Source organism: Streptomyces amakusaensis (assembly GCF_039532665.1).
In the GTDB taxonomy this organism is placed as follows: Bacteria; Actinomycetota; Actinomycetes; order Streptomycetales; family Streptomycetaceae; genus Streptomyces; species Streptomyces amakusaensis.
The window spans coordinates 1-57671 of the sequence record NZ_BAAASB010000004.1 but is presented as its reverse complement, the minus strand read 5'-3'; the positions used below and the strand labels follow the sequence as shown (position 1 = coordinate 57671).

The window sequence follows — 57671 nt, the reverse complement described above, 5'->3', positions numbered from 1 at the left end:
GGCTGGCCCGGGGGGAGCGGCTCACCGGCGTCAAGCTGGGCTTCACCAGCCTCGCCAAGATGCGGCAGATGGGCGTGTCCGATCTGATCCACGGGCGGCTGACGGACCGTATGGAGATCCCCGACGGAGGACTGTACGACCTCTCGGGGCTGATCCACCCCCGGGTCGAGCCCGAGGTGGCCTTCCTCCTGGGCGACACCCTGCGACCCGGCGGCGACCCGGCGGCGGCGGTCGCGGCCGTGGCACCCGCGCTGGAGATCATCGACTCCCGCTACGACGGCTTCCGCTTCTCCCTCCCCGAGGTGATCGCCGACAACACCTCCGCCGCGGCCTACGCCGTGGGGCCCTGGAGCGCCCTGAACACCCCGGACGATCTCGGCAACCTCGGCGTCCTGCTGGAGCTCGACGGACGCCCGGCCCAGACCGGTTCCACCGCCGCGATCCTCGGACACCCGCTGCGCGCCCTCGCCGCCGCGGCCCGGCTCGCCGGTCCGCTGGAGCCCGGCACCGTGATCCTCGCCGGCGCGGCCACCGCCGCCGTACCGCTGGAGCCCGGCACCTTCGTCCAGGCGACGATCGCCGGCCTCGGCACCGTCCGGTTCACCACGCGGGCCACCGCGAAGACCACCGGGGAGGACACGTGATCGTCCCCGGCGCGGCCCCGCCCCGCGGCCGCTTCCCGCATCTGAGGCGCGCGGGCGACCTCGTCTTCGTCTCCGGCACCAGCTCCCGCCGCCCCGACGGCACCTTCGCCGGAGCGAGCGCCGACCCGATGGGCGTCACGGACCTCGACGTCCGCGCCCAGACCCGGGCCGTGCTCGACACCATCGCGAGCCTGCTGGCCGCGGTCGGCGGCGGCCTCGGCGACCTGGTGTCGGTCACCGCGTATCTCGTCAGCATGAACGACTTCGGCGGCTACAACGAGGTCTACGCCGAGTACTTCGACGAGGACGGGCCCACCCGCACCACCGTCGCCGTCCACCAGCTTCCCCACCCCCACCTGCTGATCGAGATCAGCGCCGTGGCCCACCTTCCCCAGCGCGAGGAACCGCACCGATGACCATGACCCCGTTCAACCTCCAGTCCTGGATCGAGGAACACCGCCATCTGCTCAAGCCGCCGGTCGGCAATGTCCAGATCTGGCAGGACGCCGACCTCATGGTGACGGTCGTGGGCGGTCCCAACCGGCGCACCGACTTCCACGACGACCCGATCGAGGAGTTCTTCTACCAGCTCAAGGGCGACATGGTGCTCCGCGTCATGGAGGAGGAGGGCCGGCCGCCGCGCGACATCCACATCCGCGAGGGCGATGTCTTCCTCGCCCCGGCGCACCTGAGGCACTCCCCGCAGCGGCCCGAGGAGGACAGCATCGGCCTCGTCGTCGAATTCGCCCGGCCGCAGGGGCACCGCGACGCCTTCGAGTGGTACTGCGTGGAGTGCCACCACCTGGTCCACCGCAGCGAGGTCCAGCTCACCTCGATCGTCGACGACCTGCCCCCGGTGTTCGGCGCGTTCTACGCCGACGAGGCCGCCCGCACCTGCCCGCACTGCGCCGCGGTGCACCCGGGCCGGGACTGGCCCGAGGAACTGCGCCCGCGCACCCGCCGCGAAGCGGAGGCGGGCGCGTGACCGTCGTCGATGTGCACGCCCATGTCTTCCCGGAGATCGGCCGCGCCGAGTCCCGGCTGCTCACCGGCTCCGACGACGGCCCCTGGCTGCGCACCACGGACGGCCCCGGCACCGGCATGATGATGGCGGGCTCCGCCGAGTACCGGCCGGTGCGCCGCACCCTGTGGGACCCGGCGGAACGCGTCGCCGACCTGGACCGGCTCGGCGTGGACGTACAGGTGCTGTCCAGCACCCCGATGCTCTTCGGCTACGGGCTCGAAGCCGCGCGCGCCGCCGACTGGTGCCGGACGGTCAACTCCCATCTGCTGCGGTACGCCGCGCACGCCCCCGGCCGGCTGGTCCCGCTCTGCCAGGTGCCGCTCCAGGACACCGAGGCGGCCTGCGAGACGGTCGACGAGGCGATGCGGCAGGGCTTCCACGGCGTCCACATCGGCAACCACCTCGGCGACCGCGACCTCGACCACGGGGCGCTGCTCGAATTCCTCACGCACTGCGCCGAGAAGGACGCGGCCGTCCTGGTCCACCCCTGGGACCTGCCCTCGGGGCCGAGGTTCTCCCGGTACATGCTGGCCTGGCTGGCGGGCATGGCCGGCGAGACCCATCTGACCATCCTGTCGCTGATCCTCTCCGGGGCCTTCGAGCGCCTCCCGGCCTCACTGCGGCTGATGTTCGCCCACGGCGGCGGCAGCTTCCCGTACCTCCTGGGCCGGGCCGACAACGCCTGGCACCGCCGCGATGTCGTCCGCGCCGACAGCCCGCACCCGCCCTCGCACTACACCGACCGCTTCTCCGTCGACTCGGCCGTCTTCGACCCCGGTGCGCTGCGGCTCCTCGTGGACGTGATGGGCGCGGAGCGGGTGCTGCTCGGCTCCGACCACCCCTTCCCGCTCGGCGAGGAGGAGATCGGCCGGCTGGTACGGGAGAGCGCGCTCGCCCCCGAGGAGCGGGCGGCCGTCCTCGGCGGCAACGCCGTCGATTTCTTCGGTCTGACCCGGCTCCCGAAGGAGGCCCTCCGATGAAGGCGGCCGTGATCGGATCGGGCAACATCGGCACCGATCTCCTCATCAAGATCATCAGAGGGGCGGGGAACGTCACCGCCGCCGCGATGATCGGCATCGACCCGGAGTCGGAAGGGCTCGCACGCGCCCGCCGGCTCGGGGTCCCCACCAGCGCCGACGGAGTCGCCGGGCTGCTGGCCCTCGACGGTTTCGACGAGATCGACGTGGTCTTCGACGCCACCTCCGCCGCCGCGCACCACCGCAACGCCGCCGCGCTCGCGCCGTACGGCAAGACCCTCGTCGATCTGACCCCGGCCGCCATCGGCCCGTACGTCGTCCCGCCCGTCAACCTCGACCAGCACCTCGACGCCCGCAACGTCAACATGGTCACCTGCGGCGGCCAGGCCACCGTCCCGATCGTCGCCGCCGTCTCGGCGGTGACACCGGTCCACTACGCGGAGATCGTCGCCTCGATCGCCGCACGGTCGGCGGGACCGGGCACCCGGGCCAATATCGACGAGTTCACCGAGACCACGTCCCGCGCCCTCGAACAGGTGGGCGGCGCGGCCCGGGGCAAGGCGATCATCGTCCTCAACCCGGCGGAGCCGCCCCTGCTGATGCGCGACACCGTGCACTGCGTCGTCGACGACTGCGACACCGGGCGGGTCGCCGCCTCCGTGCACGCGATGGCCGCGTCCGTCGCCGCCTACGTGCCCGGCTACCGGCTCAAGCAGGAGCCGCAGTTCCGCGCCCTGGCCCCCGGCGACCCGCTGACCGGGCTCGCCGGCGGCGGACGCCTCCTCGTCTCCGTCTATCTGGAGGTCGAGGGCGCCGCCCACCACCTCCCCGCCTACGCCGGAAACCTCGACATCATGACCTCCGCCGCGCTGCGCACCGCCGAGCGCCTCGCCGAACGGAGCCGGGCCCGATGACCAAGGTCTACGTCCAGGACGTCACCCTGCGGGACGGCATGCACGCCGTCTCGCACCGCTACACCCTCGACCAGGTCCGCACGATCGCCGCCGCGCTGGAGGCGGCGGGCGTCGACGCCGTCGAGGTCGCCCACGGAGACGGTCTGTCCGGCTCCTCCGTCACCTACGGCCCCGGCGCGCACACCGACTGGGAGTGGCTGGCGGCGGCGGCCGAGGTGCTCGACCGGGCCAGGCTCACCACCCTGCTGCTGCCCGGCATCGGCACCGCCGACGATCTGCGCCGCGCCCACTCCCTCGGCGTCACCTCCGTCCGCGTCGCCACCCACTGCACCGAGGCGGACATCTCCGCCCAGCACATCGGCCTCGCCCGCGACCTGGGCATGGACGTGGCGGGCTTTCTGATGATGTCCCATCTCGCCCCGCCCGCCGAACTCGCCGCGCAGGCCCGCCTCATGGAGTCGTACGGCGCGCACTGCGTCTACGTCACCGACTCCGGCGGCCGGCTGACCATGGACGGTGTACGGGAGCGGGTCCGCGCCTACCGCGACGCCCTCGACCCGGCCACCGAGATCGGCATCCACGCCCACCACAACCTCGGCCTCGGGGTGGCCAACAGCATCGTGGCGGTGGAGGCCGGGGCGCACCGCGTCGACGCCTCCCTCGCCGGACAGGGCGCGGGCGCGGGGAACGCGCCGCTGGAGCCGGTGGTGGCGGTGTTCGACCTCATGGGCTGGGAGCACGGCTGCGCGCTGTTCCCGCTGATGGACGCCGCCGAGGAGCTGGTGCGCCCGACGCAGGACCGGCCCGTGCGGGTCGACCGGGAGACGCTGACGCTCGGGTACGCCGGGGTGTACTCCAGTTTTCTGCGGCACGCGGAGGCCACGGCCCTGCGCCACCGTCTCGACACCCGCGACCTGCTGGTCGAGGCGGGTCGGCGGCGGCTGGTCGGCGGGCAGGAGGACCAGCTCACGGACATCGCGCTCGATCTCGCCCGGGACCGGGACCGCCGCGCCGCCGAACCCGGACCCGGCCCTGTCGTCGCCCCCGCCCCCGCCCCCTCGTACGACCACGGAGACACCCCATGCTGACCGAACGCGCCGCCGCGCTGGACGCCGCCGACCCCCTCGCCCATGTCCGCGACCGTTTCCTCCTCCCCGAGGGCGTCGTGTACCTCGACGGCAACTCCCTGGGAGCGCTCCCCGCCGCCGTCCCGGCGGCCGTCGAGGACGCCGTGCACCGCCAGTGGGGCACCGATCTGATCCGTTCCTGGAACGGCAACGGCTGGTGGGACGCGCCGATCCGGACGGGCGACGCCGTCGGCTGGCTGATCGGCGCGGCCCCCGGCCAGACGGTGGCCGGGGACTCCACCAGCGTCCAGCTGTTCAACACCCTGCTCGCCGCCGCCCGGATGCGCCCCGGACGCCGGCTGCTGCTGACCGACCCCGACCACTTCCCCACCGACCAGTACATCGCCGACTCGGTGGCCCGGCTCCTCGGACTGGAGGTCCGCCGGGTGCCGGCGCGCGAGGCGGCGGCGGTGCTGGCCGCCGAGGCCGGGAACGTCGCCGTCGCCGCCTACGCCCCGGTGGACTACCGCACCGGGGAGCTGTACGACATGGCCGCGCTCACCGCCGCCGCGCACGCCGCCGGGGCCCTGGTCCACTGGGACCTGTGCCACGCGGCGGGCTCCCTGCCCGTCGAACTCGACGCCATGGAGGCGGACTTCGCGGTCGGATGCGGCTACAAGTACCTGTCCGGCGGCCCCGGCGCACCGGCGTTCGCCTACATCGCCCGCCGCCACCAGAAGGACTTCGACCACCCCCTCACCGGCTGGCACGGGCACGCGGAGCCGTTCGCCATGTCCGGTGCCTACACCCCGGGGGAGGGCATCGGCCGGGCCCGGATCAGCACCCCGCCGCTGCTGTCGCTGCTCGCCCTGGAGGCCGCGCTGACGGCCTTCGACGGGGTGGGGATGACGGCCGTACGGGACAAGAGCCTCTCCCTGACCGGCTTCTTCCAGGAGTGCGCCGACGAGCTTCTCGACGGCCTCGGCTTCACCATGGCCACCCCGCGCGACCCGGCGCGGCGCGGCAGCCAGGTCGCCCTGCGCCACGCGGAGGCGTACCCGCTCGTCGCCGCGCTCACCGCCCGGGGCGTGATCGGCGACATGCGCGCCCCCGACCTGCTCCGCTTCGGATTCAACGCCCTGTACGTCACACACGCCGACGTCCTGCGCGCCGTACGGGAGCTGCTCGCCGTCGTGACCGGGGGCGAGCACCGCGCCGCAGCCTTCCGGCAGCGCCCCACCGTCACCTGATCCGGCCCCAGGGGCACATCGCGCGCACGTCCCGCTCCTTCCTCCTCCGAAAGGACCGTCAGATGCGTTCCCCCCGAAGAAACGCCGTCCTGGCGGCGGCGGTCGCGGCCGCCGCCACGGCCACCCTGCTCACTCCCGGGGTCTCCGGCGCGGACAGTGCCACGGCCACGGCCACGGCCACGGCCGCCGCCGTCGATCCGAACATCCTCGACGTGTGCGCCGACCGGCGCCCCGGTCCCGCCGACCCCGGCTCGTACGGCATGCAGCTGGACGGCGGCTTCCGGCACCCGGCCCTCACCCCGGTCGACGAGGGGTCCGACCACCCCTTCCCGGGCCGCAACGCGGAGTACGACACCCGCTCGTACATCAAGAACATGAAGGTCGAAGCCGCCTACGAGGGGGCCGACTTCACCCCCGACTACTTCCACAGCTGGCAGAACATCGTCGACTTCGACGGCCGTCGCTATCTCTTCCAGTACGGCCGCTCCGAGGGCCGTGTCTACGACATCACCGACATCAAGAAGGTCAAGGTGGTCGAGAGGCTCAGCCGCAAGGACGTGGGCGGCGACGAGACCCGCGCGAACGGCGACTGGGCGGCGCACGACTACTGGGGCGCGTCCACCATCCAGTGGAACAAGAAGCTGGACGCGTATGTCATGGTCCAGAGCTTCGAGAGCAAGCGCCAGATCTCGGAACTCTCCGACCAGCCGTCCGGGGACAAGTACAACAACCCCGAGGGCGTGCGGAAGGTGCGGGCCAAGCCGGGGCTCAAGGGCTTCAAGGTGTACCGCCTGGACGGCCCGCGCAAGAAGGACTGGAAGCTGCTGACGACGGTCTCCACGGACGCCACCCAGGCCGATCCCCTGAAGAGCGACCCGGCCGCCGCGCAGCAGGGCTCGGGCTCGATCGACGTGCCGTACTGGACCGGTGAGAAGTACCTGTTCATCGCCACGGCACCGGACGACACCTACTCGGGGACCGAGTATCCGACCAATCTGCACTCGGCCGGCTACCAGTCCTGGGACATGTCCGACCCGGCCCGCCCGAAGCTCCTCGACACCTGGCATCTGCCGGGCCAGCGGACCGGCGAGGACGCCGCGTACCGGAACAACCCGCGCTGCGGGAACCGCACCAGCTGGATGGGCGCGCGGATGCCGCTCTTCCTTCCCCGGCCCGTGGAGAAGGGAGGGCGTTACGCCTTCGCGGCGATGGGCGGCTACGGACTGACGGTGCTGGACGTCTCCGACCCCTCCGACCTGCGGACCGTCAGCCATCTGGATCTGCCGGCCTCGGTCGCGGGCACCGAGGGCGACAACATCGACGTCTCCCAGTACGAGAAGACCGGAATGATCTACTACTCCGGTTACCCGCTCACCGAGGACTGCTACGAGCCGTACAAGGACGTCTACCAGATCGACGCCCGCGACCCGAAGCGCCCCCGTGTCGTCGGCGTCCTTCCCCGGCCGGTCCCGCCGAAGGCCGCCGGCATCACCGACTACTGCCAGCGGCGCGGCAGCTTCGGTCCCAAGCGCACCGGCTACTACACCAACCCGGGCCGGCACACCCCCGGGGTGCTGAGCTACGGCTTCTACAACGCGGGCGTGCAGTTCTTCGACGTCTCCGACCCCGCCGAGCCGGAGATCTCCGCCTACTTCGTCCCGAAGGCGTACGGGGCCGGGACCGCCGAGTACGCGTACGGCAACCAGACCCACGGCGTCTATGTCGAGTGGGACCGCAACATCGCCTGGACGCTGACCAACCACGGCATCTACGCGGTGTCCGCGCGCAAGGTCCTCGGCAAGCCCGACCTGGACGCACCGGCGAAGCCGTTCCGCAACAGCGAGTTCTGAGCCGCTCCCGCTTCCCGCCACCTTTCAGAAGGGCACCACCGCCATGGCCGCACCCAGCGACTCCGCACCGCCCGCCCCCGCCCCCGCCGACACCGAAGGCGGCAGACCCGCGCCCGGCGGAGGACTGGTCCGTTCCCTCACCCACCGGCAGACCACCATGATCGGGCTGGGCTCCGCGCTCGGCACCGGCCTCTTCCTCGGCTCCGGCTCCGCGATATCCGTCGCCGGTCCCGCCGTGATCGTCTCGTACGCGATCGGGGCGGTGCTGGTCGCGATCATCGCCGTCCTGCTGGGCGAGATGTCCGCCGCCCACCCGGTCCAGGGCTCCTTCGGCACCATCGCGCACCGCTATCTCGGCGCGTGGGCCGGGTTCCTCAGCCGCTATCTGTACTGGTTCAGCGCGGTCGTCGTCATCGGGACGGAGGTCGTCGCCTCCGCGCTCTACATCCGCTGGTGGTGGCCCGAGGTGCCGATGTCGGTGGCGATCCTCGCGATCGCCGCGGTGGTCCTCGCGGTCAACATCATCAGCGTGAAGTCCTTCGGCACCACCGAGTTCTGGCTCTCCACCGTCAAGGTGGTGGCGCTGTGCGCGTTCATCCTCTGCGCCGCCCTGCTGGTCTTCTACGGACTGCCCGACACGGAGGCCACCGGCTTCGCCAACCTCGGCGACGACGGCGGTTTCCTCCCGCACGGAGCGAGTTCGATCTGGCTGGCCATGGCCGTGGTGATGTTCGCGTACGCCGGTTTCGAGGTCGTCGCCATCGCGTCCGCCGAGGCGATCGACCCCCAGCGCACCATCCGCACCGCGATGCGCCAGCTGGCCTGGCGGCTGAGCTTCTTCTACCTCCTCTCCATCACCCTGGTCCTCGCGCTGATCCCGTGGCGCCGGATGGCGGACAGCGACGGAAGCGTCGAGACCAGTCCCTTCGTACGGGTCTTCTCGGAGGTCGGCGTGCCCGCCGCGGCGACCGTCACCAACGCGGTGGTCCTCATCGCCGCCATGTCCGCGGCCAACGCCCATCTGTACGGCGCGTCCCGGCTGCTGCACTCGCTCGGCGGCGACGGCCTGGCCCCGGCGGCGATGGCCAGGCTGAGCAGGCGCGGTGTCCCGGCGGTCGCCCTGGCCGCGTCGTCCATGGGGATCGTGGCCGCCGCGCTGCTGGCCTTCTACGACGTCAGCGGTCTCTTCGGCATCCTGATGTCGATCGCCCTCTTCGCGGTCCTGCTGGTGTGGCTGCTGATCCTCGCCTCGTACATCGCCTTCCGGCGTCACCGGGCGGCGAACCCGGGGGAGTTCACCGGCTTCAGCGTCCCGGCCGGCGGGAAGCTCGCGGTCGTGGCCGTGATCGGGGTGCTCGCCGTGGCCGCCACGGCGGTCGAGGTCCCCGACATGCGCCAGGCGGCGGGCATCGGCCTCGCCTTCACCGCCGTCCTCATCGCCTGCTACGGCCTGACCACCCTCCGCCGGGCACGCCGGGAGTGACGGACGGCGTCGCGGGCACCGCTGTTCCACGGCGGTGCCCGCGCACCGTCATTGGTGGTGTGATATTCAATCAACATTGCACAAAAGGTGATATGAGGGATATTTTTAAGGCATGCGTCGTGTGACGGTCGACGGTCGACGGATGGCACGCGAGTTCGGCTCTGTCGTGGTCCAGCGGTCCGACGCCGACGAGCGGGGGAGAGCGCTCTCCCAGCTGATCGCCCCGGTCGTCCCCCATGACGCCTTCACCCTGGTGGGCTCCGACCCGGCGATCGGCCTCGGCTTCGGGAGCTTCAGCTTCTGGCACGGATTCCCGCCCGCGCTCGTCGGCGCGCTCGTCCGCCACCGTCACCAGCAGGGCAGCCCCTGGCACGCCGACGTGGTCGCCCACGGGGCCGCCCCCACCCATCTCGTCACCGTCGGTGACCCGTCCCTGTCCCCGGCCGACCGGCTGCGCGCCGAGGTCCTCGCCGCGCACGGGGCCGCCTCCGAACTCCGGCTGCTGCTGCGCGACGAGCACGGGGTCTGGGGCATGCTCGCGCTGATCCGCTCCGGCGGCGGCCCGCCCTTCGACGCGGACGACGCCCGGCTGACCGCCCTGCTCGCGCCCGCGCTGATCGACGCGGTCCGGCGGCACGTCCTCGCGGGCCCGCTCGTGGCGGCGGCCCCGGCGCTCCCGGCCGGAGTGATCACCATGGGCCCGGACCACCGCGTCAGAACGGTCAGCCCGCAGGCCGCCGCGTGGCTGGACCTGTTCCGTACCCGCGGCCGGCGGATCGTCCCCGAGTGGATGCCCGAGGTCTTCCTGATGGCGCTCTCCCTCTCCACCCGGAGCCCGGCCCACCGAAGGAACGCCTCCGCCCCGCTGGTCTGCTCCCCGCCCGCCGTCTGCGGGCGCTGGATCGTCTGCCAGGGCCAGACACTCGGCGACGGGGACGGGGACGACGGCGGGGGAGACATCGCGCTCGTGATCCAGTCCCCCGTCGGGGACCTCCTCCTGCCCTCGTTCTGCGCCTGGTACGGCATCACGCCCCGCGAACGCGACGTCGTCGACGAACTCCGCACCGGGGCCGCCACCCGGCGCATCGCCCGCAGCCTCGATCTCTCGGTGCACACCGTCAACGACCATCTCAAGGCGGTCTTCCGCAAGACGGGCGCGGACGGGCGCGACGAACTCATCGCCGCACTGGGCCACTGACCGCCCACGGCCCCCCGCATGACCAGCGGGAACAGCCGCACCCCCCAAAACTCGGGATACCCTCCGCCGCCGCCCCGGACGAGACTCAAGGGGCAAGCGCGCATCCGCCCGGTGTCACACCCCGCCCGGACAGCGCCGAAGCCGCAGAGGAGAACCCCTCATGACCTTCCTCGCCCCGGCACCCACCGCCCCCCGCCGGCCGCTCCCCGGCCCCGCGGACCCCCGGCCCGCGCGCCGTCATGTCCTCGTCTCGGGCGTCTCCTCCGACGCCCACACCTGGAACCTCGTCTTCCTTCAGCTGCTCCTCGAAGAGACGGGCTACCGGGTGACCAACCTCGGCAGCTGCGTCCCCGACGAACTGCTGATCGACACCTGCCGGCGGCTGCGCCCCGACGCCCTGGTGATCAGCAGCGTCAACGGCCACGGAGCCCTGGACGGCGGCAGGGTGATCGCCCGGCTGAGGCGCTGCCCCGAACTGCGGCGGCTCTTCGCCGTCATCGGCGGCAAGCTCGGCGTCGACGACGCACCCGGCGTCCACGGCCCCGGGCTGCTCGCCGCCGGATTCGACGCGGTCTTCGAGGACGGGCGGGGCGTCGAGGACTTCCGCCGCCGCCTCGGCCGGGCCGCCCCCGCGCACGGCATCGCGGTGCCCCGCGCCCGTACCGCACCGGAAGAAGCGTCATGAACACCCGCGCCCTCCGGGCGGCGGCCACCGGGCCCCTCCGGCCGCACTCCGCCTTCGCCGCCGCCGTCGATTCGGCCCGCCGGCGCGGAGAGCTGGTGGTCCAGCCCCGGATGGGCTTCCCCGACCCGAGGACGATGCGGCGAGGACTGCTCGCGGTGCGCGCCGCCCGCGCGCACACCGTCGGCACCGTCACCCTCGACAGCTACACCCGCGTCGGCGACCACGCCCGCGCCCGTGCCGCGCTCGGCACCGGGGCCGCCCTCAACGGCTACCCGCTCGTCGCGCACGGCGCGGACGCCACCCGCCGGATGGTGGAGGGCCTCGGCGACGGGACGCCCGGCTTCGCCGTACAGATACGCCACGGCTCGGCCGACCCGTACGCCATCGTGACGACCCTGCTGGACGCGGGGCTCGACGCCACCGAGGGAGGGCCGGTCTCCTACTGCCTGCCCTACAGCCGCACCCCGCTCGCCGCGTCGGTCGACGCGTGGGCCCGCAGCTGCGAGCTGCTCGCCGAGCGCTCCGGCGGCGCGGCCCATCTGGAGAGCTTCGGCGGCTGTCTGCTCGGACAGCTCTGCCCGCCGTCCCTGCTGGTCGCGCTCTCCGTCCTGGAAGGGCTGTTCTTCCGCCGGCACGGGCTGCGCAGCATCTCCCTCAGCTACGCCCAGCAGACCAGCGCCGCCCAGGACGCCGAGGCGCTCGCCGCCCTGCGGGCCCTCGCCGCCGAGCACCTCCCCGGCACCGACACCCATCTGGTCCTCTACACCTACATGGGCGTCTTCCCGCGCTCCCGGCGCGGCGCGCTGCGGCTGCTGCGGGCCAGCGCCGAACTCGCCGCCCGCAACGGCGTCGAGCGGCTCATCGTGAAGACCCCGGCCGAGGCCCATCGCCTGCCCACCGTCGAGGAGAACGTCCTCGCCCTGGAGGAGGCCGCCGACGCCGCCCGGCGCACCCCGCGCGCGGCACCCGCCCACCACGGCGGGGACGAAGGGGAGTTCGGCGTCCTGGCCGAGGCCCGCACCCTGGTGGAGACCGCCCTCGGCCTCGCGCCCGACATCGGCACGGCCCTGGTCCGCGCCTTCGCCGCCGGGCTGCTCGATGTGCCGTACTGTCTGCACGCCGACAACGCCAACAGCGCGCGCGGCTTCATCGACCGGCGCGGCAGCCTCCAGTGGCGCAGCGGCGGGGCGATGCCCGTGCGCACCGCCTCCGGGCCCGAGGGCCGGCGGCTCGGGGCCGGGGAACTGCTCGACATGCTCGGGTACGTCCGGCGCGCCCACGACCCCGGCCCGCGCGCCCTCGCCGGGACCGGTGGGAACCCGTGCGACGCCCCGTGAAGAGTCCCCGCCCCGACCGGCGACGAACGACGGAGACCGTCATGCCTGCGACAACCGCCCCCGCGACCCCCGCCCTCACCCTCGCCGTCGTCGGGACCGGGCCGCGCGGCCTCGCCGTGCTGGAGCGGCTCGCCGTACGGCTGACCGAGGAGGCCGCACGAGCCCGCCGCGCGGGCCGGAGACCCGCCGCCGTGACCCTTCGCGCCATCGATTCCCACGAGGTGGGCGCGGGGCGGATCTGGCGCACCGACCAGTCCGGCTGGTACACGATGAACACCGTCGCGGGCCAGGTCACCATGTACTCCGGCGGCCCCGACGGCGGCCCGGCGCGCCCGGGCGCGGGCCCCTCGCTCGGCGAATGGCTCGCCGCCCACGCCCGGCCCGGCGAACGCGTCCCCGGACCCGACGACTACGCCCCCCGGGCCGTGTACGGCCGCTATCTGCGCTCCGTGCACCGCTCCATCGCCGCTCATCTGCCGCCCCACGCGCGGCTCGTCGACCACAGCGCCCGCGTCGACGCCCTCGTCCCCCTGCCCGCCGGCGGATACCGGCTCACCCTGGACCGTCCCCCGTACACCCTGCGCGCCGACGCGGTCCTGCTCGCCACCGGCCATCCGCACAAGGAACCCGGCGACCCGGAGCGCGCGTTGCTGGAGTTCGCCCGCAGCCACCCGGGCGTGCGCTACCTCCCCGGCGACTCGGCGGCCGACCTGGAGCCGGAACTCGGCGAGTCGGCCGTCCCGCCCGGCGCACCGATCGCGGTGCGAGGGCTCGGACTCTCCTTCTACGACGTACTGCTCACCCTCACCGTGGGCCGCGGCGGACGCTTCGTCCGCGCCCCGGACGGAGCACTGCGCTACGAGCCCGGCGGCCGGGAACCGCGCATCCTCGCCGGATCGCGCGGCGGACTGCCGATCCCCGCGCGCGGACGCAACGAGAAGAGCCCGGCCCACCGCCACCGGGCGCTCTTCCTCACCCCGTCCGCACTCGCCGCCGCCCGCGCGCGGCGGGCCGCCGCCACCGGCGGAGACCGGCGGCTGGACTTCGCCGAGGACGTGCTGCCGCCGCTGCTGAAGGAGTTGGAGCACGTCTACTGGACGGCGCACGTCCGGGCCCGCTCGGGGCCCCGGCGCGCCGCCCGGTTCGCCGTCCGCCACGCCGCCGCCCTGCGCGAGGGCCGCGACACCTCGGCGCTCCTCGCCCGCGAGCGGCTCGACGGCGTCCCGGCGCTCGATCCGGCCGCGCTCGCCCGGCCGTTCGCCGGGGAGGACTTCACCGGCCCCGGTGACTTCCGCGACCGGGTGCTCCGCGCCCTGGACCAGGATCTGGCCGAGGCCGCCCTCGGGAACGTCGGCGGCCCGCTCAAGGCCGCGCTCGACGTACTGAGGGACATCCGCTCCACGATCCGCGAAGCCGTCGACCACGGCGGGCTGCTGCCCCGCTCCCACCGGGACGCCTTCGCGCACGGCTTCCTCCCCCTCAACTCGCTGCTGTCGGCGGGCCCGCCCGCCGAACGCGTCGAGCAGCTCCGCGCCCTGATCCGTCAGGGCCTGGTCGAGATCGTCGGCCCGGAGACGGTGTTCCGGGCGGACGAGGAGAGCGGCCGGTTCACCGTCTCCTCTCCCCGGGTGCCGGGCTCCGCCCGCACGGCCGCCGTCCTGGTGGACGCCCGGATCCCCTCGCCGGAGCTGCGCCGGGACACCGCGCCGCTGACCCGGTCGCTGCTCGCACAGGGGCTGATCAGGGAGTTCGTCACCGTCAGCCCGGACGGGGAACGCCACCCCACCGGCGGGCTCGATGTCACCGAGGGCCCCGGCCGGGTGCTGAACGCCCGGGGCGAGCCGGTGGCCGGGCTGTACGCGCTCGGCATCCCCACCGAGCACACCCGGTGGTTCACCCAGGTCGGCGGCGGCCGGCCCGGCGCGCCCACCCGCTTCCACCAGGATGCCGACGCGGTCGCCGCCGCGATGCTCGCCGACCGCCCGGCCCCGGCTCCCGTCCCGGCTCCCGTTCCGGCCCCTGTTCCTGTTCCTGTCCCCGCCCTTGTCGCACCCCCGCACCCGGCCACGGAGGAGGCTCCGCGATGAACGCCCCGCCCCCCGGCCCCACGGCCGCCTTCCGGGCGGCGCGCGACACCCTGCTGCGGCACCGCACCGACCCGGCCGCCGCGCACCGGGAGTTCCGCTGGCCGCGCCCCGCCCGCTTCAACTGGGCACTCGACTGGTTCGACGCCGTCGCCGCCGACCCGGCCCGGCGCGACCGGACGGCGCTGCGGCTGGTCCACGGCCCCCGCCTCGCGGACGACACCACCCTCACCTGGGCCGGGCTCTCCCGCCGCTCGGCACGGCTCGCGAACCGGCTGCGCGGCCTCGGAGTGCGGCGCGGCGACCCCGTCCTGCTGCTCCTCGACAACCAGGAGGCGCTGTGGGAGACCATGCTCGCCGCCGTCAAACTCGGCGCGGTACTGGTCCCGACGTACATCACCGCCACCGCCGCCGAACTGGAGGACCGCGTCGAACGAGCCGGGGTGCGCTGCGTCGTCGCCGACGCCGGGCTGATCGACCGGCTGGGCCAGTGGCGTCCCGACGTCCCCCTCGCGATCGCCGTCCCGGCCGCCGGACCCCCCTGGAAGCCGTACGAGGACCACGGAACGGCCTCCGCCGACTTCCGCCCCGACGGGCCGACGGACGCCCGCGATCCGCTGCTGCGGTACTTCACCTCCGGCACCACCTCCCGGCCCAAACTCGTCGAGCACACCCACACCAGCTATCCGATCGGCCATCTCACCGGCATGTACTGGAACGGACTGCTCCCCGGCGACGCCCACCTCAACGTCTCCGCGCCCGGCTGGGCCAAACACGCCTGGAGCTCCTTCTTCACCCCCTGGAACGCGGAGGCCGCCGTGGTGGCCCTGGACTCGGCCGCCTCCGCGCGGCCGGAGACCGTGCTCGATGTGCTGCGCACCCGTGCGATCACCTCCTTCTGCGCCCCGCCGACGGTGTGGCGGGCCCTCCTCGCCGCCGGTCCCGGGCCCCGGCCGCCCGCGCTGCGGGAGGCGGTGTCGGCGGGCGAACCCCTGGACGCGGGGCTGCTCCACTCCTTCCGGCGGGCGTGGGGGATCGCCGTACGCGAGGGCTACGGCCAGACGGAGACCACCGCCCGGCTCGGCTGGACGCCGGGCGCCGACCCCGTGCCCGACCATGTCGGCCACCCCCTGCCGGGCTGCGACGCCCTGCTGACCGACCCCGGCACCGGGCGCGAGGTCCCCGACGGGACACCCGGCGAACTCTGCCTCGACCTCGCGGAACGGCCCGTCGGGCTGATGCGCGGCTACGCGGACGACCCCGCGCGCACCGCCGGGGCGTTCGCGGACGGCCGCTACCGCACCGGAGACCTCATGGTCCGCTCCCCGGGCGGACCGCTGCGCTGCCTCGGCCGCACCGACGACCGGTTCAACTCCTCGGGGCACCTCCTCTCCCCCCGGGAGCTGGAGGCCGTCGTGCTGCGCTGCCCGGCCGTCCGCGAGGCCGCCGTCGTCCCCGTGCCGGACCCGGCGGGCCGCCAGGTCCCCAAGGCGTACATCGTCCTCGCGCCCGGCGCTTCTCCCGGGGCCGCGGCCGACGCGGTCTTCGCCCTGCTGCGGGCCGAACTGCCCGAGGAGAAGCGGATCCGCGCCCTGGAGTTCCGCGCCTCGCTGCCGCGCACCCCGTCCGGGAAGGTGCGCCGCGCGGCCCTGCGGAACGCGGCCCCGGGGCCCGGGCACCGGCCGCGGCCGGACCGATGAGCCCCGGCCCGGCCGCCCGTCAACCGGACGGCAGACGCCTCAGCACCGTGCCCAGCACGCGCTCCGCCGGGAAGTACCCCACCCGGCGCGAGTCGAAGCTGACCTCCCGGTTGTCGCCCAGCAGGACCAGACTGCCGAGCGGGACCCGCTGCTCGGGGACGGCGGCCAGCGCGGGAACCCGGTCACGGGGCACCGGGTCGCCCGGCGCGGCGGCCACCCGCTTGATCAGCCACTGGCGGGCCGCCACCTCGGCGGCCCGCCCGTGCCGGGGCACGGGCGGCAGCCGCCAGCCCGCGCCCGCCGTCGGCCGCTCCACCACCACGACCTCTCCCGGTGCCGGTGCCAGGCCCCGGCGCACGAGCACCCGGTCGGCGTCGTGGTACGAGGGCTCCATGCTCGCGCCGCGCACGGTCACGGCGACGAGCCCGCGCGTCAGCGCCGCGTACAGCAGCCGGAGTCCGGCCGCTCCGACCGCCGTCACCGTCCTCCGTCCAGCGCCGGGTCCGGCTCGCCCTCGCCCCGGTACCCGGCGGCCTGAAGGGTGAACAGCCGGGCGTACGCGCCCCGGGCGGCCATCAGGGCGGCGTGGTCGCCCTGTTCCACGACGCTCCCCCCGGCGAGTACGACGATGGTGTCCGCCTCGCGCACCGCCCCGAGGCGGTGGGAGATGAGCAGGCTGGTCCGGCCCTCGCGATGCCGCCGCAGGGAGGTGTGCGCCTCGTGCTCGGCGACCGCGTCGAGCCCGGCGGAGGGCTCGTCCAGAATCATCAGATCGGGCCCTTCGCGCAGAAGGGCGCGGGCCAGCGCGAGGCGCTGCCACTGCCCGCCGGAGAGTTCCACCCCGGTCTCCGGATCGTCCTTCCCGGTCTCCATGAAGAACATCCGGGACAGCAGCGTGTCGTAGCCCCGGGGGAGCGCGGCGAGCTTCTCGTGGATGCCCGCCCGTGCCGCGGCGGTCTCGATCCGCCCGCGGTCGCCCAGCGCGTCGAGGTCCCCGAGACCGATGTTGTCGGCGGCCGTCATGTCGTACCGCATGTAGTCCTGGAAGACCGCGCCGATCCTGCGCCGCAGCTCACCGGGGTCGAGGAGGCGGATGTCCGTGCCGTCCCACAGGATGGCGCCCCGGGTGGGGTCGTAGAACCGGCAGAGCAGTTTGACGAGCGTGGACTTGCCGGCCCCGTTGAGCCCGACGAGCGCGAGGGACGAGCCGCGGGGGACGAAGACGCTGACGCCCCTCAGGACGTAGGGATGCGCCTCGGAGTAGCGGAACCACACGTCCCGCAACTCGATGCCGTGGCGCAGCGCGCCCGGCGGCCGGGGCCGGGGAGCCACGGGCAGGTCGGGTCCGGCCGCCGTGACGGCCAGGAAGTGGTCGAAGAGCAGCAGTGCCTGGTACGACCTGGCGATCTCTCCCGCGAGGGTCGCCAGCGCCCCCTGCACCCCGCCCACCGCCGCGACGAACATCGCGAGGCCCCCGACCGTCAGCGTGCCCGCCCTGGCCTCGGCCACCGCCCACACCAGCCCGCCGCCCGCGACGGCGGCGGCGAGCACGCCCAGCAGCGACTGGGTGAGGGCCTCCCGGCGGTCGACGGCCCGCTTCGCGGCATTGGCGCTCCGCCGTTCCGCCAGCATGCGGCGGCGGAGGAAAGGGCCCGTGCCGAAGAGCCGGATCTCCTTCGCCGCAGCCACGCCCGCGAGGAGGTCCCCGTAGAAGAACTCCCGGCGCTCGATGGGCCCCACGTCCCACAGCACCCGGGCGCGGCGTCGCGACAGCGCCACCTCGGCGGCCAGCACGGGCAGACCGGACGCCAGCACCAGGGCCGCCATCAGCGGGCCGAGGAGGAGCAGCGACCCCAGGAAGCCCAGGATCGTCACGGCGGCGCGGACGCCTCCGAGCACGCCGTCGACGGCCTGGTTGGGAGCCGTGCCGCCCGCTCCCTGCGCCAGCCGCAGTCTGTCGAGGAAGGCGGGGTCCTCGAAGCGGGCCAGCCCGGTGAACCGTTCGACCGCGCCGAACAGCCGGTCCTGGGCGAGGACTCCGGCCTTCCGCTCCAGCTCGGCCCGGAGGTACTGGCTCAGATGCGGCGTGGCCGAGGCCGCGACGCCCACGGCCGCGAGGCCCGCCGCGAGCATCAGCAGGGACCGCCACGACGCCGGGGCGGCGACCAGCTCGTCCAGGAGCAGGGTGGTGAGCCAGGCCGCCGCCACCGGCAGCGAGCCGGCGACGAGGGTCAGCGCCAGATAGGAGGCCAGCGCGCCGGGGGCGGCCCGGGCGGTGAGGGAGAGCGCGGCGGCGGCGTGCCGCCGGGTGGGGCCCCCGGCCCCGGCGGGCTCGCTCCCGCTCATGCCGCCGGGTGCGGACGGGTGGCCGCGGACTCCCTCGCCGGCCGCCGCTCCAGCCGCACCTGGTTGTCCGTCACCACCAGGGAGCCGCCGTCGTCCGGCGCGACCTTGAGCAGGGTCGGGAACATCTCGGCCTTGAAGGCCAGGCCCATGGGTCCGCCGGGATCCTCCACCACCACCCGTGCCACGGGCGACAGCCGGGAGACGAAGCCCGCCGCCGCGTCCCGGTCGCCCACCACGACGGCCACCGGCCGGTCCTCCGGGCTCCCCGCCCCGTCCGCACTCCTCGCGTACGAGACGAACGCGGGCAGCTTCTCCTCGCACGGCCCGCAGCCGGGCGAGAAGAACGCGACGAGCGTGTCCTGCGCGAACATCGCCCCGCTGAGCGGCTCGCCGTCGACGGTGGTCGCCGCGAAGTCGGCGACGCTCCCGCCCACCGGGATGGCGGGCGTGGGCGGCGGGGCGGTCAGCAGCTCGGTGTGTTCCCGCAACCGCTTGATCACGCCCAGCGTGAGCACCAGGTCCAGGGTGCAGAGCAACCCCACGAACACCACCAGTGCGGTCAGGAAGGGCATACGGTCTCCTCTGGGTCGTCATGGTCGGAGGGTGCGGACGGGACGGAACAGCTCGGCGATGTCGTCCAGCGCGGCTGTCAGCGCCCCCAGGGCCAGCCCGGCCAGCACGGCCGCCGCCGCGCCGCCGGGGTCCACCGTTCCCACCGTTCCCACCGGTCCGGGGCGGAGGGCGGCGAGTACGCCGAGCGCGGCCACCGCCGCGAGGACGGCGTTGCGTACGAGGTGCCGCACGCCCAGCGGGACGGCGGAGGCCCCGAAGCACCGGCACGGGGCGGCGGTCCCGCGCCGCAGCGCCCGGACGATACCGGCGGCGAAGACGGCCAACAGCCCTGCGGCGGCGAGGAATCCGGCCGTGACGGCGGGGGCGGGCAGAGGGGCGAGCAGCAGTACGGACACCGCGCACTCGGCCGACAGCACCCCCAGCGCCACCGGCCGGGCCAGCCCCGGCCGCAGGACGCGCAGCGCGCGGACCGAGGCGACGAAGGCCCCGAAGGACCCCCGTCCCGCCACCTTGCCGAGCACGGCCGCCAGGAACACCGCGCCCAGCAGACAGCGGGCGCCGATGACCAGGTACGGCATCACACCTCCCCGGTGCGCGCGCGGCGGTACGGCGCCGGGCGCGCCGTGAAGCCGCCGCCCGGCGCCGAGGGGATGGGAGCTACTGGCACTGCACCGGGTTGGAGCAGCCGTGCCCGTCGCAGCAGTAGGCCTTGCAGGGACGGTTGTTGGGACACTGCCAGCAGGCGGGGAAGCTCTTCCAGCCACACGCGGCCGTTCCCGCCGACGCGTCGATTCCCGGGACGAACCGTTCGAGCAGTCCGGCTCCCAGCGCTTCCAGCTTCTTGAGCATCTCGACACTCCTCCTCGTCTTCGCGGAGAGCACCCGGTCGGGTGCGGGGTCCAACCTGTGGCACCGGACGGAATGTGTCAGCCCTCCCGGGCGTCCGGGACAATCCCGGACGGTCCGGGGCCGTCCCGGACGCCCGGGAGCGGGCCGCCGGACAGCCGGCGGCCCGGATCGGCCCAGGTCACGGCGGTGTGGTGGAGCGGCCTGCGGCAGGGTGTCCGGGGTGGCGAGGACAGGATCTGGACAAGTCGAGCCGCCCCGGGGCGATGGCGGGATCCGCTATTGGTGTGAGCACGCCATGATGTGGACCATCTGGGGCATGGAGAAGGAGACCACCGGGAGCCCGGAGCCGGAGCAGGCGCGGAACGGGGCCGAATTCGTCGCGCTGATGCGGGAGCTCAAGCGCGTCGCCGGACTGACCTACCGGCAGCTCGAACAGCGGGCCGCCGACCGGGGCGAGGTACTGGCGCGCAGCACCATCGCCTCCGTGCTGGGCGGCACGGCGCTGCCGCGTCCGGAGCTGCTGGCCGCCTTCGTGCACGCGTGCGGAGAGGGCCGCCGGGTCGCGGTGTGGCTGGCGGCGCGGGACGCGGTCGCCGCGCGGCAGGCCGCCGGGGCGGCGCGGGAGGAGGAGCCTCCGGCGGCCCGGCGCTCCGTGTTCTCCGGGAGGCCCGGCAGGCTTTCCGCCCTGCTCGTCACGGCGGCTGCCGCGGTGATCGTGGCCGCCGCCGCGGCGTGGATGTCTCCCGCCTCCGACGCCCCGGCGGAGCCGGACCGGTCCGGCACCGCCGGGCGGTCGCCCCAGCCGTCCGGTGCCTGGGCCCCGCCGCCGAGCGGCTGGGTGCTCATCCGCCCGGTCACCGAACCCCGTCTCTGTCTGACCGACGGACGGGTCCAGGACCGGCGGTACACCCCGCTCGTCGCCGTGCAGCGGCCGTGCGGCAGCGTGGCACCGCAGAACACCATGCTGGAGCCGATGGGCGGGGACACCTACCGCATCCAGTGGCACCACCCCGACTACGGCAAGGGCTGTCTGAAGGCCCTGACCGACGGGCCGGGCGCGGGACTGCTGGAGCCGATGGACGCCTGCCAGGACGCCAGCCGCTTCCACATCGAACCGTCCGGGGCCGACGGCAGCGGCTGGTACGTGCTCCGCGTCGCCGGACAGGGCTGTGTGGGGATCAAGGGGTCGGGGACGTCCGAGGGCACCGAGGCCGTGATGGAACGGTGCGTGGGCAAGGGCGGCCAGGTCTTCCTGATCAACTCGGCCGCCTGACCCCGCCCGCGTCCCGGCCGTCTACCGCTTGGTGACGGAGACGTCTCCCCGGAGGGAGAGCGCGTCGCCGTACCGGCCGAGCGTCAGATCGGTCGGTGTGACGTCGAGATGGACCGGGTCCAGGTCGACGGGGACGGTCGGGAGGCTGCCCAGGGGGAACTCGATGCCCCGGAAGGCGTCGCCGACGAGGCCGCCGAGGGTGGACGAGAGGGCGTTGGCCACCCAGGAGGCGATGACGCTGACGAGGTCGTCGTGCGGATAGATCTCCAGGTCGAAGGGGCTCACGCTCTCCGTCGTGGCCTTGAGCGTGGTGCCGGACGTCGACAGGGTGAGCGTGACGGTGGGGTCCGGATCCAGCGCGAGATCGTAGAACGCGTCGGTAGAACTGCCCCAGAACCATTTGATACCGGCGCTTCCGCTGCCGGTGGCGGAGGCGTGGACGCGCACGGTCGGGAGCTCGGCGTCGTCCACGACCTCGCACCGCACCTGATGGAGGACGATCGTCGCGTTGTAGTAGCCGGTGCCGACGCCGAAGTCCGCCGAGTCGTCGGCGGGGAAGGACATCCCTTCGAGGTAGGCGGTGGCCGCCTCGGCGATCCGCTGGACCGTGTCCGTGCCGAGCAGGGCGAAGAAGGAGCTCGTCGGCCAGGCGTCCGGGAAGGGCGGCCGCGGTACGCCGTGCTCCGCCAGATTCATGACGGCCACGACCTGCCCCGGGCCGATGACGGGAACCGGGTCCGAGAGGCTGAGCAGCGGGATGTCCGGCTTGGGCAGGCTGATGCCCGAGAGGATCTCACGGGACTGGTCGAGGACGGCGGGCAGCACCACATTGTCCAGGATCACCTTCTGGACCTCGCTGGTGTCGCCGGCCACCGCCTTGAGCGGGTTCAGGGTGAGCAGCCCGGAGGGTGAGGTGCTGGCCTGGACGTCCACCGTCACGGTCACGTCCCCCTGTACGAGGTCCCCGCCGCCGCCCGTGTCGACGGTGACATGGACCTGGTGCAGGACGACCTGGAAGGTGCTCCCGTCCAGTGAGGTCCGCAGGGTGGCGGCGTACTCCGAAAGCTCTTCCTCGGTGAACCGCCGGCTCCCGTCCTCGGTGAAGCGCGCGCGCAACTCCTCCTCGGTGTGGGCGGGCGGGGTGAGGTCGAAGACGGGGGCGGTCCTGACGTCCCATGTCACCGTGGTGGGAGTGCCTCCGGCGTCGTACGGCTCGGAGCCGGTGAAGTACCTCGGATACAGCTGGCCGTAGACCTCCTCGGCCACCTTGTTCACGATGCCGGCGTCGGCTCCGACTGCGAGGTCGTACGTCATGGGGCGACTTCCTCCGATTCCTCCGGGCGAAGGGGCGGCCAAGAGGGCTCGTTCCGGGCGGGGTCCGGAGCCTCCGATGCCGCTGATCCGGCAACACTGCCCAAAATATGCGGAGTTGACCTACTCAAAGAGCGTAATGTCCGATTATAACTTCTTGAGGCTGGGTGAATTGGCCGGGATCCATGGCGGGAAACCGTCGGGGCGCTCACCGGGCCGGGAACCCGTCGCCGCTGGTCGTGCCCGATTCGCCACGGACGCGCGCCCGCCGCCGCGCCCCAGTGCCCTGGTGCCGAAACTGACGCGTTCGAAGCCGCCCGAGCACCGCTTTGCGACAGGGCGGAGCAAGCTGTGGTGCGGTCATCCGGGGTGCTTTTGGATGGGCGGCGTGAGCGACTCAAATTTCGACCTCGCGGTCGGAGTCGGCGGCGACGCCCTCGACTCCGGCCTTCAGAAGGCTTACGAACTGCATCGCGACGCGTTCCGGGGGAGCGTCACCCCGGACCCCATCGACGGCACGGCCTACACCTTCGCCTGGGACTTCCTGGACGCCCCCGCCCTCGTCCTCGCCCCGCCCGACGAGGACCTCTGGAACGAGATGATCAAGGCGGACGGCGTCACGGACCTCCCGGACTCCGGGGTGCTCCAATTCGTCGCCCAGCGGCTCCAGGCGGACTGCAAGGTGGCGGACACCGCCCTCCCCCAGGTCACCGGCAAGGTCACGGTGGCCCTGCGATTGACACTCGACGGCGGCGGAGGCATCACCGCCGTCCCCCTGGGAGTCTGGCTGGAGAACCTTCCCGACGGCCCGACCAGCATCATCGTCAAGAACGTCGTCGTCCCCGCACTCCTCACCCAGGGCACCACCCTGCTCAAGGGGCTGAAGATCCCGGCCCAGAACCTCTTCGGTGAGACGGTCGCCCTGAGCGTCGTCCGCGTGGACGTCATCCCCACCCATCTGGTCCTCGCCTCGACGGTGAACACGACGGCGGGGCCCTCGCCGGCGGCGCGTCCCGAACCCGTGGACTGGCCCACGGACAAGCAGGTGTTCACGCTCATCGGCAAGGGGCTGCTGGCCACGCTCCTGACGGCCTCCGTCAAGCGGTACGAGAACACACAGCTCGCCAAGGGCGACAAAACCATCCAATATCTCGCCTCGGCCCAGTGGGACGCCACCTTCCGGCGAGCCGTGAATCTGACGGTCGGAGCCGACCCGACGACCGCCTCGGCCGGAGTCGACATCGACTGGCACGCCGAACTCGACCTCGTACCCCTCTCCCCGGACGGCGGCGGAGGCTGCGCCCTGTCCAAGGCGGGCCACGAATCGTGACGCGGCGACGATCCGTCAGAACGACCCGCCAGGGCCGCTCGGCACGCACCGACCGGCCAGTCAGGAGAGACACGCCATGTCAGCGCCCATCGAATTCGACGTCTCCTACGCGCCGGACCCGCCCGTCGTCACGGTCCAGGCCACCGGAATCACCGACACCGCCCTCACCGTGAAGGTCACCGGCCTCGACCTGGAACGTGTCACCTTCACTCCCAAGACGGTCCTCGCCGACGCCCTCTCCGGCCTCGTCAACGACCTCGCCCTCGCGGCCCCCGGCATCGTCAAGAAGAAGACCGAAGGGCTCACCCCCGACATTCCTCTCGGAACGCCGATCGGCTGTGACATCCCGATCGGCGACGCGACCGTCAAGCTGCGGCTGGCCGCGCCCGAGCTGGCCGCCCACGGCGACATGCTCATGATCAGCGGGACCGCCGACGTCTCCTGACCACCCCGTCCACCGGTCCGACACACCGCAGGAGACGTACGTGAGCACCCCGAACCCCGAAGCCCGGCCACTCCACCTCGCGGACACCCCCGGCTACCCCCTCGCCCGGACCGTCGAACTGCCCGACACGGCCGGACACCCCACCGGCTCCCTCAGCATCCGCTTCGGCGCGCTCCGGGTCAGCGCCGAAGGGCGGCCGGAGGCCGTCGCCGGGCGGCAGCACACGTACCGCCTCCCGGCGCTCCTCCTCACCGGCCGGTACGCGCTCGACACCCGCCCCGACGAGATCCGCGACCTCGACACCGCCGGCGATCTGCGCCCGCTCTCCGAAGAAGCGAGACGGCCCACCCTCCCCGCCGCGAGCCGCGCCGCCGCCGTCACACCCGACCCGCCGGACGAGGAGACCCTGCGCAAGTGGCGCGACCGCGCCGACACCCACCGCGACAAGCTGATGCGGACCGAGAAGGGACAGCAACTGCTCATCACCTACGGGCAGAACAACGAGACCTTCTACGGCATCTTCGACAGCTCCAGCACACTGCGGAAGAACTGGCGCAGAAACGGCGTCACCCGGCGCATGTCCGAACACACCTACACCAACACGGACCTGGGAGCGACGGGCGACGGCGCGAACGCGGTCAACGACTGGACCGACCCGGACCAGGGGACCACGTACAACTCGCACGCGTTCGTCCAGTACGTCAACGTCACCAGCGCCCTCTCCTTCGAGATGGGCTTCGCGACGGCCCCCGAGGACCAGAACACCTACGGCGACGCCCTGGACGCGGCACAGAAGTTCGCCACGGCGGTCAACGACACCGGGAACTCCGGCGAACAGACCACCCCCCTGACCCATGAGCAGATCTACACCTCCATCGAACAGCACCCCGGCGAGGTCCGCGCGACGACACCCGAGGAGCTGGACCGCTATGTCGGACTGGTCCACGGCACCTACAGCGCCGCCCCGGAGGACGAGCCCGACGAGTGGTTCCCCCTCTCGGAGGAGCACCGGGAACGCTACCGGCGATTCGGCAAGGAGGCCTACGAGGCCAGGGCACAGGAACAGCCGGCCGCGACCCACACCCTCCACCGGGGCGACTGCCACGCCCGCCTGGACGACGTGCTGATCACCCTCGACCCCGCCCGGGGCGACGCCACCGTCACCCTGCCGCCCCTCACCCTCCACATCGACGACGCCGACTGGCGGGGCCCGGCCGGGGAGGTGGCCAGGGAACGGCTGCGGACCATGCGATTCGTCCAGGAACTGCTCCGCGACGCGGTCGCCGAGACCCTGCGGCACGCCGCGCTCACCGGCATCGCCGGCTTCGGCCCGCCCGGGGACGGGCGGTCCTGACCGTGCTCACCCTCGACCCGGGCACCCCCGCCGAAGACCTCACCACCGCCCTCTGGGCCGGGCTGCTCGCCGACGACCGGCCGCACTTCGACGCCATCCTCGCCGAGGCGCTCGCCCCCCAGCGGGAGTATCTGAGCGACACCGAACAAGCCCTCTACCGCCAGGGGAAACGGCTCCGCCCGGCGGTCCTGCTGCTCGCCGCCCGCATGGTCCTCGGCCCCGCGCCACTGCCCCGAAAAGTGCTGCAAGGAGCGGTCTCCCTGGAGATGCTCCATGTGGCGACCCTGATCCACGACGACATCATCGACGGCTCGGCGCTGCGCCGGGGGCTGCCGTCGGTCAACGCCGCACGCGGCACGGAAACCGCCGTGCTCGTCGGCGACCTCCAGTTCGTCCAGGCCATCCGGGGCTTCGTACGGACCGTGGACCGGGACCGCGACATGGCGCTGATCGAACTGGTCCTCGACACCGCCTTCCAGATCGGCTGCGGCGAACTGGACGAACTGCGCACCGACCTGAACCAGGAACCCGCCCGGCTGATCGAGCACTACTGGCGGACCGCCGACCGCAAGACCGCCGTCCTCTTCGGCCTGGCCGCCGAGGCCGGCGTCACCCTCGCCGGCGGACGCGACGCCGACGCCCGCCGCGCGGGCTTCGCCGGCCGCCGCCTCGGCCGGGCGCTCCAGGTCATGGACGACCTCTTCGACCTGGCCCGGGACCAGGCCGAATCCGGCAAACCGCGCGGCATGGACCTGCTGCGCCGCCGCGCGACGCTGCCCCTGGTGTACGCGATGGAGGAACTGGGCCCCGACCACCGGGTGAGCCGGGTGATGCGCGGGGAACCACTGGACGCCGGAGAGCTGGAACGGTGCGTCACCCAGGTGCGGGCGACCACCGGCTTCTCCCGCGCCTACGCCGACGCGCGCGCCCAGGCGCTGGAGGCCATCGAGCTGCTGCGCCCCTTCCCGGCGAGCCACTACCGGTACGCCCTGGAGGACCTGGCGCTGTACATCGTCGACCGCAAGCCCTGAATCCCACTCCTCGTAACCCGAGAACCGAGAACCGAGAACCGAGAACCGAGAATCCGAGAAGGAGCATCGTCATGGCCAAGGCCCTGATCGACTTCGTCTACGCCACCCTGCGCAAGCGGGCCGACGACCCGGACAGCCCGTACTGGCTGCCGAAGATCCTGGAGGGAATCCGCACCCCCGACGGGCGCACCCTGTCGCCGCTGAAGGCGGACTCGTGGGAACTCGGCGAGCTGACGGGCGACACGGGGACGACGGCCGCCGACTCCATCGCCGTCGCCTGGTGGAACTTCGTGGGCAAGGCCTTCGACCGGGCGAAGAGGGACGGGGTGGGCGGACTGCCGGAGAGCCTGGACGACTTCGACAGCCAGCGCGACCGCGACGACCAGTACCCCGGGCTGACGCTTTCCGGCGTCTCGGTCACCGGTCTGCCGAACGCCTCGGTGGGCGAACTGACCGACGTCACCACGACCGAGAACGGCTACCGGGGGAGCGTGCGGATCACGACCGCCGCCTACGACAGCCACGGCTACCAGCCGCGGATCACGGTCGACGGCTCCTACCGGCTCGTCCAGCACGTCGTGGTGATCGACGACCCGGAGAGCGCCCTCGACGCTCCGGAGGTGCTCGCCGGGACGCTGAGACCGCCGACCGCGGTCCCCGCCGACGGTCTGAAGGCGTACGGGGTGGGGTGGCCGTCCCAGACGATCGAGGGGAGCGGGGCCTTCCTCTTCACCGTCGAGGGGCTGGTCCTCGATGTCCGGCTGACCATTGAGACGGCCGGGTCCGGGTCCGGGCGTACGGAGAAGGTCACGGTCGAGTCCGTCTCCGTGGCCGCCGCTCCGGCCTTCGCCCTCGACGAGGACAAACTCACGATCGACGGCGACACGATCACCGACCTGAATCGCAAGGCCTGGAAAGGGGCGGCCGTCCTCGCCTTCGACAGCCCCGACGCCGCCGAGGCCCTGACCGCCAAACTCGCCGACGCCCTGAACGCCGAGGACTTCCGCACCCAGTTCTCCGGCTCCGTCACCGATCAGCTGACGAAGGCGCTCGGCGATGTGCTGGGCACCGGCCCGCTCCCCGCGGACAGCGGCCGGCCCCCGGCGGGCGACGGACCCGTGGAGGTCTGTCTCTTCGACCGCGTGCGGGCCTCGCTCAACGACGCGGACTCCGGCTTCTACCCGCCGACCGTGGTCCGCTCCTCCAGCGATCCGGCGCTCGACCCCCTGTCGATCGACACGATCGACCTCGGCGAGCATCAGGTCATGGGCGTCCCCGTCGACTTCACCCTGAGCGAGGTCACGATCAGCGGCATCTCCGACGTGCTCATCCCCGCCGAGGACGCCGCCCTCGTCGCCGAAGGCGTCGACGCGACCCTGCGGTTCGGCCGGATCTCCCAGACACCGATCACCATCGCGGCCTCGGTCGTGGCGACCTTCGTCAAGTCCGGCGATCACCTCAACGGCACCATGACCACCACCGTGCGACAGCCCTCCGCGACCCTCGGTCTGTCCTTCTCGGGACCCGACGCCGACTCCCTCACCATCGGCCTGCGCTCGCTCACCGTCGACATCGACCCGGACCAGCTGGACATCGGCGTCCATGTCGAGGGCCTGCCCGACGAGGCGCTGCACACCATCCTCAACACCTCCGACATCAAGGACGGCTTCATCAAGGGCGTCCAGGACGGCGCGGACCGGCGCAAGGACGACATCGCCCAGGCCCTCACGGACAACGCCCGCAAGGTGATCGCCAAGAAGCTGTCGGGCTGATCCGCGACCGGTCCGTACGCCCACCGGTCCGTATGCCCACAGGTCCGTACATCCGCACGCCCATGGGTCCGTACGCCCGTACGTCCGTACGCCCCCGCCCGGAAGGCAATCCCGCATGCGGTTCACCGAACTCCAGGCACTGCTCGACCGGCACACCGCCGGCGACACCCTCAGCCTCACGGCGGCCGACCTCGGCAGCGGGCCGGCCGCCGCGCTGGTCGGCGGCTGGCTCGACGGCGGGGCCCTCACGATCGGCGCTCTCCACCGCGAGGACCACCCGGACACGAACACGGTCGTCGTCGACGGCGAACTCGACGCCCTGGGCATCACCGGCGTGCGGGTCACCGGAGTCGAGTTCGGCCTCGACCCCGTCAATCAGGACCCGACCCTCTTCATCCCCCTCGGCACGCCGGAGGGCTGGACCTTCGCCGTCTCCTTCCCCGACACCGGGGGCAGCGACCTGGCCGGTCTCGCCTTCGGCGACCGCCTGCCCGAGCTTCTGCTCACCTCCGTGCCCCGGCCCGCCCGCGACGGCCGGCCCGTACTCGACCGGGGCCTCACCCTCCACGCGCCCGAGGTCCGGGACCCGGCCCCGCTCGGCTCCCTCGCCCCGCTGGTCCGCGGCCCGGGAGCGGCCCTCTCGCTCACCGGGCCCGTACTGCGCCGTCCCGTCGGAGCCGAGACCGTGACGGAGATCGCGCTGCGCTCCGTGCCGGAGCCCTCGGAGGAGTTCGGCGGGGACTTCTCCCTGTGGGCGGGCTCGCGCGGCGACGGCCCGCCGCTCTCGTACGGGCTCCGCCTGGTCGCGGACCTGGTGCTGGCGGAGGGCGTCGGCGTGACCGTCGGCGCGCCGGTCCCCGTGGCCGGGAACGAGATCGTGCTCGCCGTGGACGCGCCGCCGGGCGGTGAGGTGGGGACCGGCGTCCTCGAAGGGTGGTACGGCACGGGCGCGGCCGTGCGGCAGCTGACCGCGCAGGGGTTCACCCTCGGCGAGGCCGTCCGGATCGCCGAACTGAGTGCGACCGTCGATGTCACGAAGATCGGTCAGGGCCTGACCGAGGCCCTGACCACGATCACCGTCAGGGCCGAGGCGAGACCCGAGGTCTCCTGGCCCGTGGTGGGGGACGACCTCGCCGTGACCGGCGTCGGGGCCCGGCTGACCGTGACCGGGCCGCTCCGGCCGAGCCGCTCCGCCACCGTCACCGGATTCGGGGACTTCACGGTGGCGGGCACGCTCGCCCTGCACGCCTCCGCGGCCATCCCGCCCGGCGGCTTCGAGCTGACCCTCGACGAGGAGACACCGGCACGGCTCAAGGACGTGCTCACGCACTTCCTCCCGAAGACCGACCTCAGCGGTGTGCCGGATCTGACGCTGAAGAAGTTCCACGGCACGGCCGCGCCCACGCGGGGCGAGTACGGGATCTCGGCCACCGTGGCGGCCGAGTGGCACATCGGCGTCGGAGCGGCCCTGCTGAGGCTCGAAGAGGCCACCCTGGAGCTGGGGCGCGAGGAGGAGGAGGCGGCATCGCAGCAGCCTGCGACCGGCGGTGCCGCCACCGCGAGGACCACCGGCTCCCTCGCCGCGCGGGCGCGGCTCGGCCCGGCCGACGGCGACGGGATCGTCTTCGACGCCGCCTGGCATCTCCCCGGCAGCTTCGAACTCGGCGGCACCTTTCCCGACACCGATCTGACCGCCCTCCTCGAAGCGCTCGCCTGCCGTGCCGATGTGCCGCTGCCCGACGGTCTGCCCAGGGTCGGTCTGAGCGGCTCGACGGTGAGACTGCGCCTCGGCGGGGCCCGGGCGGGTGAGGCCGACGAGGGCGGCGGCTATGAACTGACGGTCGGCGGCACGATCGACTTCGCCGGGGCGAAGGCGCTGACCCTGGCCGGGAAGGCGGCGAAGGGCGGCTCCGGCACCCTCTTCGCCGCCGCCTTCTGGCAGGACGGCTGGACCTGGGCGCCCAACCAGGTCCAGGGCTGGTCCGAGGTCCTGGGCATCCTCGGTGACATCACCTTCGCCAAGTCCGGCCTGGCGGTCTGCTCCGCCGACGGCGTCAACCTCGCATCGGGCCCGGCCCCTGCCCCGGACACGCTCCCCGCCACCCTGGACAAGGGCCTCACCTTCTTCACCGAGATCGGCTTCACCGGACCGCTGGAGCCGCTCAAGGCCCTGTTCGACGGCGTCGCCACCGGCGTCCACCTGGAAGCGGTCCTCGCCTCACCGGTCGGGAACTCGGTGTTCAGGGCATCCGTGGCCGAACAGAGGCTGCGCCCCGGCTTCGGCGGACTGGAAGTGGAGATCGAGCCCGCCCGGCTCAGGATCGGCCTCAGCACCTCGTGGAACTTCACCGTCCCCGCGATGGGCTCCGCCCCCGAGACCCTGCTCCAGTTCGTGGCCGGGGGAACGGTCTCCAAGGAGGGCTTCTCCCTCTCCCTCACCCTGAGGCCCGCCGGCTCCGCCCCCGGGGCGTTCGCCGGACGGCTCGACCCGAGCCAGTACGCCTTCACCCTGGAGGAACCCGGGCTCAAAGCCCTCTCGGCCACCCCCGTGACCGGTGCCGACGGACAAGTCGTGCACGACGCGGCCCGCCGTCCGGCCGAGGCCGCCACCCCGCCGCCCGGGCCCGCGTGGAAGAACGCCTTCGGTATCGAGGGCTTCGACATCGAGGCGCTCTGGGCCCAGATCGGCGGCGGGACGAGCGGGCTCACCCTGGGCATCGGAGGGTCCATCGAGGTCGGCACGGCCGGCCTCGAACTGGATGTCGTCGGAGGCTTTGAACCGGAGCCCTTCGTCACCGTGTTCCGCTTCTCCCTCACCACCGCCGACAAGGACAAGGGCGTCTCCCTCTGGGACATCCTGGCGATCGTCGTCTCCCCGCCCGACGCGCTCTCCTTCCTCAAGTCGATCGTGCTGCACGAGCTGATGTTCTGCGCCGTGACCGTGCCCGGCGGCTGGACGAGCCCGCTGGACGAGCACTGGCCGCAGGGCTACTACGGCAAGGGGAACATCGACTTCTTCGGCAACAACTGGCGTTTCGAGATCGGCGTCGGCAACGACGGCGTCTACGCCGACAGCGCGATCGCCGAACCCCTCTCCATCGGGGACTGGTTCAGCATCTCGGACAAGGACGGCACCAAGGGCCCCCGCTATCTTCTCGACACCCGGGGCATCAAGGACCACCGCCTTCCGGAGAAGATCCTCCAACTCTCCGGCAAGGTCGCGCTCCTGGGGATCTCCGCCGCCGTCGAGGCCGAACTCGGCTCGGAAGGCTTCGCCTTCACTCTTGAGGCCCACCTCCTGAGCATCCTGGATTCGCGGATCAGCTGCACCCTCCACACCGGCACCGGCCTGCGCGCCACGGCGAACGTGAAACTGGACTTCGGCGTCGACCTTCCCCGGAGCGCCCTCCTCGGCGGCATCCCCGTCCCCGGCGGCACCCTGGTCGGCATCAGGGCGAGCGGCGGCTTCGACCTCAAGGTCGACGGCGACGGCGCGAATCTGCGGCTGACCGGCGACTGCGACGCCTACCTCGCGGGTGCGCACCTGGTGGGATTCGGCCTGGACCTGACCTTCTCCATCGGAAAGTGGGACGACATCGTCGGCTACCTCGAGAACAACCCGGAGAAGCTCTTCGAGAGCCTGGGCCAGGGAATCTGGGACGCGATGAAGGACTGCGCCACGACCAGGGCGGCGGAACTCAGCTGAGGCGGGCCGCCCGGCCGGCGCGATCCGCCCCGCTCAGGACCCGAGGCCGAGTATCGCCACCGTGAGCGGCAGGGCGGGCTCCTCGGGGAGGGCCGGCGGCTCCTCGCCCCGGCCCGTGTGCGTGGCCGGGACGACCCGCAGCGCCTGGACACCGTCGGCGGCCCACGGCGCGTCCGTCGGCGGCAGCGACAGCGTCACCCGCTGGCCGTCGACGAAAGTGGTCTCCAGCTTGACCGGCTCCGGTCGGTTCGTCTCCATGACAACTCGCCTCCGTGAATGAGTCACGCGCCCCGTCGAGGATCCGTCCTCGACCTCATGACGAACGGGGGAGCCGGAAGGTTCCCCCGTGCGACGGCCGAACTCATGCACCCACTCGCGCGGTTGCCGGATGTCCGGCCCGGCCGATTCCCGCCCACAACCGGAATCTCGCTGTCAGGTCCGCCGTCCTCCCGTGCGTCCTCCCCTCCGGGACGCCACAGGGAAGGCGTCCCGGCGAATCCGACAGCAGGGATCTTGGGTATGAGTCGCACGACGGACGGGCGTTCCTCCACGGAGAGGGCAGGAGAGCGTTTAGGAGCAGGGCAGGGACAGGGGCAGGTCAGGCGGATCGCGGATGTCGACGCGCTGCGGGGGTTCGCGCTCCTCGGCATCCTGCTGGTCAACTTCAGCGTCATGGCCACCACCCACCACGGCGGGGGACTGGTGGACGCCTCCTTCGACGGACCGCTCCACCAGGCATGGCGCTATCTGAGCACGGTGCTGCTGGAATCCAAGTTCTACCTCCTCTTCTCCTTCCTGTTCGGCTACAGCTTCACCCTCCAGATACGGTCCGCCGAACGGGCCGGGGCCCGTCCCGTCCCCCGGTTCCTGAGGCGCTGCGCCGCCCTGCTGGTGATCGGTGTGCTCCACGCGACGCTGCTGTACCCGGGCGACATCCTGATCACCTACTCCGTTCTGGGAGTGATCCTGCTGACGGTGCGCGGCATCCGGCCCCGTACCGCCGTACGCGCCTCGATGTCCGTCTTCGTCTTCTGCGCGGTCGCCTTCCTGGTGCTGGGATGGCTGGTCTGGGCCGGTCATCTCGACATGGGCGCCAATCCGTCGCGGGCCGACGCCCTGGCGGCTCAGGAGGCCCTGCGCGGCGGATTCGGCTCAGTGGTCGGCCAGTTCGTCTCGGAACAGCCCGGCGGTGCGCTGATGACCGTGGTGGTCCAGGGGACGCCGGCGTTCGCCGCCTTCCTGCTGGGGCTCGCGGCGGGCAAGCGGGAGATCCTCGCCGACCCGCTGCGCCACCGTGATTTGCTGCGGAGGATCCAGCGGGTGGGCTTCCCGATCGGGCTCGCGGGCTCCGTCGTCTACGCCCATCTCGAGAAGAACGGCACCGGGATGGAGGCCGCGGGATTCGCCATGACGGTGAACATGCTGACCGCGCCCCTGCTGTCGGCCGCCTACGCCGCCACCGTGCTCCGGATGCTCTCCGGCGGACGCCACGACCGGCTGGGCAGGGCGCTCGCCCCGGCCGGCCGGATGGCCCTCACCAACTACCTCACCCAGTCCCTGGTGATGGCGCTGCTCTTCACCGGCTACGGCTTCGCCCTGGTCGGCCGGGTGGCACCGGTTCTGGTGACCGTCATCGCGCTCACCCTCTTCGCCGTACAGCTGGTGATCAGCCGCTGGTGGCTCAGCACCCACGCGTACGGTCCGGTGGAGTGGGTGCTCCGGGCGGTCACCAACGCGCGCCGACCGCGCTGGCGGAAGCGGGCGCGCACGGAATCCGGCTGAGCGCTCCCGTACCGCCGACGCGTTCGAGCGGTCTCAGTCCGCGGGGAGCAGCCCGGCGCGGTCGACCGCGGCCCTGGTGAGTATCGCGGACGTACCGACGACGGTTCCGGCCGGGCCCGCGTCGCCGTCCCTGGTCAGGACGGTGCGCTCGCCGAGGAAGGCGTGGCTGGTCCGGTCGAACACCCACTGCGTCTGCTCCCCGTGCGCGGTACGGGCGACGGCGACGCCCTCGCGCCCTGCGGCGTCGACGGCGGAACCTGTCACCGTGACACCGGGGATCTTCGCGGCGGCGCGGTAGAGCGCGGCGCTGACCTGCGGCGGGGCCCAGGTCTCGGTCAGCAGCTCGCCGATCGCGGTGAACGCCCGCTGATCCGGGTTCTGCCCCTGGCCCCGGGTCTGATCGCGGATCAGCCTCAGCAGGGCGTCGGGGTCGGTGGGCAGCGAGGCGACGTACTGATGGGTCGGATCGCCGATCGATGGGCCCGCCTCGCCCAGGGTGCCGGGCCGGGGCGTCGCCCCCCGGGATTCCAGGGTGTGGACCGGGCCGCCGGCTCGGAGTGGTGTGTCGGGCTCGCCCGGCACCCGCAGCAGACCGGGCCGGCTGCCGTCGGCGGACAGCCACACCTGGCGGCTCCGCGCGGGGGGCAGGGTCACGGGCCCGCCCCCGGCGCTCCGCGAGGCATGGGCCACCTTGCTCTCGACGTACACGAACTGGTCGGTGCGGACCGCCGGCCGGTTCCCGGCGGCGGCGGCGAGAGCGACACGGCCGAGGAGCCGGGCCGCCTCCGGCGAACCGGGGGCGGTGTCGCCCGGGACGGCCCGCTCGTCGCGTCCGGACGCGTCCGGGAGGTCCACCGTCACGACGACGCCGAGCGCCAGGGCACAGGCGACCGCCGGGGCCACGATCCACAGGACCGGCCGCCGACGCGGGCGCGGGGTCCGCGCGGCGCGGCCGGCGGGCCGGTCGGCGAGCGCCGCCTCGCGCAGCAGGGTCTCCCGCAGCAGCGGCTCACGGTCGGGGCCCAGCGCGGGGACCGGCGGCGGGGGCAGCAGACCGGCCAGGTCGAGGCGTTCGGCCTCGTCGGAGGGGTCGTTCTTACGGTGTCGCGGGTCGCGGTTCATCGGCGGTTCTCCTGGGGCGAGGGGCGGGCGGCGACACGGTCCGGCACGGGCTCGCCCGGCGCGGCGGACGCGGCGGGCGAGGGGCGGTGGGGGCGTGCCGATCGGGTGGCACGGGCCTCGGCGTCGGCGAGTTCGCGCAGCCGGGCACGGGCCCGGGACAGCCGTGACCGGACGGTGCCGATCGGCACGCCCAGTGCGTCCGCCGCTGCCGCGTAGTCCAGGCCCGCCCACACCACGAGGGTGAAGACCTCCCGGTCGCGGCGGCGCAGCCGGGCGAGGGCGGTGTGCGCGGCGCGCAGCTGTTCGGCGTCCGCGAGGTGGGTGACGAGATCGTCGGCGAAGTCCGGGACCGAGCCGCGTTCCGGGACGCGGGCGAGCGCGATCTCGTGGCGGCGGCGCGAACGCGCGTTGCGGCGGATGATGTTGGTGGCGATCCCCAGCAGCCACGGGCGCGGGGTGCCTCCGTCGGGGTGGAGCTTCTCCCGGCCCCGCCATGCCTCCAGGAAGGTCGCCGAGACGATGTCCTCCGCCTCCGCCCAGTCGCCCGTCACCCGCAGGGCATAGCGGTACAGCACCTGGGCGTGCTCGTCGTACAGCTCTCCCAGGGCGACCGGATCCCCGCGCCGGAAACGATTCCTCATCAGTGATTCCACGTTCTGCACTGCCCCGTCCGCGGTGTGGGTTCCGGTGAGCTGCGCCACATCGAGGCGTTCATCGGGTTTCGGAAATGTGTGTGGTGCGGCCCGGCCTCCGGGGTTTCGGGGGCCGGGCCGCCGTGCGCCGGTCTCAGCCTTTCGCCAGCGCGGGCGGTCGTCCGTCGCGCGCGATGGAGGAAGGGAGCAGGCTTCTCAGTGTCGGCGAGGGTTCCAGTCCCAGTTCGTCGCGGAGGACACTGCGGCACTGCTCGTACTGCTGGAGTGCCGCGCCTCTGTTGCCCGCGGCGAGATGCGCTTTCATCAGGACGTGGTGGGCGCTTTCCCGCAGGGGCTCCGCGCGGACGGCGGCGAGTCCGGCGGCGACCGCCTCGCCGTGGCGGCGGGCGGTGGTGAGCCGTTCGGTCATCGCCTCCAGTGCGTACAGCCGGAGTTGGCGGTACTGCTCCTGTTCGGTGATGACCCATTCATTCTCCGACCATTCCGGCAGCAGGTCGGCCGAGAGGTCGATGCGTGTCTGTGTGGTGAGAATGTCGTCGCAGGAACAGGTGAGGTCGAGCAGTCGGTGCGCGTTCGCCACGGCCTCGTGCACATCCACCATGATGTGCTCGGAAATCGCCAGTTCCTGTGTAGAAGTGTCGATGATGTGGTGGTCGGTCTGCGTCGCGCGCCACAGGGATGATCTGAGGTTCGCGTGGGCGCGTGACATGGTGACGTCGGGCCACAGGGTTCCAGCCACATAGGTTCGGGAGCGCGGCATGCCCTGGAGCGCGAGAAACGCGATGAGCCGTTGAACGCTTGAACAAAGGGGAACGCGTGTCTGATCGACCGACAGGGCGAATCCTTTGAGAAGCCTCAATGTGGTGACGTGAGTTGGTTCCTTCACCGATTCCCCCGGATGGTTCGGTTCCAATGATCCTTCGTATTACTCCCCGAATGCTGGAGCCATATTACGAACCAATCATGATCCTGTGACGAGGGCCTGGGGGTGAGAGATGGCGAAATGGCGTCACCGAAACGTCGCCGAGGCGTCAATGACCCTGGTCGAAGCGGATTGTTCACGCCTCCCCGGAATCACTGAGACGTTTTCCGAGCGTGTCCGCCGCGTCATCGGCCGGTGCGGGAACGGGCCGGTGACGCGCATGTGACGCATGTGTCGCGGCCCGGCCACGAGGGGCTCCGCATGCTGGCGGAGCACGTCATCGTGAGCGCGGCCGGGGGAGGATGCGGATGGGTGACTTCGGCGTCATCGGCGATGTCTCGACGGTCATCGTGGAGACACTGACCCAGTCCCTGCGCGGGCTGAGCCAGGTGGAACCGCCGATCGCGGAACTGAACGACCTCTCCGAGACGGTGCAGACCCCGCCGCCGAAGCTCACGGTGTTCCTCTACGACATCGCCGAGGACCCCAGTTCGCGCAACCGCCCCCCGGTGCGCTCACAGCCTCCCGAACCGCCGACCGTCCGCAAACCGCCGATGGCGCTGCTGCTGCGCTATCTGATCACCCCCTGGGGCGGTGATCAGGCGACCCAGCACCGGATGCTCGGCCGCGCCCTCCAGACCTTCTACGACGACGCGATCCTGGACGGCGCGCAGCTCTCCGGCAGCCTCGCGGCGAGCACCGACGCGCTGCACCTCAGCCTCACCCCGCTCGCCCTCGACCAGAAGTCCTGGGTCTGGTACGCGATCCAGAAGCCCTACCGGCTCTCGTTGAACTACGAGGTCCGTGTCGTCAATCTGGACTCGGCCGTCGAGACCGTGGTCCGGCCGGTGCGCAGCCGGGTCTTCGACGGGACGCCGACGTCATGAGCCCCTTCCTGCCGCTGGAGCGGTCCACACGCCACAGCCCGGTCTGGTTCGTGCCCTTCGACGAGTACGCCGAGCGGGTCCGGACCACGGGCGTCACGGTCCGGCTGGAGCGGCTGACCGACACCGGCTGGCTGCCGCTCGACGACGTGGCCGTCCGCACACCCAGCGCGGCCCTCGCCTATCCCGGGCTCGGCCGGCGCGCCGAACCGTGGACGGCCCGGCCGCTGCTCCACCGCGCCCGCTTCACCGCACCCGGGCACCAGCCGCTGTACCCGGCCGACGGCGAGCCGTTCTCGTCCGACCTCCTCGCCGTCGAGTTCCTGGTGCACCCCTACGACGACACCCATCCACCCGCCGCGGCGACCGTGCCCCGGCTCGTCCGGCTGCTGCCGAGCGTCTCCTTCCCGTACCCGCCGGGCGCGCGCACGGTCCACGGCGTCGTGCTCGACGCGGCCACCGGGGCCCCCGTCGTCAACGCGCTGGTCGAGGCCGAGGGCCTGACCAGCCGGGACGGCGCCGCCTGGCGGGAGCGGACCCTGTCCGACGCCGCGGGGGCCTTCCGGCTGGCCCTGCGGTGGGAGGGCGAGAAGAGCGACGCAGACCCGGGCACGGAGACCTTCCGTCTGCGCGCCGTCGAGCGGCCGGGCCGGTCCGGGGCGCTGGTCGTCCGGCTGCCCCGGGAAGCCGACCGCCGACACGTCATCGAGATCCGCGAGAACTGAGGAGCCATCCATGGCGGAGTATCTGAGCCCCGGCGTATACATCGAGGAAATCGACGCGGGACCGCGGCCGATCGCGGGAGTGGGCACGAGCACGGCCGGCATGGTCGGGGTCACCGCGCGCGGCCCCTCCAGCGGCAAGCCCAAGCTCGTCACCAACTTCCTGGAGTTCCAGAACACCTTCGGCGGATTTCTGCCGGAACCCGATCCGTCCGTACGGGACACCTGGGCCAACGATCCGGCCGAGGGCGGCCGCTGGTGGCTGTTCCCGCTGGCGGTCAAGGGATTCTTCGACAACGGCGGGCAGCGTCTGTATGTCAAGCGGGTCGTCAGCGGGCAGGCCACCGCGGCCTCGGGCACCCTGGGCCACGGCCTGGTCAGCCCCATCGCCGCCGACGCCGCGACAGGCGCGACGAGCCTGGAACTCGGCCATCTGATCGGTTTCGCCGGAGTCGGACAGCGGATCACGGTCTTCCGCGGCGACGACCAGCGGACGATCCACACCGCCGCCGTCTCCGCCTACGACCTGACCGCCCGCCGCATCGAGCTGGACTCGGCCCTGCCCGCCGCCGTCCGAACGGCCCGTGGCGACTATGTGCAGGTCGGCGCGCGCAGCACGGAGCAGACCCTGAGCTTCTCCGCGATCAGCCCCGGCTCCTGGGGCGGCGCGGTCCAGGTCCGGATCCTGCCGGTGGCCGCTGCCTCGCTCGCGGTGCTGCCGGATCCCCAGGAGGGCGCGCCGTTCACCACCCGGCTCACCGAGGACGCGGCGGCCGACAGCGGGACGGTCGAGGTCGCGACGGCACCCGGGCTCGACCCCGGCGAACTCCCCGGCGACGTCTGGGTCCAGATCGGCCCCGACCGCTTCAAGGTCCAGGTGGGCGAGCCGGCCGACGGGACGGTCACCCTGACTCTCCCGGCGGGTGCGCGGCATCCGGCCTGGCAGGCCGGGCTGATCGTGCGCCGGGTGCGCCGGGGCAACACCGCGCCGGGCCGGTCGCTGCGGATCGGCGGCGCGAGCCGGCTGTACCCGGGCGCGGTCGTCCAGCTCGACGACGGGACGCGTCTGACCGTCCTGAACGTCGAGTCCGTCGCCGTGGACGTCGTCGCCTTCGGCGGACCCGTCCAGGGGACCTTCTTCGAGACCGACCGGATCCAGCTGATCGAGGCCCAGGTCGGCACCCGCTTCACCGATCCGTCCGGGGCCTCGGTGACCGAGACCTTCGACAACCTCCGGCTCGGCGGCGACACCCCGGCGCATGTGACGACCGCCCTCGCGGCCCGGTCCAAGCTGGTGCGGGCGACCGCCCTGGCCGGCCTCTCCACCGACCCCGCCGCATTCCCCGTGCCCGCGATCGGCTCCTGGCTGACCCTCGCGAACGGGGACGACGCCTACGGCGGACTGAACGTCGGAGACTTCGTCGGCGTCGACGGCGGCAGCGGGCAGCGCACCGGTGTCGTCGCGCTGGAGGACATCGACGAGGTCGCCGTCTGCGCCGTGCCCGGAGTGTGGTCGGACACCGTCGAAGCGGCCCTGATCACCCACTGCGAGCTGCTCAGGGACCGGTTCGCGGTCCTCGACCCGCAGGACGGCCTGGACATCGAGGGGATCCAGACCTTCCGCGAGCGCTTCGACACCAAGTACGCGGCGCTCTACTACCCGTGGCTGGTCACCAGGGACCCGCTGACCAACCGGGACGTGGAGATCCCGCCCTCCGGCCATCTGGCCGGCATCTACGCCCGCGTCGACGTGGAGCGCGGCGTCCACAAGGCCCCCGCCAACACCGTCATCCGGGGCATCCGCTCCGTCGACGGCATCGCCCAGGACATCACCAAACGCCACCAGGACGTGCTGAACCCCAAGGGGATCAACGCACTGCGCTTCTTCCCCGGGCTCGGCCAGCGGGTGTGGGGCGCGCGCACCCTGTCCTCGGACAGCTCGTGGAAGTACATCAACGTCCGCAGGCTCTTCCTCTATCTGGAGGAGTCGATCGACGAGGGCACCCAGTGGGTCGTCTTCGAACCCAACGACGAGGCCCTGTGGGCCCTCGTCCGCCAGACGGTCGCGAACTTCCTCACCACGGTGTGGCGCAGCGGCGCACTCGCCGGGACCACCGCCGACGAAGCGTTCTTCGTCGCCTGCGACCGCACCACGATGACCGAGGACGACCTGGCCAACGGCCGGCTCATCTGCGTCATCGGCGTCGCGCCGGTCTTCCCGGCCGAGTTCGTGATCTTCCGGATCCAGCAGAAGACCCGCGAGACCCAACTCGCCTGAGCAGCTGAGGAGACGCCACCATGCCGCCCGTTACCAGAGACGATCCCTACGCCTCATACAGCTTCCAGATCATCGTGACCAACGTCAGCGACGACGGGGTCGCGGTGAGCGGGTCCTTCACCGAGGCCAGCGGTCTGGAACTGGAGATCCCGCCGATCGAGTACCGCAACGGCAGCGAGGACATCACCGTCCGCAAGATCCCGGGACTCAAGAAGTTCACCAACCTCACCTTCAAGCGCGGCATCACCGGCCATGTCGGCTTCTGGAACTGGGTCGTCGAAGCGCTCAACGGCAAGGTCCGGCGGACCTCCGGCTCGATCGTGCTGCTCGACGAGAACCGCCAGGAGGCCATGCGCTGGAACTTCGACCGGGGCTGGCCCACCAAGTACACCGGCCCGACGCTGAGCGCGACCAAGAACGAGATTGCCATGGAGACCCTGGTGCTCGCGGTCGAGAAACTGGAGATCGACGTCTGATATGGCAGGCGAAGCGCTCCCCGGCGTATCCCTGACGTTCGTGCCGAGCGGCTCCGGCGAGGAACCGCTCCGCACCGACGTGGCCGTCTTCCTCGGCCGGCTCCGCCGCGGCCCGGCGGGCACGCCGGTCCGCGTGGAGAGCTGGAACGACGTCGTGGGCGTCTTCGGGCCGCCGGACGGCTCCAGCGCCACGCCCCACGCGCTGCGCGGCTTCTTCGAGAACGGCGGGCGCACCGCCTGGGTCCTGCGGGTCACCGGGCCCGCCCGCACCGCGAGCGCGCTCTGGACGGTCGGCCGGGTGAGCGGCTTCGCCGCCCAGCGGTACCAGGCGGTCGCCACCAGCCCGGGAGCCTGGGCGAACGGCGGGCGCGTCGCCCTCCGCCACCGGTCCAGCAGCGTCGCCGGACCGCCGACGGTGACCGTGCGGGTCCTGGTGCCGGGCGAACCCCCGGAGATCTTCGCCGGACTGCCGCCGGCGGAGGTCGCCGACCGGCTGACCGCGTCCCGGCTGATCCGGCTGATCCCCGACGGCCCCGCCCCGCCGCCGGGCCCGCCGGGCCCGATCTCGCTCTCCTGGGATCTGACGCTCACCGGCGGCGACGACGCGCCACCGGGGCGGCGCGAGTACGCCGACGCCGTGGCCGGACAGGCCGAGCTGCCGGAACCGGCCCTGGTGGCGCTGCCGGACCTCGGCACGGACCTCACCGGCCCCGACCACGGCGAGCTGGTGCGGGAACTGCTGCGGACCGTGCACCCGCTGCTCGACCGCCTCGTCGTCCTGGACGTGCCGCCGCGGCTGACCGCCGTGGACTCCGCGGTCGACTGGGCCGGCTCCCTCACCGCGGAGGGAGACGCCGAACTGCTGAGCACGGTGGCCGTCCACCACCCGCCGCTGCGGGTCCCCGACGGGACCCGCACCCGGACCGTTCCGGCGTCCGGACACGTCCTGGGCGTCATCGCCCGCCTCGACGGCGAGCGCGGCGCGCACCACACCCCGGCCAACGCGGTGATCCTGGAGGCGGTCGACCTGGCGGCCTCGTTCCCCGAGGCCCAGCAGGTCCGGCTCTTCGACGCGGGCGTCAATCTGCTGCGGTGCACCCGGGGCCGGGGTCTGGTGGTGTGGGGCGGACGCACCCTGTCCGCCGACCCCCGCACCCGCTGGATCGCCCACCGCCGGCTGCTGCACCTGCTGGTGCGGGCCATCCGCCGGGTTGCAGGCCCCCTGGTCTTCGACGTCAACTCGCCCGAGCTGCGGCTGACCCTGGTACGGGCGGTGACCTCCGTGCTGCTGGCGGCCTTCCGCTCCGGGGCGCTCGCCGGCTCACGGCCCGAGCAGGCCTTCCGGGTGGTCTGCGACGACACCAACAATCCGCCGGAGCAGGACCCGGCACAGGTGGTCTGCGAGATCGAGGTCGCCCCCGCCGTCCCCATGGAATTCATCCGGCTGCGCCTGGTCCTCGGCCAGGACCGAGGACTGGAGGTGATCGAGGCATGACACTCGACCCACTGCCCAAGTACCGCTTCCTGGTGACGCTCGACCCCGGAGACGCGTATCTGCCCTCGGCGCAGGCACTCCTGCTGCCGCTGGTCGCCTCCGGAGCGTTCCAGGAGGTCACCGGCTTGGGCGCACAGCTGGAGGTGACCAGCTACCCGGAGGGCGGGCGCAACGACTCGGTGCACCAGCTGCCGCTGCGCCACAGCTGGAACCGGATCGTCCTGAAACGCGGAGTGGTCCGCGACCCCGGGCTCTGGGCCTGGTACCAGGCCGGGCTCGGCGACTCGCTGGGAGCTCGCCGCGACGGCGCGGTGATCGTCCTCGGCCCGGACGGGATCCCCGGCGCGGCATGGGCGTTCCACGGCGGCCTCGCCGCCAAGTGGAGCGGCCCGGACCTGCACGCCGAACAGAACGCCGTCGCCGTCGAGTCGCTGGAGCTGGCCCACGAGGGACTGACCAAGGTCCTCCAGGACCCGGCCGCGAATCCGCTGTCCCCGCTGAACCGAAGGAGGTGACCGACGTGCCGAAACTGACCATCCACCACCTCGAAGTCCGCTTCCAGGTCGAGGGCGACGACGGTGCCGTGTTCACCCGTCTGTTCAACCGGCACATCCAGGCCTGGTCGAGACTGTACGAGGACGCCTGCGCCCGCACCCGCAGGACCGAGGCGGAACGGCGGTTCGGCGACGGGGAGGACCCGTCGTGAGCATCACGCCCGTCTCCTTCGCCGGCCAGGGCGCGGCCCGCGCCCGGCTGGAGATCGTCCGCCCGGTCATCGCCGACGAGCGCAAGCGCCGGATCCCCCTGCGCTTCAACCCCACCGACTACAAACTGAGCAAGACCAACACCTTCGCCGAGATCACCATCCCCGGCCTGGAGACACCGCCGCTCCAGTACGTCCGGGGCGGCACCGAGACGCTCTCCGTCCAGGCCCTCGTCGACACCTCCGACACCCTGGAGAACGTCCGCACCGCCTACGTCGACGCGCTGCGCGACCTGCTGCGCCCCGACAGCCGTGAACACGCGCCGCCGGTCGTCCGCTTCGTCTGGGACCAGTCGGTCTTCACCGGCGTGGTGGAGAAAATGGACGTGCACTACCAGCTGTTCCGCCCGGACGGAGTGCCGCTGCGCGCGATGGTGGACCTGGCGCTCAAGGAGTACCGCCCGGCCGCGGTGCAGGCGGCGCGGAACCCCTTCTCCTCGCCCACCGTGGAGAAGAGCTATGTGGTGCGCCGGGGCGACACCCTCAGCAGCATCTCCGCCGCGGTCTACCGAAGGCCCGACGCCTGGCGGGAACTGGCCCGCGCCAATGGCATCAGCGACCCACGAGACCTGCGGCCGGGCCGGGTGCTGACCGTACCCCGGCTGCCGTGAGGAGCGCGCCATGAGCACCCCCGTACCGGAGGTCGCCTCTCCGGACCGGTACGCGCCCGAGTTCGAGGTGCGGATCGAGGGCCTGGAGATGGACCCGTCCACGAAGAACGACATCATCGACATCAAGGTGAACCGCGACATCGACGAGATGTCCGGCTTCGATCTCACCCTCAACAACTGGGACGACGCCCGGCTGAGGTTCAAGCACAGCGACTCGCCGGACTTCCGGCTCGGCTGCCGGGTCTCGGTGCGGCTCGGCTACGCGGACAAGCTGCTCACCGTCGCCACCGGGACGATCAGCACCCTCAGCCCCAAGTTCTCCGACGGGTCCTCACCGACCGTCGGCGTCAGCGGAGTGGACGGGCTGCTGCGCCTCAAGGACCGCAAACCGGCCGAGAACGAGGTCAAGATCTACCGCGACATGCCCGACTGGCGGATCGCGGAGGAGATCGCCCGGCGCAACCATCTGCGGATCGAGGTCACCCGGGAGGGCCCGACCCACGACCGGGTGGTCCAGAAGAACCAGGACGACGCGAGCTTCCTGATGGAGCGCGCGAAACGGCTGGACTTCGACTGCTACATCCTGCCGGATCCTGCCTCCGGCGAGGACACCCTGTACTTCATCAGACCCACCGACGGCCGCGACGGCCGCCCGATCCGGGTCTACCGCCTCGCCTACGCGCCCGGGCTCACCACCGGACCCAGCGCGCAGCCCGCCGGGCTGATCCCCAATCTGCTCGACTTCACCCCCACCCTGACGGTGTCCAAGCAGGTCAGCAAGGTCACCGTGCGCGGCTGGGACCCCCGCACCAAACAGCCGATCGCCTTCACCGCCACCGCCGAGAACCTGCCGGCCGGACAGAACAGCGCCGGCGGCCAGAGCGGGCCCCAAGCCGCCGAGAGCACCCTCCAGGGCCGTCAGGAAGTCCTCGTCGACGCCCCGGTCAGCAGCGATCAGGAGGCCCGTGAACTGGCGATCAGTCTGCTCAGGGAGCGGGCCTACGAATTCATCACCGCCACCGGCCGGGTGGCCGGCCTCCCCGAGCTGAGGCCCGGCGACAACCTGGAGATCTACGGCCTCGGGAGGCGCTTCTCCGGGACGTACTTCGTCAAAAGGGTCGAGCACACGCTCAACACCGGCGGCTTCTTCACCCAGTTCACCGGCCGGCGGATCCACCAGGGGGACCAGTGACCACCACCAGGAACACACCGCGCGCCCGCAGCACCGACAAGCGGTACTACGGCGTCGTCGAAGCCCTCGTCGTGGAGAACGACGGGGACGACGAGGGCCGCGTCAAGCTCACGTTCCCCTGGTTCGACCAGACCACGGTCACCGACTGGTGCCGGGTCGCCCAGCTCTACGCGGGCAACGGCTACGGCTCGCTGTTCGTCCCGGAGAAGGGCGACGAGGTCCTCGTCGCCTTCGTCCACGGCGACATGCGGTTCCCCATCGTCCTCGGCGGTCTCTACAACGGCGAGGACAAGCCGCCGACCGCCCGGACCGACGGCCGCGACCAGAAGATCATCCGGACCGCGCACGGCCACGAGATCCTGCTCGACGACACCGCCGCCCAGGCCGCCGTGCGCATCACCTCCGCCGCCGGACACACCGTGGAGATGGACGACCGGGGCAAGGCCGTCCGGATCACCGCCGCCCAGGGCGGCAGCGTGACCGTCTCCGCCCAGGGCGACATCACCCTCAAGGCGGCCAAGGTGACCGTCGACTCCGCCGCCATCGACCTCGGCGGCGGCGCCACCGAACCCCTCGTCCTCGGCAACGCCCTGCTCACCGCGTTCAACACCCACACCCACCCGTCCGCCGCCGGACCCACCGGACCGCCCGTGCCGCTGCTCACCCCCGCGGTCCTCGCGAAGAAGGCGAGAACGGCATGAGCGAGGAGTTCCTCGGCACCGGCTGGCGTTTCCCGATCCTGCCCGACGAGGCCGGCCGGCTCGGATACGCCGTCGGGGAGGAGAGCATCGAGCACTGTCTGCGGGCCCTGCTCCTCACCGGCGTCGGCGAACGCGTCATGCGCCCAGACTTCGGCACCCGCGCCCAGGAGTCCGTGTTCGCGCCCGGGAGCGTACAGAGCCTGCGCGACCTGGAGAACTCCATCGCCGACGCGGTCCGCGACCACGAGCCCAGGGTCGAGCTGGACGAGGTCCGCGCCGAGGCCGACCCCGCCGACGAGTCCCGGGTCACCGTCTCGGTCGTCTACCGGATCCGGCGCAGCAACACCAAGGCCAACCTGGTCTTCCCGTTCTACGCAGGCCTCACCGGGAGCACCCCATGACCCTGCCCGCGCCGAAGCTGGACGACCTCACCTGGGACGCGATCATGGCGGAGTCCCGCCGCCGCGTCCCCGCCGAGTCGGACGGCCTCTGGACGCTCCACGCGCCCGCCGACCCCGGCATCACCCTGCTCGAACTCCTCGCCCATCTGCTGGAACAGCGGCTCTACTGGCTCGACCAGGTCCCAGACGCCCTGGTGGTCGCCCTGGTGCGGCTGCTCGGCGTCGACCCGCCGCGCCCCGCCCGCGCCGCCGCCACCGTGCTGCACCTGGCCGTGCCGACCGCCCCCGGCGCACCCGTCCCCGTCGTCCGCGCCGGGACACCCCTGTCCAGGGACCCGCTGGGACGCGTCGTCTTCACCCTCGACGACGACGTGGCCGTCTTCCCCCTCGACCCGGACGGCGAGATCACCGTGGTGACCGACCGGGACCGCACCGCGGACCTGCGGGCCCGCCGGGGCGTACCCCTGCTGGCGAGCGGCGGCGGCCCCTCCTCGGCCCGCCTCACCCTCCCGCTCACCGGCCGACTCCCCGCCCCCGGGCCGCTCTCCCTGCTCGTCGAGGTGGACGCGCCCGCCGCCGTCACACCCGAGTGGCTGCCCGGCGCGACCGACGGCGTACCCCCGCCCGCGGAGCTGGACTGGTTCTGGTTTTGCCCCGGCACCGACCGGGGCGGCGCGTTCGAGAAGGTCGAGGACGGCACCGCCGGACTCCGCAGATCCGGCGTCGTCCGGCTGCACCCGCCGCCCGGCTGGACCACCCGGGACTCGGGGCTGCTGCTGTCGACCCCGGCGGCCAGCTTCACCGCGCCGCCCCGGCTGCTGCGGCTCGCGGTCAACGCGAGCGCCGCCCGCCACCTCCGGCGGCACACCGCCACCGGGGCCGACCTCGCACAGCAGATCGAAGCCTGGCTCAAACTGCCCGGCCAGCGCCTCGTCCTGCCCGAAGCCGCCGAAGGTCTGCTCGACGCGGCCCTCTCCCTCGCCGACGAGGAGTGGAGCGCCGCCCCGGACTTCACCTTCGGCGCGTCCGCCGACCGGATCTTCGTCCTCGACCGGGCCGAGGGCGCGCTCGTCTTCGGCGACGGACTCACCGGACGCGTTCCCCGGCCCGAGGCCCGAAACGCACGAGCCGACTACACCACCGGCGGCGGCCGGGCCGGAAACGGAGGACTGACGGCCAACTGGCTGCCGGCCGACGACTCCGCGCCCGCCGCCCTCACCGCCACCAGCCTCGTCCAGGCATCCGGCGGCCAGGACCCGGAGACGGTCGCCGAGGCCCGCCGACGGGCCGCCGCCACGCTGGGCGAAGTCACCCGCGCGGTCACCGCCGACGACTTCGTCACGCTCGCCCGGACCACCCCCGGCGTCGCCGTCGCCCGCGCGCACCCCGCCGTCGGCGAACACCCCGGCCATCCGTGCGCCACCGTGCCGGGCGCGGTCACCCTCCACATCGTCCCCTTCGCGCCGAGGGACGACCTCACCCGCGAGGACTTCGTCCCCGACCCGCGCCCCGACCCGGGCACGCTGTGCGCCGTCGCCGCCCGGCTGGCCGGGGCACGGCTCCTCACCTCCGAAGTCTTCGTCCGCCCGCCCGACTACCGCGATGTCACCCTCCGCGTCGACCTGTCCGGCGACCCCGCCGACCGCGCCCGCGCCTCCGCCGCAGCCGCCGGGGGACTCCGCCGTCACCTCGACCCGCTCATCGGCGGCGAGGACGGCGAAGGATGGCCGTTCGGCGAACCGCTGCGCCCCTCCGCCCTGCTGCGGGCCGCGCAACGGGCGCTCGGAGACCTCGCGGACGTCCTGGCCGTCGCGATCGGCCTCGACGGCGACGAACCCGACGAGAGCTGCCGCGACGTGCGACTCCGCGCCGGCGATCTGCCGGTCCTGCGGGCGGTCCGGACCCGGGTCGTGCCCGCCGCCGAGCCGGGAGAGGGGCTGACATGAGCGGCGAGGTGTGGTGGGAGCGCGACGCGCGCACCGAGGGCGAGATCGTCCCGGGCCCCGGCCCGACCGGCGTCCAGCCCGAACTGGTCGACGCCACCCCCGAGACGGTCCGCGCCCGCGTACGCGGCCGGATCACCGCGTACACCCCCGACTGGACCGACCCGGACCGCCAGGACGCGGGAGTCGCGCTCGTCCGCGTCTTCGGCGCGCAGCTCGCGTCCGTCCTCACCCGGGTGAACCGGCTCCCCGAGAAGATCCTCGCCGAGCATCTCGCGACGGCGGGGGTACGCAGACGTCCGGCCGGAGCCGCCGCCGCCCTGCTGGAGTTCACCGTGAACCCGCCGGACGGCGCGTCGGTCCTCGTCCCCGCCGGATTCCAGGCCGCCGCCTCCGGCCCGGCGGGACAGGTGATCTTCGAGACGGACGACGATCTGTACGCGACGCCCGCCAAGCTCGCCGCGCTCGCCGTGCGGGAGGCCGGGAAGCTCGAAATCCTCCCGCTGGGGCCCGCCGGGCCGGGCCACCCCTTCGCGCCCTTCGGCCGCGACCCCGAGCCGGGCAACGGCCTGTGGATCGCGCTGGCCGGAACCGCCGCCCCCCACCCCCGGCTCTCCCTGGGATTCGTCGTCGTCGCCGATCCGCCCGCGCCCGCCGCATCCGACGGCCCCGCGCCGCCGCCCCGGCCCGCCGAACCGCTGCTGCGCTGGGACGTCCTGGACGGCACCGGATTCATCCCCGCCGAAGTCGCCAGGGACGGCACGGACGGACTGCGCGCCAGCGGCACCGTCGAGCTCCGCGTCCCGCGCTCCTGGCGGCCGGGGAACGCCCCGGGCCTGCCGGGCCCCCCGCTCCGCTGGCTGCGGCTGCGGCTCGCCCACGGCTCCTTCGACGGGCCCGCGCCGGTCCTCTCCGGAGTCCGCCTGAACACGGCCTCGGCCACGGCCACCCGCACCATCAGGGACGAACCCCTCCAGCCGGTCCAGGGCCCGCCGGGCGCGGGCCGCCGGATGACCCTGAGCCAGGTCCCCATCCTCGAAGGGTCGGTGGTCATCGAAGTCGACGACGATCCGGGCGGCGATGTCTTCGGCACCACGGCCGCCGTCACCGCCCGCTGGCGCGAGACGTCCAGCCTGGCCGGACACGGCCCCGCCGACCGGGTGTTCACCGTCGACCACGAGACGGGCGAGATCGCCTTCGGCGACGGCGTCCACGGAGCCGCCGTCCCGCCCGGCTTCCGCAACGTCCGCGCCGTGCGCTACCGGGTCGGCGGCGGCAGCGCGGGATCCGTCCGGGCGGGAGCCGTCGGCACCGTGGTCACCGCGCTGCCGTTCGTCACCGGCGTCACCAATCCCTTCCCGGCCTCGGGCGGCACCGACCCCGAACCCGACGCCGACGCGATGCGCCGGGGCGTCGGCGAACTGCGCGCCCGGGGACGGGCCGTGGCCCCCGCCGACTACGGACTCCTGGCCACCCGGACGCCCGGCGCGTCCGTGGCGCGCGCCCAGGGCGTGCCGGGCCTCCACCCCGACCACCCGGGAGTGCCCATCCCCGGCGTCGTCGGCGTCCTGGTCGTGCCGCCCGCGGACGACAGCGGCGAACCGCCGGTGCCGTCCGCCGCGACCCTGCGCGCGGTCGCCGACCATCTCGCCCGCACCGCCGCCCCCGCCGGGGTCACGGTCGTCGCCGCCCCCGCCCGCTACCGGCGGGTCGGCGTCGAGGCGCGGGTCACCCTCGACCCCGACCGGGACCGGGCCGTGACGCTGGCCCGCGCGGGCGACGCGATCACCGCCTACCTCGATCCGCTGCGCGGCGGGGAGAACGGCGCGGGCTGGCCGTTCGGTGGCACCCTGCGACACGCCCTCCTGGTCCGGCGGCTGCTGGCCGTCGAAGGAGTGCTGGCCGTCTCCGGCCTCACCCTCGTGGTCGACGGACAGCGCAAGCGGCCCTGCACCGACCACGCCCTCGCGCCCCACACCCTCGCCTGGCCGGAACGCCCGCTGCTGATCCCCGGGAGGGACCGCCCATGACCTGCGCGTCAGGACCCGCCACCTTCCGTCTGCTCGACGCCCATGTCGGCTGGGACCAGCGGGAGGTCCACGACCTCGTCGGCTTCGACGACCCGGCCGGAGTGCGGCTCGCCCACCCCGGCTCCGCACCCGAGGGGCCCACCAGGCGCGCACTGCTGCCCTGGTTCCCCGACCGCCGCCTCACCCCGGGCGAAGGGCCCTGCGACTGGTATCTGCTCACCCCCGACCGGCCCCGGCTGCTGCGCCGGGACGCCTGCTCCGGGGGCTGGACGCCCGTCTGGCCGCCCGGCTGCGAACCCGGCCCCCTGTGCGACCCGGTCTCCGTCGCCGCACGGGGAAACCGGCTGGCCGTGGTCGAGAACGACCGGGTACGGGTCTGGCGGCACCAGGGCGAACACCTCGCGGGCGTGATCCCGGTCGACCGGCCCGCCTGGGCCGCCCCGGCGGCGGGCGACGAGATCCTCGTGGCCCGCGAACCCGACACCGACCTGCGGCGCTACAGCACGGCGGGGGAGTTCCTCGGCCTGCTGCGCACCGGAGCCCCGGGCCGGATCGCCGGACTGCGGACCGGACCGGGCCGGACGATCTGGCTGCTCAGCGACGACGGCGTACGGCTGCGGATCCACCGAGGCGGCCGGAAGCGCCCGTTCCGGACGGTCACCGCGGCCGAGCTGGCCGCGACCCTGCCGCCGAGCAGCCTCGTCTCGGCGGCCGAGGAGGGCTTCTGTCTGCGGGAGCCCGGCCCGGACACCACGGTGACCAGCTGCTTCGACTGGCGGGGCGAACCACGCGAGGCCCCTTCGCCGCCGACCGACGAGTACGTCACCTCCGGATCCTGCCTCACCACCCTGATCGACAGCGGCGTCTCGCGCTGCCGCTGGCACCGCGTCAGGGTGGACGCCGACCTCCCCACGGGCACGGCGGTCACCGTCTCGATCGTGGTCTCCGAGGACGGACGGTACGAGACCACCGACTGGCAGACGGCGGCCCCCGGAGCCACCGACTTCCTCGTCGACCAGCCGCCGGGCCGCTTTCTGCGGCTGCGGCTGCGGCTGACCGGCGACGGCGGCGCGACCCCGGTCGTACGCCGGATCCGGCTGGATCTGCCCCGGTCCACCAGCGCGGACCTGCTCCCCGCCGCGTTCCGCCAGGATCCGGCGGCGGACGACTTCACCGAGCGCTTCCTGTCGCTGTTCGACGCCTCGCTCGGCGAACTCGACCGGGTGATCGAGCGGTATCCCGCCCTGCTGGACCCGGCCGGCGTCCCGGACCGGGTGCTGCCCTGGCTCGCCGGGCTGCTGGGCCTGTCGTTCGAGGCGGGCTGGGACGCGAGCACCCGGCGCGCGCTGCTGGCCGCCGCACCGGAGCTGTACCGGCGCAGGGGCACCCCCTGGGCGCTGCGCGAAGCGGTCCGCATCGTGTTCGGCGCGACGCCGGTGATCGACGAACTGGCTGCCGACCGCCGCTGGGCCCTGATCCGGCGGACGGCGGACGGAACCGGGACGGAGGCCGGGGCCGGGGCCGGAACCACCGGCCCGGGGCTGGGCGGCGTCCGGCTGTTCGGCCGCTCGGCGAGCAGATTCCGGCTGGACGGATCGGCCCTCGGCGCGGGCCCCCTGCGGGCCTTCGGCGACCCGGACACCGACCCGCTCACCGCCCACGCCCACCGGTTCCGGGTCCTGCTGCCGGCCGGCTCGGCGGACGAGAAGGCGCTGCGGCGGCTGGTCGGCCGGCAGGCCCCCGCGCACACCGCCGGATCGGTTCGCACCGGCGGCGCGGGGTTCGTGGTCGGCTCACGGTCCACGGTCGGCGTGGACACCTCCTTCGTTCCACTGCCGCCGCCGGTGCTGGGCGGCGAACACTCCCCGCGGCTCAACCGCGACGCGGTGCTCCGGCCGGGGCCGCGAGGAGCGCGCCACGGGGTGATCGTCGGGGCGGTCTCCGGCGTCGGCGTGCACACACAGGTCTGGTGAGAGGACAGTGCGATGACAGAACCAGCGTCAGAGACGGCATCGGGATCAGGACCGGGACCGGGAACGGGAACGGGAACGGGCGCGGCGCACACGGGGGGCTTCGACGAGCCCCCGCTGCGCAGACTGCGCTACTTCCACGGCCAGATGCTGGGAGCCAGGGACTTCCAGCGGGAACAGGACTACTACCGGCAGAAACTGAAGCTGCGGCTGCGCGCCCTGCTGGGCTACGGCGTGGTGTGCGGACTCTTCGTGACCCCGGTGCCGCCCGACCGGGACGACTGTCACGACGAGGCCGGCGGCCCCGGGGAGGACGGGGTCCCCGAGCCGGCCGGCGGCCCCGGGCCGGACGGCGGCGAGCACTTCCGCCGCCGTCCCCGAGTGCGGATCACCCCCGGGCTCGCCGTCGACTGCGACGGCAACGAGGTCGTGGTGCGCGGCGGCTGCGTCGTCGACCTGTGGAAGGCGCTGCCCCCCGACGAACGCCACACGGACACCGTCTGGGTGGGCGTCCAGTACGGCGAGCGCCCCGTCGAACCCACCCGCGCCGTGTACAACGACGGCTGCGCGGACACCTCCGACTGCGAGTTCGGCTGGACCGAGGAGTGCTACACCGTCAAGGTGACCGGCTGCGAGCCGCCCGAGGACGAGCGCTGCGACACCTGCCGCTCCCGCTGCGAGCACACCGTGCTCTGGCTGGCCAGGATCGAGGGGATCGACTGGCACCGGCCGGTCCGCCCGGACCGGATCCACATGAACGTCCGACGGCCCTTCGGCCGCCATCTGCCCGTCGTGATCACCGGAGTGAACTGGATCCACGGCCACACCTACACCGTCGACGAGGCCAGGGCACTCCTCGGCACCCAGGACGAGGACGGCGGACTCGTCGTCCGGTTCTCCGACGGCGTCCGCGCCGACACCCTCCAACCCGGCGTGGTGGAGATCCAGGTCATCGAGGGCGGCGCGGGCCGCAACGCCTCCACCTGGTACATGGGCGGCGCGTTCGCCGAACCCACCGGCGACGAGGAGTTCACCGACCGCTTCCGCTACCGGCAGACGACGCGCGAGACGCTCCAGGACGGCGACCGCGTCCTGATCACCGTGCGCGCCGCCTTCCTCCTCGACCGCTGCTGCCGCCCGGTCGACGGCACCCATGTCGGCGGGCGCGTGCCGACGATCGACGCCGGACCGCACCCGACCGCGGCCCCCACCGGACCGTCCGGCGTCTGTGTCCTGCCCCCCTCCGGCGTCGGCCCCTGGACCTCGGGCACCGGCGCGGGCGGGGACGTGTTCGAGAGCTGGTTCTTTGTGAAGGAGCGCTGATCATGGGAACAGGATGCGGATGCGGCTGCGGGGGCGCGTCGCCCCGGCCGTCCGCCTTCGTCCGGCCGCGCTTCTTCGCCGGACAGCTGCTGACCGAGGACGATCTCGGTCTGCTGGTCGACTACACCACCGCGAAGAACCGGCTCCACAACCGCTCGCTGTACGGCCCCGGAGTGGTCCGCGGCCTCGAAGTCGCCTGCGCCCCCTGCGGCGGCGGCACCGTCGTGGTCCGGCCCGGCCACGCGCTCGACCCCGAGGGCCACGACATCGTGGTGCCCTGCGCCGAGAGCGTCGACGTACGCGCCCTCGTCCAGGAACAGAGGGTCGCCTCGCTCGGCGCGGACTGCGGCGAACCGTGCGACGACGGCGGACCGCGCCGGTACGGCCTCTTCGTACGGTACGAGGAGACCCAGGTCGAACCGGTCGCCCCGTACGCCACCGAGGAACCCTGCCCCTCACCGGGATGCGTGCCCTCCCGGCTCAGGGAAGGATTCCGGTTCGTCATCGGACGGGCCGATGCCGACGACCACCGCCACAACCCCGGCACCCTGCTGCTCGCCGCCCTGGGCGATCTGACCAGGGCAGAGGATGTACGCAGCCGTGACCGAAGGCTCGGGCGCTATCTCGACGCCCTGTTCGCCGCCTCACTCGCCCCGGGCCGCACCTTCCGCTTCGACGCCGCCGACGGAAAGCGGTACACCGACGGACTCGCCTGGCTGCGCGAGAACGGCGACGGCGGGACCCCGACGCCGCAGGCGGCCCGCACGACGACCGAGCACGTCCGCGCGGTGGCCGCCGCCATCGCCAGATACGACACCTACGACCGGGCGGGACAGGAACAGCTCGTCCGGGACCACCCCGGTCTCGCCGGAGTCCCCGACGCCCGGGGCGTCCTCGGGGCGGCCTGCGAGCGGCTCGCCGGCACCGACACGGAAGCCGTCTGGCCGAACCCGCTGACCCGCTCGATCGCCCGCGCGGTGGTCACCGAGACCCGGGCCAGGATCGTCCCCGCCCAGGGCGACCCCGACGCACCGCTGGAAGTACGGCTGCTGGCCCAGGGCACCCCGCTCAGCCACGCGCTCCAGGCCGAGTTCCGCACCGACCTCCACCTCGTCCGGGACTGGCTGCTGGGCCGCCTCGACCTCTCGACCGTAGACACCGACTGCGCACTGCGCTCCGACACCGTCCGCGTCGACCTGCCCCCGCCGCTGCCGGCCCCGCCACCGGACAGCGTCGAGAAGGTGACCGCCGCCGACCTGCGGCAGATCGCCGAGGCGACCGCCGCGCTCACCACCGCCGTACGCCGATTCCTCACCGAGGCCGCCTGCGCCACCCTCAGCCCGCCGCACTCCGACACCACCGACACCGATGTGCTGCTCGCCCGGGTCGAACTGGACGGCTGCGACGTCGTACGCGTCTGCTTCGCGACCCGAGAACAGGTACTGCCCGGCGGCTCGGCCTACGGCGAATGGCTGCCGAAGCTCTACCGGCTGCGTGAACTGGCCGGCCGGCTCTGCTGCGGACCGGTGCCCCGGTACCGGCAGCCGGACATCCCCGCCGAGGGCCCGGTGCCCCGGCCGTACGCCGAAGCCCTGCTCGACGACACGCCGCCCACCGGGGACCTCGAAGAGATGCTGCGCGTGCTGCTCACCCCCGCCCCGGGCGAGACACCGCCGAAAGCACTGCACGAACAGCTCCGCACCACACCCGGCGAAGTGACGGACGGCCACCGGGAACTGGCCCTGCTCAGAACCAGGGTGACCGAACTGACCAGTGCCCTGGACGGGCTGCGGGCGGAGCTGGAGGGAGTACGCGAACAGGCCGGACGGGCCCCCGACCGGCCGCCGGAGCGGCCCGGCCGACGGCGCAAGGAACCGGAGGGCACGCCGCCGAGCGCCCCCGCCGGACCGCCCGCCGGAAAGCCCCGCACCCCCCGCACCCCGAAATCGGGTGAGACGACATGACCGCCCCGCTGCGCCCCGTGTTCCACGAGGGCCAGATCCTGTCCGCCGCGGATCTGACGGCCGCGGTGGAGTACGGACGCGCGGTGGCCGCACGGCACGCGCTCCACCTCCACGAGTGGGGAATCGCCGAAGGCCTCGGGCTGACCACCGAGCCGCGCACCGATCCGCTGACCGGCGCCCGCCATGTGGGCGTGAGCGTGTCGGCGGGGACCGCCGTCGACGGAACCGGCCGGGAGATCGTCCTCACCGAGCCGGCCGCCCTCCGCGAGAGCGACTTCGACGAGGTCAATGGCGCTGACGAGCCCACCGACGAGCCCTATCCCGTCTTCCTCACCTCGGCCGACTGGGAGCCGGACGCCGCCGCCCGGGCCGACTCCTGCTCCGCCGCCACCGCCCCGACCCGGGTCGAGGAGTCGTACCAGATCCTCTTCGGACGCCTCGGCGACGAGCGGCTGGTCGCCGAACAGCGACCGCCCGCGATCGGCGCGCCCCCGGCCGATCCGCCGATCCGCTGGCTCGTCCTGCTCGGCTATGTGCGCTGGACGGACGGCCACTTCAGCGGTGTCGAGACCCGGGCGCGCGGCGTCGGACCCCAGTACGCGGGCGTCCGGGCCGACACCGTGACGGCCCGCTCCAGCGAACTGACCCTGCGCACCGGCCGGACGCCCCAGGAGGGCGAGCCCGCCGTGGTGCTCTCCGGCGGCGAAGCGCCCAGCCTGGTCTTCGGCCTGTACCGGGGCAGCGGCACGGTCGCCCCGCTGATGACCCTGGCCGCCAATGGAAACCTGACGATCCAGGGCAGCTTCACCGGCCGGATGTCCACCGGCAGCACCCTGATCGCCTCCGGCGCCGCCACCGACGGAATGCTCCTTCCGCTCCCGTCCGGGGTCACCGCCGAGCAGATCGCCGACGGCCGGGTCGTGCTCCACACCCGGCTGACCCCCCGCCCCCCGTCGACCACGACGGACTCGACCCTGCACAGCCCGGTGGAGGCCACCGTGGACGCCGACCGCCGAGTACGGTGCCGAATCAGGCTGTTCGACCCGCTGGCCGCCGAACCGGCCGTGACCGAACAGCCCGGTGCCGTCGACTACCTCGTCCTGGCGACCACCGCCGCGACCGAAGGCGGTGGCTGACGATGAGCCTGACCGCCGTGTACGTCGCCGACACCGGCCATGTGGTGGGCGCGCTGACCCTGACCGGCGCGACCGCGCCCACCGAGGTGGCCGAACTCGTCGGCCCCGCGCTGCCGGTCCGGGTCTCCCTCGGCGCGGGCCGCACCGCCTCCCTCTCCCTGCCGGACCGGCGGCTGGCCGCCGTGGCCGCCGACGACGAACCCGGTGTCCTCGCCGACCCGCTGGCCTTCGGCGTCGACGCGCCCGACGGCAGACCCCGGCCCACCCTGCTCCGGCTGGCCGCCTGGAGCGAGGGGCTGGCCCTCGCCGCCGACGGCCTCACCGTGACCCTGCCGCTCGCCGCGAACCGCGTCACCCCCGTGCTCGCGCTGATCTCCGACGGCGAGGACACCCATGTGCTCACCGGGGAGATCCCGGCCCAGCAGAGCACCGTCACCCTCCCCGTGACCCTGGAGGCGGGAAGCAGGCACGGTCTGCTGGTCCTGGTCGAGGGCTGGGCGGGCCGGCTCACCGGGGCGGAGGCACAGTGACCGCACCCGTCTCCCGGGCCACCGGGGAGATCACCGTGCGGCGCTGCACGGTGACGGTGGTCCGGCACGGCGGATGGAGCTGGGGACCCGACCCCAGGGGCCTGGTCGACCGGGCCCTCGAAGCCCTCCCGGAGCTGCTCGCCGACCACTTCGCGGATCGGCTGGCCGGCGAGGGACCGGACACGGAGATCACCGAACCGGTCACCGTGACGGTCCGGGCCGGCGCGGACCGGGGCTCCGGGAGCACCGCGCCGCTGCTCGACGTACGGGTCACCGCACCGCCGGAACCCGTACCGGCCGCCGTCCCCCCGGCCGGTACGCCCGGCGGTGGCCCCATGCCGTTCGAGGAGTCCCTCGCGGCGGGGCTCCCCTGGTTCCCGCCGGCCGTCGCCGCGCTCTTCGCCGAACTCTCCGAACGCCGGGAACTCGACGCGCTGCTGGCGCTGCTGCCGGACACCTCGGTACGGGTCTATCTGCTCGCGCTGCTCCGGGCCCGCGAGCCGGCGGCGGCTCCGCTGCTCGCGGAACTCGCCCGGCGCGCGGCCGGGCACGGGCCCGCCCTCCCGCCGC

At 73.2% G+C, this 57671-nt stretch carries 50 protein-coding genes and 1 pseudogene (1 of these 51 running past the window's edge); 41 read left to right on the top strand and 10 right to left on the bottom strand.

The window, feature by feature from the left end; all coding sequences use genetic code 11:
• The 14 genes from ABD371_RS07850 to ABD371_RS07785 all read left to right on the top strand — a co-directional run.
• Positions 1-644: the 3' portion of a 2-keto-4-pentenoate hydratase gene (locus tag ABD371_RS07850; RefSeq protein WP_344474232.1), read on the top strand. It extends 130 nt beyond the left edge of the window; 644 of the gene's 774 nt are visible here — the last part of the coding sequence; the start codon falls outside the window, past its left edge; the stop codon is at positions 642-644.
• Positions 641-1060: a RidA family protein gene (locus ABD371_RS07845; protein ID WP_344474230.1), complete on the top strand. Its 420-nt coding sequence runs from the start codon at positions 641-643 to the stop codon at positions 1058-1060. The genes ABD371_RS07850 and ABD371_RS07845 overlap by 4 nt, the downstream gene beginning before the upstream one ends.
• Entirely contained in the window at positions 1057-1629 is a 573-nt protein-coding gene (locus ABD371_RS07840; RefSeq protein ID WP_344474228.1) for a 3-hydroxyanthranilate 3,4-dioxygenase, read from the top strand. Before ABD371_RS07845 ends, ABD371_RS07840 begins: the two co-directional genes overlap by 4 nt.
• Positions 1626-2648, top strand: coding sequence for an amidohydrolase family protein (locus ABD371_RS07835; protein WP_344474226.1), 1023 nt, complete (start codon positions 1626-1628; stop codon positions 2646-2648). Before ABD371_RS07840 ends, ABD371_RS07835 begins: the two co-directional genes overlap by 4 nt.
• Positions 2645-3559, top strand: coding sequence for an acetaldehyde dehydrogenase (acetylating) (locus ABD371_RS07830; protein WP_344474223.1), 915 nt, complete (start codon positions 2645-2647; stop codon positions 3557-3559). Before ABD371_RS07835 ends, ABD371_RS07830 begins: the two co-directional genes overlap by 4 nt.
• Complete coding sequence (dmpG, locus tag ABD371_RS07825) at positions 3556-4647, top strand: 4-hydroxy-2-oxovalerate aldolase (RefSeq protein WP_344474221.1); 1092 nt, start codon at positions 3556-3558, stop codon at positions 4645-4647. Before ABD371_RS07830 ends, dmpG begins: the two co-directional genes overlap by 4 nt.
• Positions 4641-5876 carry a kynureninase gene (kynU, locus tag ABD371_RS07820; RefSeq protein ID WP_344474220.1) on the top strand — a complete coding sequence of 412 codons (1236 nt, stop codon included), beginning with the start codon at positions 4641-4643 and terminating at the stop codon, positions 5874-5876. The genes dmpG and kynU overlap by 7 nt, the downstream gene beginning before the upstream one ends.
• Before the next feature lie 62 nt (positions 5877-5938).
• Positions 5939-7726, top strand: coding sequence for an LVIVD repeat-containing protein (locus tag ABD371_RS07815; protein ID WP_344474218.1), 1788 nt, complete (start codon positions 5939-5941; stop codon positions 7724-7726).
• Between the two features lie 43 nt (positions 7727-7769).
• Entirely contained in the window at positions 7770-9209 is a 1440-nt protein-coding gene (locus tag ABD371_RS07810; protein ID WP_344474216.1) for an amino acid permease, read from the top strand.
• Positions 9210-9351: 142 nt separating this feature from the next.
• A complete protein-coding gene (locus ABD371_RS07805) occupies positions 9352-10407 on the top strand; it encodes a helix-turn-helix transcriptional regulator (RefSeq protein ID WP_344474214.1) in 1056 nt (351 codons plus the stop codon).
• Between the two features lie 160 nt (positions 10408-10567).
• Positions 10568-11092, top strand: a complete 525-nt coding sequence (locus tag ABD371_RS07800) for a cobalamin B12-binding domain-containing protein (protein WP_344474212.1) — start codon at positions 10568-10570, stop codon at positions 11090-11092.
• On the top strand, positions 11089-12429 hold the full coding sequence (locus tag ABD371_RS07795; RefSeq protein WP_344474210.1) for a methylaspartate mutase: 1341 nt from the start codon (positions 11089-11091) through the stop codon (positions 12427-12429). Before ABD371_RS07800 ends, ABD371_RS07795 begins: the two co-directional genes overlap by 4 nt.
• Positions 12430-12470: 41 nt before the next feature.
• Positions 12471-14516: an FAD/NAD(P)-binding protein gene (locus ABD371_RS07790; RefSeq protein ID WP_344474208.1), complete on the top strand. Its 2046-nt coding sequence runs from the start codon at positions 12471-12473 to the stop codon at positions 14514-14516.
• Positions 14513-16213: an AMP-binding protein gene (locus ABD371_RS07785; RefSeq protein ID WP_344474206.1), complete on the top strand. Its 1701-nt coding sequence runs from the start codon at positions 14513-14515 to the stop codon at positions 16211-16213. Before ABD371_RS07790 ends, ABD371_RS07785 begins: the two co-directional genes overlap by 4 nt.
• A gap of 19 nt (positions 16214-16232) precedes the next feature.
• Here the strand turns inward: ABD371_RS07785 and ABD371_RS07780 are convergent, their stop codons facing one another.
• The 5 genes from ABD371_RS07780 to ABD371_RS07760 all read right to left on the bottom strand — a co-directional run bounded on the left by ABD371_RS07780 (position 16233) and on the right by ABD371_RS07760 (position 19981).
• Complete coding sequence (locus ABD371_RS07780) at positions 16233-16694, bottom strand: S26 family signal peptidase (protein WP_344474204.1); 462 nt, start codon at positions 16692-16694, stop codon at positions 16233-16235.
• Positions 16691-18559: an ABC transporter ATP-binding protein gene (locus ABD371_RS07775; protein ID WP_344474202.1), complete on the bottom strand. Its 1869-nt coding sequence runs from the start codon at positions 18557-18559 to the stop codon at positions 16691-16693. Before ABD371_RS07775 ends, ABD371_RS07780 begins: the two co-directional genes overlap by 4 nt.
• Entirely contained in the window at positions 18556-19131 is a 576-nt protein-coding gene (locus ABD371_RS07770; RefSeq protein WP_344474200.1) for a TlpA family protein disulfide reductase, read from the bottom strand. Before ABD371_RS07770 ends, ABD371_RS07775 begins: the two co-directional genes overlap by 4 nt.
• An 18-nt stretch (positions 19132-19149) precedes the next feature.
• Positions 19150-19710 (bottom strand): MauE/DoxX family redox-associated membrane protein, encoded by a 561-nt coding sequence (locus tag ABD371_RS07765; protein ID WP_344474198.1) that lies wholly within the window; start codon positions 19708-19710, stop codon positions 19150-19152.
• A gap of 79 nt (positions 19711-19789) precedes the next feature.
• Complete coding sequence (locus ABD371_RS07760) at positions 19790-19981, bottom strand: hypothetical protein (protein WP_344474196.1); 192 nt, start codon at positions 19979-19981, stop codon at positions 19790-19792.
• A gap of 316 nt (positions 19982-20297) precedes the next feature.
• On the opposite strand from ABD371_RS07760, the gene ABD371_RS07755 reads away from it, so the two are divergent.
• The gene (locus ABD371_RS07755) at positions 20298-21254 is read left to right on the top strand and encodes an RICIN domain-containing protein (protein WP_344474194.1); all 957 of its coding nucleotides are present in this window, start codon (positions 20298-20300) and stop codon (positions 21252-21254) included.
• Positions 21255-21275: 21 nt separating this feature from the next.
• On the opposite strand, the gene ABD371_RS07750 is transcribed toward ABD371_RS07755, so the two are convergent.
• Positions 21276-22568 carry a hypothetical protein gene (locus tag ABD371_RS07750; RefSeq protein ID WP_344474193.1) on the bottom strand — a complete coding sequence of 431 codons (1293 nt, stop codon included), beginning with the start codon at positions 22566-22568 and terminating at the stop codon, positions 21276-21278.
• A 385-nt stretch (positions 22569-22953) separates the two neighbouring features.
• Here ABD371_RS07750 and ABD371_RS07745 point away from each other — a divergent pair, with 385 nt between their 5' ends.
• From ABD371_RS07745 to ABD371_RS07720, 6 genes are all read left to right on the top strand, one after another.
• Positions 22954-23895, top strand: coding sequence for a hypothetical protein (locus ABD371_RS07745; RefSeq protein ID WP_344474192.1), 942 nt, complete (start codon positions 22954-22956; stop codon positions 23893-23895).
• 76 nt (positions 23896-23971) lie between these two features.
• Positions 23972-24340: a hypothetical protein gene (locus ABD371_RS07740; protein ID WP_344474190.1), complete on the top strand. Its 369-nt coding sequence runs from the start codon at positions 23972-23974 to the stop codon at positions 24338-24340.
• Positions 24341-24380: 40 nt separating this feature from the next.
• Positions 24381-25694, top strand: a complete 1314-nt coding sequence (locus ABD371_RS07735) for a hypothetical protein (RefSeq protein ID WP_344474188.1) — start codon at positions 24381-24383, stop codon at positions 25692-25694.
• A 2-nt stretch (positions 25695-25696) separates the two neighbouring features.
• The gene (locus ABD371_RS07730; RefSeq protein WP_344474186.1) at positions 25697-26725 is read left to right on the top strand and encodes a polyprenyl synthetase family protein; all 1029 of its coding nucleotides are present in this window, start codon (positions 25697-25699) and stop codon (positions 26723-26725) included.
• Positions 26726-26796: 71 nt separating this feature from the next.
• Positions 26797-28497 carry a hypothetical protein gene (locus ABD371_RS07725; protein ID WP_344474184.1) on the top strand — a complete coding sequence of 567 codons (1701 nt, stop codon included), beginning with the start codon at positions 26797-26799 and terminating at the stop codon, positions 28495-28497.
• Positions 28498-28612: 115 nt separating this feature from the next.
• Entirely contained in the window at positions 28613-32203 is a 3591-nt protein-coding gene (locus ABD371_RS07720; RefSeq protein ID WP_344474182.1) for a hypothetical protein, read from the top strand.
• Positions 32204-32236: 33 nt separating this feature from the next.
• On the opposite strand, the gene ABD371_RS07715 is transcribed toward ABD371_RS07720, so the two are convergent.
• Positions 32237-32461, bottom strand: coding sequence for a hypothetical protein (locus tag ABD371_RS07715; protein ID WP_190124280.1), 225 nt, complete (start codon positions 32459-32461; stop codon positions 32237-32239).
• 261 nt (positions 32462-32722) lie between these two features.
• Here ABD371_RS07715 and ABD371_RS07710 point away from each other — a divergent pair, with 261 nt between their 5' ends.
• Positions 32723-33985 (top strand): DUF418 domain-containing protein, encoded by a 1263-nt coding sequence (locus tag ABD371_RS07710; protein ID WP_344474180.1) that lies wholly within the window; start codon positions 32723-32725, stop codon positions 33983-33985.
• Positions 33986-34018: 33 nt separating this feature from the next.
• Here the strand turns inward: ABD371_RS07710 and ABD371_RS07705 are convergent, their stop codons facing one another.
• From ABD371_RS07705 to ABD371_RS07695, 3 genes are all read right to left on the bottom strand, one after another.
• Entirely contained in the window at positions 34019-35107 is a 1089-nt protein-coding gene (locus ABD371_RS07705) for a CU044_5270 family protein (RefSeq protein ID WP_344474177.1), read from the bottom strand.
• Positions 35104-35748 carry a sigma-70 family RNA polymerase sigma factor gene (locus ABD371_RS07700; protein WP_344474176.1) on the bottom strand — a complete coding sequence of 215 codons (645 nt, stop codon included), beginning with the start codon at positions 35746-35748 and terminating at the stop codon, positions 35104-35106. Before ABD371_RS07700 ends, ABD371_RS07705 begins: the two co-directional genes overlap by 4 nt.
• A 145-nt stretch (positions 35749-35893) precedes the next feature.
• Positions 35894-36673 carry an AfsR/SARP family transcriptional regulator gene (locus ABD371_RS07695; RefSeq protein WP_229869206.1) on the bottom strand — a complete coding sequence of 260 codons (780 nt, stop codon included), beginning with the start codon at positions 36671-36673 and terminating at the stop codon, positions 35894-35896.
• Between the two features lie 317 nt (positions 36674-36990).
• Between ABD371_RS07695 and ABD371_RS07690 the strand changes: the two genes are divergently transcribed.
• The 19 genes and pseudogenes from ABD371_RS07690 to ABD371_RS07600 all read left to right on the top strand — a co-directional run.
• On the top strand, positions 36991-37569 hold the full coding sequence (locus ABD371_RS07690; RefSeq protein ID WP_344474174.1) for a Pvc16 family protein: 579 nt from the start codon (positions 36991-36993) through the stop codon (positions 37567-37569).
• The gene (locus tag ABD371_RS07685; RefSeq protein ID WP_344474172.1) at positions 37566-38291 is read left to right on the top strand and encodes a carboxypeptidase-like regulatory domain-containing protein; all 726 of its coding nucleotides are present in this window, start codon (positions 37566-37568) and stop codon (positions 38289-38291) included. Before ABD371_RS07690 ends, ABD371_RS07685 begins: the two co-directional genes overlap by 4 nt.
• Before the next feature lie 10 nt (positions 38292-38301).
• Positions 38302-40566 (top strand): phage tail sheath C-terminal domain-containing protein, encoded by a 2265-nt coding sequence (locus ABD371_RS07680; RefSeq protein ID WP_344474170.1) that lies wholly within the window; start codon positions 38302-38304, stop codon positions 40564-40566.
• Positions 40567-40586: 20 nt separating this feature from the next.
• Positions 40587-41042, top strand: a complete 456-nt coding sequence (locus ABD371_RS07675; protein WP_190124287.1) for a phage tail protein — start codon at positions 40587-40589, stop codon at positions 41040-41042.
• Position 41043: 1 nt separating this feature from the next.
• Entirely contained in the window at positions 41044-42537 is a 1494-nt protein-coding gene (locus ABD371_RS07670; RefSeq protein WP_344474168.1) for a phage tail sheath family protein, read from the top strand.
• Positions 42534-43052, top strand: coding sequence for a phage tail protein (locus ABD371_RS07665; RefSeq protein WP_344474166.1), 519 nt, complete (start codon positions 42534-42536; stop codon positions 43050-43052). Before ABD371_RS07670 ends, ABD371_RS07665 begins: the two co-directional genes overlap by 4 nt.
• A gap of 5 nt (positions 43053-43057) precedes the next feature.
• Positions 43058-43243, top strand: coding sequence for a putative phage tail protein (locus ABD371_RS07660; protein ID WP_344474164.1), 186 nt, complete (start codon positions 43058-43060; stop codon positions 43241-43243).
• Entirely contained in the window at positions 43240-43911 is a 672-nt protein-coding gene (locus tag ABD371_RS07655) for a CIS tube protein (RefSeq protein WP_344474162.1), read from the top strand. The genes ABD371_RS07660 and ABD371_RS07655 overlap by 4 nt, the downstream gene beginning before the upstream one ends.
• 10 nt (positions 43912-43921) lie before the next feature.
• Positions 43922-45103, top strand: coding sequence for a phage late control D family protein (locus ABD371_RS07650; RefSeq protein WP_344474160.1), 1182 nt, complete (start codon positions 43922-43924; stop codon positions 45101-45103).
• Positions 45100-45804 carry a phage baseplate assembly protein V gene (locus ABD371_RS07645; protein WP_344474158.1) on the top strand — a complete coding sequence of 235 codons (705 nt, stop codon included), beginning with the start codon at positions 45100-45102 and terminating at the stop codon, positions 45802-45804. The genes ABD371_RS07650 and ABD371_RS07645 overlap by 4 nt, the downstream gene beginning before the upstream one ends.
• Entirely contained in the window at positions 45801-46205 is a 405-nt protein-coding gene (locus tag ABD371_RS07640) for a GPW/gp25 family protein (protein WP_190124294.1), read from the top strand. Before ABD371_RS07645 ends, ABD371_RS07640 begins: the two co-directional genes overlap by 4 nt.
• Positions 46202-48151, top strand: coding sequence for a baseplate J/gp47 family protein (locus ABD371_RS07635; RefSeq protein WP_344474155.1), 1950 nt, complete (start codon positions 46202-46204; stop codon positions 48149-48151). The genes ABD371_RS07640 and ABD371_RS07635 overlap by 4 nt, the downstream gene beginning before the upstream one ends.
• Positions 48148-50178, top strand: coding sequence for a putative baseplate assembly protein (locus ABD371_RS07630; RefSeq protein ID WP_344474153.1), 2031 nt, complete (start codon positions 48148-48150; stop codon positions 50176-50178). Before ABD371_RS07635 ends, ABD371_RS07630 begins: the two co-directional genes overlap by 4 nt.
• Positions 50175-52151, top strand: a complete 1977-nt coding sequence (locus tag ABD371_RS07625) for a phage tail protein (protein ID WP_344474151.1) — start codon at positions 50175-50177, stop codon at positions 52149-52151. The genes ABD371_RS07630 and ABD371_RS07625 overlap by 4 nt, the downstream gene beginning before the upstream one ends.
• Positions 52152-52163: 12 nt before the next feature.
• A complete protein-coding gene (locus tag ABD371_RS07620; RefSeq protein WP_344474149.1) occupies positions 52164-53471 on the top strand; it encodes a hypothetical protein in 1308 nt (435 codons plus the stop codon).
• A gap of 2 nt (positions 53472-53473) precedes the next feature.
• Complete coding sequence (locus ABD371_RS07615; RefSeq protein ID WP_344474147.1) at positions 53474-55435, top strand: hypothetical protein; 1962 nt, start codon at positions 53474-53476, stop codon at positions 55433-55435.
• Positions 55432-56571, top strand: a complete 1140-nt coding sequence (locus ABD371_RS07610; RefSeq protein ID WP_344474145.1) for a hypothetical protein — start codon at positions 55432-55434, stop codon at positions 56569-56571. The genes ABD371_RS07615 and ABD371_RS07610 overlap by 4 nt, the downstream gene beginning before the upstream one ends.
• A gap of 2 nt (positions 56572-56573) precedes the next feature.
• A complete protein-coding gene (locus ABD371_RS07605; RefSeq protein ID WP_344474142.1) occupies positions 56574-57101 on the top strand; it encodes a hypothetical protein in 528 nt (175 codons plus the stop codon).
• Positions 57098-57671, top strand: a pseudogene (locus tag ABD371_RS07600) (hypothetical protein); the annotation flags it as partial. The gene ABD371_RS07605 and the pseudogene ABD371_RS07600, both read left to right, overlap by 4 nt.

Bases quoted from the DNA above. Each gene is read 5' to 3' on its own strand.
- ABD371_RS07840 (WP_344474228.1), top strand. From the start codon at position 1,057: ATGACCATGACCCCGTTCAACCTCCAGTCCTGGATCGAGGAACACCGC.
- ABD371_RS07830 (WP_344474223.1), top strand. From the start codon at position 2,645: ATGAAGGCGGCCGTGATCGGATCGGGCAACATCGGCACCGATCTCCTC.
- dmpG (WP_344474221.1), top strand. From the start codon at position 3,556: ATGACCAAGGTCTACGTCCAGGACGTCACCCTGCGGGACGGCATGCAC.
- kynU (WP_344474220.1), top strand. From the start codon at position 4,641: ATGCTGACCGAACGCGCCGCCGCGCTGGACGCCGCCGACCCCCTCGCC.
- ABD371_RS07815 (WP_344474218.1), top strand. From the start codon at position 5,939: ATGCGTTCCCCCCGAAGAAACGCCGTCCTGGCGGCGGCGGTCGCGGCC.
- ABD371_RS07810 (WP_344474216.1), top strand. From the start codon at position 7,770: ATGGCCGCACCCAGCGACTCCGCACCGCCCGCCCCCGCCCCCGCCGAC.
- ABD371_RS07805 (WP_344474214.1), top strand. From the start codon at position 9,352: ATGGCACGCGAGTTCGGCTCTGTCGTGGTCCAGCGGTCCGACGCCGAC.
- ABD371_RS07800 (WP_344474212.1), top strand. From the start codon at position 10,568: ATGACCTTCCTCGCCCCGGCACCCACCGCCCCCCGCCGGCCGCTCCCC.
- ABD371_RS07795 (WP_344474210.1), top strand. From the start codon at position 11,089: ATGAACACCCGCGCCCTCCGGGCGGCGGCCACCGGGCCCCTCCGGCCG.
- ABD371_RS07790 (WP_344474208.1), top strand. From the start codon at position 12,471: ATGCCTGCGACAACCGCCCCCGCGACCCCCGCCCTCACCCTCGCCGTC.
- ABD371_RS07785 (WP_344474206.1), top strand. From the start codon at position 14,513: ATGAACGCCCCGCCCCCCGGCCCCACGGCCGCCTTCCGGGCGGCGCGC.
- ABD371_RS07775 (WP_344474202.1), bottom strand. From the start codon at position 18,559: ATGAGCGGGAGCGAGCCCGCCGGGGCCGGGGGCCCCACCCGGCGGCAC.
- ABD371_RS07770 (WP_344474200.1), bottom strand. From the start codon at position 19,131: ATGCCCTTCCTGACCGCACTGGTGGTGTTCGTGGGGTTGCTCTGCACC.
- ABD371_RS07765 (WP_344474198.1), bottom strand. From the start codon at position 19,710: ATGCCGTACCTGGTCATCGGCGCCCGCTGTCTGCTGGGCGCGGTGTTC.
- ABD371_RS07760 (WP_344474196.1), bottom strand. From the start codon at position 19,981: ATGCTCAAGAAGCTGGAAGCGCTGGGAGCCGGACTGCTCGAACGGTTC.
- ABD371_RS07755 (WP_344474194.1), top strand. From the start codon at position 20,298: ATGGAGAAGGAGACCACCGGGAGCCCGGAGCCGGAGCAGGCGCGGAAC.
- ABD371_RS07750 (WP_344474193.1), bottom strand. From the start codon at position 22,568: ATGACGTACGACCTCGCAGTCGGAGCCGACGCCGGCATCGTGAACAAG.
- ABD371_RS07740 (WP_344474190.1), top strand. From the start codon at position 23,972: ATGTCAGCGCCCATCGAATTCGACGTCTCCTACGCGCCGGACCCGCCC.
- ABD371_RS07725 (WP_344474184.1), top strand. From the start codon at position 26,797: ATGGCCAAGGCCCTGATCGACTTCGTCTACGCCACCCTGCGCAAGCGG.
- ABD371_RS07720 (WP_344474182.1), top strand. From the start codon at position 28,613: ATGCGGTTCACCGAACTCCAGGCACTGCTCGACCGGCACACCGCCGGC.
- ABD371_RS07715 (WP_190124280.1), bottom strand. From the start codon at position 32,461: ATGGAGACGAACCGACCGGAGCCGGTCAAGCTGGAGACCACTTTCGTC.
- ABD371_RS07710 (WP_344474180.1), top strand. From the start codon at position 32,723: ATGAGTCGCACGACGGACGGGCGTTCCTCCACGGAGAGGGCAGGAGAG.
- ABD371_RS07705 (WP_344474177.1), bottom strand. From the start codon at position 35,107: ATGAACCGCGACCCGCGACACCGTAAGAACGACCCCTCCGACGAGGCC.
- ABD371_RS07700 (WP_344474176.1), bottom strand. From the start codon at position 35,748: ATGAGGAATCGTTTCCGGCGCGGGGATCCGGTCGCCCTGGGAGAGCTG.
- ABD371_RS07690 (WP_344474174.1), top strand. From the start codon at position 36,991: ATGGGTGACTTCGGCGTCATCGGCGATGTCTCGACGGTCATCGTGGAG.
- ABD371_RS07685 (WP_344474172.1), top strand. From the start codon at position 37,566: ATGAGCCCCTTCCTGCCGCTGGAGCGGTCCACACGCCACAGCCCGGTC.
- ABD371_RS07680 (WP_344474170.1), top strand. From the start codon at position 38,302: ATGGCGGAGTATCTGAGCCCCGGCGTATACATCGAGGAAATCGACGCG.
- ABD371_RS07675 (WP_190124287.1), top strand. From the start codon at position 40,587: ATGCCGCCCGTTACCAGAGACGATCCCTACGCCTCATACAGCTTCCAG.
- ABD371_RS07670 (WP_344474168.1), top strand. From the start codon at position 41,044: ATGGCAGGCGAAGCGCTCCCCGGCGTATCCCTGACGTTCGTGCCGAGC.
- ABD371_RS07665 (WP_344474166.1), top strand. From the start codon at position 42,534: ATGACACTCGACCCACTGCCCAAGTACCGCTTCCTGGTGACGCTCGAC.
- ABD371_RS07650 (WP_344474160.1), top strand. From the start codon at position 43,922: ATGAGCACCCCCGTACCGGAGGTCGCCTCTCCGGACCGGTACGCGCCC.
- ABD371_RS07640 (WP_190124294.1), top strand. From the start codon at position 45,801: ATGAGCGAGGAGTTCCTCGGCACCGGCTGGCGTTTCCCGATCCTGCCC.
- ABD371_RS07635 (WP_344474155.1), top strand. From the start codon at position 46,202: ATGACCCTGCCCGCGCCGAAGCTGGACGACCTCACCTGGGACGCGATC.
- ABD371_RS07630 (WP_344474153.1), top strand. From the start codon at position 48,148: ATGAGCGGCGAGGTGTGGTGGGAGCGCGACGCGCGCACCGAGGGCGAG.
- ABD371_RS07625 (WP_344474151.1), top strand. From the start codon at position 50,175: ATGACCTGCGCGTCAGGACCCGCCACCTTCCGTCTGCTCGACGCCCAT.
- ABD371_RS07620 (WP_344474149.1), top strand. From the start codon at position 52,164: ATGACAGAACCAGCGTCAGAGACGGCATCGGGATCAGGACCGGGACCG.
- ABD371_RS07615 (WP_344474147.1), top strand. From the start codon at position 53,474: ATGGGAACAGGATGCGGATGCGGCTGCGGGGGCGCGTCGCCCCGGCCG.
- ABD371_RS07610 (WP_344474145.1), top strand. From the start codon at position 55,432: ATGACCGCCCCGCTGCGCCCCGTGTTCCACGAGGGCCAGATCCTGTCC.
- ABD371_RS07605 (WP_344474142.1), top strand. From the start codon at position 56,574: ATGAGCCTGACCGCCGTGTACGTCGCCGACACCGGCCATGTGGTGGGC.